Source organism: Cupriavidus sp. 05N38 (genome assembly GCF_056397345.1).
The window spans coordinates 1-57671 of sequence record NZ_JBFTNF010000026.1; the positions used below are offsets into that span (position 1 = coordinate 1).

Below are 57671 nucleotides of genomic sequence, written 5' to 3' on the forward strand. Positions count from 1 at the left end.
TCGCGCTGCGTGAGCAGCTCCGGCACCACCCGGCTATCCGAGCAGGCGATGAACAGGGTGCTGGGGCTCTGGCTGGTGGCCAGGCGCTTGAAGAGGTCCGAGCGCTGGGGGAAGGCGTCGCGCTGGAACTTCAGTACGCCGTCGATGATGTCTTGCATGTTCTTGCTCCGTCGGTTGATCTGGTGTGGATCGGGATTCGATGGAGGAAGAATGGACGCTGACAGCTATAAGGTCTAAGACTGGTTTGTTATTCGATCCATAGGCAGGGGCAATAGTTGGGTTGTCTTGCTGATCGGGGCGGGCCTGCCGGTTTTTTGTGCAGGGCAGTTAGAGGCTCACCATCGTTTCGACCGGTGACGGCCCTGCCGGGCGGTGACCTCGTCCATGACCGCGTCGGTTACCGGGTCGCCTGCGTACGGAGATGAGCGACTTCCGGGGAGCGGTTGGACGCTAGAGGCCGGATGCGGCCCCGTCTTGCTTCAGCGTTTCACTCAGAGCGCCTTTTCGGCTTCATGGATGTTGACCATGTCGGTCTCGTCCTTGATTGCCTTGATCGCCGAAGGACGCGCGTTGATGCGTGCGATATAAGCCATGAGGTTCTTCAGATGGCCAATCTGCGCGCCGGAGCGCTCGTGCCACATCGTGGCCCAGACATACGCGTCGGCCACCGTGAATTGCTCGCCGGTCAGATAAGCGCGGCCATCGGCGAGACGCTCATCCAGCGTGGTGTATGCGACGACGAGCTTGTTGCGAGTCCACTCCGCACCCTCTTCCGTCTGCAGCTTGCGCATCAGCGGGATGTGCTTCTGCGCAATTTCCGTTGCGATGAACGTGAGCAGTTGATCCAGCTTCACGCGCTCGAGCGTGCCATGCGCAGGGATCAGGCCTGCTTCCGGATGTTGGTCCGCAAGGTACGACGTGATGATGGTCGTTTCGGTCAGCAGGTCTTCCTGGTCGTTGTCGAGGGCGAGGACCGGCACATACCCGAGAGGGTTGACCTCTGCGAAGTTGTCGCCGTTCGACGTGCTCTTGCCGAACACATCGTAGTGAATCAGTTCCGGGTTCAGACCCAGCTCATTGGCAATCAGTTGGACTGCGAGGGAGCAAGTGGCTTGGGCGATGTAGAGTTTCATGATTCGGTCCAGTGGGTTTCGTTAGCGTTGCGCTTCGAACCACCGGGTCCGTCGCGCCAACAGACCCAACTGTAGTGATCGCCCGGATCAGGATAAACAGGTCAAAATGATGCGCTGTGTCTCCACGTTGGAGACAATACAAAGCAGGAGCGGCCACTGCATCCTCCGGGCAGCAGCTCGACGACGCTAGTCTGTCCGCTGCAAAGCCGCCACGATTTGGTTCAGTACGGCGCGTGTCTTGGCCGGCATTTTCAGGCCCAGCGGAATCATGGCGTGTACAGGAGGCCCGGGCACGTCAGAGCCAGGAAGGATGTGGGTCAATCGGCCCGCGTCGACATGCGGCTGCGCGACGCGGTCATGGATTTGCGCGATGCCGAAACCTTGCACGGCGGCTTCCACCAGAGCGTGACCATCGGCCAGCGCCAGCACGGGATTGAGCGACAGCTCTTTGATATGCGGACCGTCGGCCACCTTCCAAGGCCGCAGCCGGCCAGTGGGCCCTCGGAACACGATGGCGTCGTGGCCAGGCAGGTCTGCCGGCGAGCGAATTTCGGCGCGTTGCTTCAGATAGGCGGGCGCGGCGTAGAGCCCCAGGCGCAAATCGCACAGCTTCCGGACAGTCATTTCGCCATCGTTCGGCAGGGCTCCGATACGCACGACGATATCCCAGCCTTCGGAGACTGCGTCGGACATGCGGTCGGTGAGCGCGAGCTCATAGCTCAGGCGAGGGTATTTCACGCGGAGTTCGGCAAGCGCAGGAAACAGAAGGCGCCCGAAGCCGGCAGGCAGATCGAGCCGCACCTTGCCCATGGGCTCGGCGCGCCGGGCCGCCAATGCCTGGCCAGCCTCACGCAGTCCTTCAAGCGCAGTCTCCGACGCGATCAGATACGTTTCACCGTCTTCGGTGAGCCGAACCGCGCGCGTAGTGCGCTGAAACAGGCGAGTGCCGAGTGCCGCTTCGAGTCGCTGAACCGACTTGCCGACGTTTGACTTGCTTGTTCCCAATCCCTCGGCCGCGCGCGTGAAGCTGCTGCTTCGGGCGACGGCGACGAAAGCCTCGATATCTGAAACGGAAGCATCTAAGCGATCAGACATTGTGTCCTAGCCGGAGACAAAGAGTCCCAGATTAGCATGTTTATCAAGTGACTTCCGACACCAACAATGCTGCCATACCCGCGGCATCAGCAGACCGATTCGCGATCCCCCTAGGCCGACTGCGGCCAAGCGAGAGAGCATGTACACGAGAGAATCAATTCATTCAGGAGCCTGGCTGGGGACCTTAGCCCTCCCCAAAGCCCTAGTCTGGACCCGCGCCCAGATTGACGCCTCGCTCGCGGCAACGATGCGCGCCAGGCCTCCCGGCGAGGACATCTGGGTCTTCGCCTATGGGTCCCTGATGTGGAACCCATTGCTCACTTTCGACAGGCGCGACGTGGCGACTCTCCACGGTTGGCGCCGCAGCTTCTGTCTGCGGATGGTGGCTGGTCGCGCGTCGTCGGACGTGCCCGGAAGAATGCTGGCACTCGAGCAAGGAGGCACCACGCAAGGGGTTGCGCTCCGGCTGACCTCGGTTCATCTCGAGGAAGACCTTCAAGTCCTGTGGGTGCGCGAAATGATCGCGGGCTCTTACGTGCCCACCTGGGCCTCGTTGGCGCTGGCCGATGGCTCCCGGGTGACCGGCATTGTGTTCGTCGCCAATACCACCGGCATCCAGTACGAGCGGGACGCAAGCGTGGAAAGCGTCGCGTCCATCGTCGCCGTCGCCAAGGGATCGTTTGGGTCCAACGCCGAGTACGTCCACAAGCTGGATCGCGCGCTGTTCGACTGCGGGTTGAGGGATGAATACATCGCCGACCTCGCCAAGGCGCTCCGCCAGAAATCAAACGGAACGTCGCCTTAAGCGTCTGCGCGGCACTGTAGTTCCCACATTAGAAACACGTGTGCGTCGCACTGGCCGCCGCACAGCTTCAGGCAATGCAGGTGTTCACCCGTGTCGCCATACACAAGACGCGCCTGGGCTCCCCTTCATCCAGATTGTATCCATAGAGGACACAAAGTGACCAAGAAACGCATCTTTATCGATGCGTGCGCGAGAGTAATACTGGTTTCCAAGCTAGAGCCACACCCGCGCGACGTAGCGAATGGATGGAGCTCCTGGACCGAAGCACCCGATTTGCTTTGAAACGACTTTAAGACGGAAAAGGAATCTGAATCATGACTACCAATCGCAAGAAACTCACGATGGCAGTTGGGATGCTGTTTGTCGTGGGTGTGGCGGGCCTGGCGCTCACCCATGGCAGCGACGGCTCGGTGGCGAGCGCTACGGCCGCCTCCCCTGCACCCGCCGCGCCAGCCATCGATGTGGACGCCGCCACCGTGGTGAGCCAATCCATCGTGGAATGGCAAGACTACTCGGGCCGGCTGGAAGCCATCGACAAGGTCGAGATTCGTCCGCTGGTGCCTGGCAAGATCGTGGCGGTCCAGTTCAAGGACGGCCAGCTCGTCAAGAAGGGCGACTCGCTCTTCACCATCGACCCGCGCCCCTATCAAGCTGAAGTCGACCGTGCTGCCGCGCAACTGGCTGCTGCCGAGGCACGCGCCAGCTACACCTCCAGCGATGCAGCCCGTGCCGACCGCCTGATCGAAAGCAACGCCATCGCCCGCCGGGACTTCGACGAGAAGCACAATGCCGCGCGCGAAGCATCGGCAAGCCTCAAGGCCGCGCGTGCCGCGCTCGAGGCAGCCAGGGTGACGCTCTCGTACACCGACGTCGTGGCGCCGGTAGCAGGCCGCGTGTCGCGCGCCGAACTGACGGTTGGCAACATCGTATCGGTCGGCGCCGGTGCGCCGCTGCTCACCACGCTGGTGTCGGTGTCGCCGATCTACGCCTCGTTCGACGCAGACGAACAGACCTACCTGCGCACGCTGCGTCGCGGTGCCAATTCGCCGATGCCGGTTGAACTGGGCCTCGCCGACGAAGCGGGCTACTCGCGCAAGGGCGTGATCGTCTCGGTCGACAACCATCTCGACACCACGTCCGGCACCATCCGCGTTCGCGCTCGTATCGACAACGCTGACGGCGCGCTGGTGCCGGGCCTCTACGCCCGCGTCAAGGTCGGCGGTGGCCAGACGCAACCCGTGGTCATGGTTGACGACGCCGCCATCGGTACGGACCAGGCCAAGAAGTATGTCCTCGTGGTCGACGCAGGCAACCGCGTGCAATACCGCGAAATCACCCTGGGCGCGCTCCATGAAGGCTTGCGCATCGTGGCAACCGGTCTGAAGCCGGGTGAGCGCATCGTCGTCAACGGCATCCAGCGCGTGCGCCCGAACGACACCGTCAAGGCGCGCAGCGTCGACATGGTGAGCGCAGGTAACACCAAGTCGGCAGCCTGATACGGGGCAACGGAGTCACATCATGAACATTTCTAAGTTCTTCATCGACCGGCCCATCTTCGCGGGCGTGCTGTCGGTGATTATCCTGCTTGGCGGCGTGATCTCGCTCTTCAAGCTGCCCACGGCCGAATACCCGGAAGTGGCGCCGCCTTCGGTGGTGGTGCGTGCGCAGTATCCAGGCGCCAATCCGAAGGTCATCGCGGAAACCGTCGCCTCGCCGCTCGAAGAGAAAATCAACGGCGTCGAGGACATGCTGTACATGCAGTCGCAGGCCAACAGCGACGGCAACATGACCACCACGGTCACGTTCAAGCTCGGCACCGATCCGGACAAGGCTGCACAGCTCGTGCAGAACCGCGTCAACCAGGCGATGCCGCGTCTTCCTGAAGACGTCCAACGCCTGGGCGTAACCACGGTCAAGTCGTCACCGACGTTGACCATGGGCGTGAACGTTGTCTCGCCGAATGGCAAATACGACCTGACCTACCTGCGCAATTACGCGCTCATCAACGTCAAGGACCGGCTCGCCCGTGTGCCCGGCGTCGGTGAGGTCGCGCTGTGGGGCGCCGGTGACTACTCGATGCGCGTCTGGCTCGATCCGCAGAAGGTGGCTCGCCAGAACATGACGGCCACCGAAGTGGTCAAGGCGATTCGCGAACAGAACGTGCAGGTGGCGGCCGGCATCATCGGTGCATCGCCGATGGCCGCCAACGTGCCGATGCAGCTGAGCGTGAACGCACAAGGTCGACTTAAAACGGAAGAGCAGTTCCGCGGCATCATCCTCAAGACCACGCCTGAGGGTGGCGTGGTGCGCCTGTCGGACGTAGCACGCATCGAACTGTCGTCATCGGAGTACGCACTGCGTGCGATGCTCGATAACAAGGATGCGGTACAAATCGTCATCTTCCAGCAGCCGGGTGCGAACTCGCTGCAGATCTCGGATGACGTGCGCGCCATCGTGGCCGAACTGCAGAAGGACATGCCCGACGGCGTGAAGGCCGAAATCGTCTACGATCCGACGCGCTTCGTGCAGGAAAGTATCGACGCGGTGGTTCACACCCTGTTCGAAGCCATCGCGCTGGTGGTGCTGGTGGTCATCATCTTCCTGCAGACCTGGCGTGCTTCGTTGATTCCCCTGCTGGCCGTGCCCGTCTCCATCGTCGGCACGTTCACGCTGATGCATGCGTTCGGCTACACCATCAACGCATTGTCGCTATTCGGTATGGTGCTTGCCATTGGTATCGTGGTCGATGACGCCATCGTGGTCGTGGAAAACGTCGAGCGCAATATCTCGGCAGGTTTGTCGCCTCGTGCGGCTACGTACAAGGCCATGCAGGAGGTGAGCGGGCCGATTATCGCCATCGCCCTGACGCTGGTAGCCGTGTTCGTGCCGCTGGCTTCGATGTCGGGCCTGACCGGCCAGTTCTACCAGCAGTTCGCCATGACGATCGCCATCTCGACGGTCATCTCGGCATTCAACTCGCTGACGTTGTCGCCGGCCCTGGCTGCGCTGCTGCTCAAGGACCACCACGCATCGAAGGACCGTCTGACCCGTGTGATGGACCGCATCCTCGGCCCGTTCTTCAACGGCTTCAACAAGGTGTTCCAGCGCGGCTCGGAATCTTACGGCAAGGGCGTGGGCGGCGTGATCCAGCGCAAGCTCATCATGTTCGTCCTTTACGGCCTGCTGCTGGCGCTGGCCCTGTTGATGGGCAAGATCGTGCCGGGCGGCTTCGTGCCGGCGCAGGACAAGGACTACCTGGTCAGCATCGCGCAACTGCCGGCCGGTGCTTCGCTGGACCGCACCGAAGACGTGGTGCGCCAGATGGGTGAAATCGTGCTGAAGCAACCGGGCGTGGTGCATGCCCCGATGTTCCCGGGATTGTCGGTGAATGGCCTCACCAACTCGTCGAGCAGCGGCCTGGTGTTCCCGGTGCTCAAGCCGTCGAAGGAGCGCGGCCCTGGTGAATCGGCTGCGGAGATTGCTGCCGCGCTGAACGCCAAGTTTGCCCAGATCAAGGGCGCGCAGATCGCCACGTTCCCGCCGCCACCGGTGTCGGGCCTGGGTACGCTGGGTGGTTTCAAGCTCCAGCTCGAAGACCGTGGCGCACTTGGCTACGAAGCGCTCAACGAGGCGACGCAGGCATTCATCAAGGCTGCCTCCAAGGCACCGGAACTGGGCCCGATGTTCACGAGCTACCAGATCAACGTGCCGCAACTCGACGTCGACCTGGACCGCGTGAAGGCCAAGCAGCTCGGCGTGCCGGTGACCGACGTGTTCGATACCATGCAGATTTACCTCGGTTCGCTGTACGTGAACGACTTCAACAAATTCGGTCGCGTGTACCAGGTGCGTGCCCAGGCTGACCAGCAGTTCCGCGCCACCGCCGCCGACATCCTGCAACTCAAGACGCGCAACGCCGCCGGTGAAATGGTGCCGCTGTCGTCGCTGGTGAAGGTCACGCCGACCTATGGTCCGGAAATGGTGGTGCGCTACAACGGCTTCACCGCAGCAGACATCAACGGTGGCCCGGCGCCCGGTTACTCGTCGGGCCAGGCTAAGGCCGCTATCGAGCGCATTGCTGCCGAAACGCTGCCGCGCGGCATCAAGATGGAGTGGACCGACCTGACGTATCAGCAAATCCTGGCCGGTAACGCCGCCATGTGGGTGTTCCCCATCAGCGTACTACTGGTGTTCCTGGTGCTGGCCGCGATGTACGAAAGCCTGACGCTGCCGCTGGCCATCATCCTGATCGTGCCGATGAGTATCCTGTCGGCGCTGCTCGGTGTGTGGCTGACCAACGGCGACAACAACATCTTCACGCAGATTGGCCTGATGGTGCTGGTGGGGCTATCCGCGAAGAATGCCATCCTGATCGTGGAGTTCGCTCGCGAGCTGGAAATGCAGGGCCGCACCATCATGCAGGCCGCCATCGAGGCGAGCCGGCTGCGCCTGCGCCCGATCCTGATGACCTCGTTCGCTTTCATCATGGGCGTGATTCCCCTGGTGATGTCGACCGGCGCCGGCTCGGAAATGCGTCGTGCGATGGGCATCGCGGTGTTCTTCGGGATGCTGGGCGTGACGTTGTTCGGCCTGCTGCTGACGCCGGTGTTCTACGTGGCGCTGCGCAAGATGGCTGGTAGCAAGCCGATCGTTGACAAGCACCACACGCATGCCGAACCGCTGCACGCTGGGCACCCGCTGCACGTCGTCAAGTCCGCTTCGGCGCAATGAACAGGGAAACCAAGGAGATCATCATGAACGCATCCATGACCCAATGGCTGAGCAAGGGCTCGATGTTGCTGGCGTCCCTGCTCGTTCTGGCCGGCTGCTCGCTGGCACCGACCTACAACAAGCCTGCTGTGCCTGACGGCGCCGGCACCAGCTTCAAGGAGGCGCCGGCTGACTGGACGCAGACCACGCTGAAGCCGGCGGAAGCCGGCACCTGGCAGACCGCCAGGCCGTCCGAGGAACTCTCGCGCGGCGAATGGTGGACCATCTTCGGCGACGACAAGCTCAATGCGCTGGAACAGCAGGCGCTCGAGGCGAATCAGAACCTGGCTGCCGCCGCCGCGCGGCTGAAGGAGGCGAGGGCCCTGAACCAGGCTGCACGTGCAGGCCTGTTCCCCACGCTCGACGCGGGCTTCGGCCCGACACGCCAGCAGGTGTCTGGTGCCTCGCTGCGCCAGCCTGACGGCACCACGGTCCCGCAGCAGACGTTGTGGCGCGCGCAGGCCAGCGCCTCGTACGAAGTCGACCTGTTCGGCCGCGTGGCATCGTCGGTGGACGCAGCCAAGGCGGACATGCAGCAGAGCGAAGCGCTGTTCCGCTCGGTGCAGCTCGCGTTGCAGGCCGACGTGGCGCAGAACTACTTCACGCTGCGCGGTCTCGATGCCGAGGCTGAGGTGTTCGCCAACACGGTGAGCCTGCGTGAACAGGCGCTCAAACTGGTGCAACGCCGGTTCGACGAAGGCGACATCGGCGAACTCGACGTCGCGCGCGCCAAGGCGGAACTCGCCACGGCACGCTCCGATGCGATGTCGGTGCAGCGTCTGCGTGCGGCGTCCGAACATAGCCTGGCCGTCTTGCTCGGCAAGACGCCTGCCGAGTTCTCGATGCCCGCGGCGCCCATCGAAGCCGTCAACCTGCGAATCCCGGCAGGCCTGCCGTCGTCGCTGATCGAGCGTCGTCCGGACATCGCCGCCGCCGAGCGCGCAATGGCTTCCGCGAACTCGCGGATCGGCATTGCAAAGGCGGCATTCTTCCCGTCGCTCACCATCACGGGCGTGGGCGGATTCGAGTCGGCCACGCTGGGCGACCTGTTCAAGTGGAGCAGCCGCGCGTTCCTGCTCGGGCCGCTGGCTGGCACGTCGCTGAACATCCCGCTGTTTGATGGTGGTCGCCGTACCGCCAACCTGGCCAATGCGCGCGCCGCCTACGAGGAAGACGTGGCGAAGTACCGTCAACAGGTGCTGACCGCATTCCGCGAGGTGGAAGATGGTTTGTCGGACCTGCGCATCCTGGAAGGGCAGAAGCAGACCCAGGCCGAAGCGGTGCAGTCGGCTACGCGAGCCGCGGATATTTCGCGCATGCAGTACACCGAGGGTGCCATCAACTTTCTCGATGTCATTGACGCTGAGCGCACCGCGCTGCAGACGAAGCGGGCAGCGGTGCAATTGCAGAGCGTGCAGGCCGCGGCCACGGTGAACCTGATCCGCGCGCTTGGTGGCGGTTGGGGTGATGCTTCGGTTGGGGATATCGCCAAGGCAGACGAGCCGAAGGAAGCCAGCGTCGTGAAGCGCTGATTCAGAAGTCCGCGATTGTTTCGATTCTGGATACGGTGAATCGCCATTCGAAGCCTTTATCCAGGAGGGGTCAAGCGCTACATTTCCGCCTTCCTGCGCCGCCGGCATGCGGCAAATCGCTGCGGCGAGCGGCGCGCGCAATCTCCCTCCCGCCAAACACGCATCGTTGGATTCCGCGCCCAACCGCCGTTGGCGGATCGCACCCAGATTCGAGCATCTCGATGCCATTGACGGCATCCAATCCATTATCAAAGTCACCAATGAAATCGCCAGATTCCTCAACTGACAGTCACGCTTCCGAGCGCGGCAAACCTCTCATCCTGCTAGCGGTCTGCATGGCCGCAATCGTGCTGCCACTAAGCTTCACCGGCGGTGCAGTCTCCACGCCCGCCATCGGCCGCGAGCTCGGCGGCAGTGCGGTCTCGCTGACCTGGATCACCAACGCCTTCATGCTCAGCTTCGGCAGCCTGCTGATGGCGGCCGGGGCGCTGGCCGACGTCTATGGCCGCAAGCGTTTGTTCGCCATCGGCATCGGCTTCTTCGTGCTCACGTCGCTGGCACTCGCTGCCGCGCCGTCGGTCGCGTGGCTCGATATCCTGCGTGCCGTCCAGGGGATTGCGGCCGCTGCGGCACTGTCCGGCGGTACCGCAGCACTGGCGCAGGAGTTCGACGGCCACGCGCGCACCCGTGCATTCAGCATGCTGGGCACGAGCTTCGGCATCGGCCTCGCCTTCGGCCCGCTCCTGGGCGGCGTGCTCATCGATGCGTTCGGTTGGCGCTCCGTGTTCCTGTCGACGGCCCTGGTTGGCGCAGCTGCCATGCTGTTCGGCGTGCCGCGCATGCGTGAGACCCGCGACCCCAACGCGCAGGGTCTCGATTGGCCCGGTACCATCTCGTTCACCGCCACACTGGTCCTGTTCACGTTCGCCGTCATCCAGGCACCCGAAAGTGGTTGGTCCAGCGCGCTTGTCGCGGGTTCGCTCGCTGCCGCGGCACTGACGCTGGCCATTTTCATCTATGTCGAATCTTGCTCGGCGCGCCCGATGCTCGACCTGAGACTGTTCCGCATTCCGCGCTTTGTTGGTGTGCAGATGCTCCCCATCGGCACGTGCTACAGCTACATCGTGCTCGTGGTGATGCTGCCGCTGCGGTTCATCGGCATCGAAGGCATGAGCGAAATTGATGCAGGCATCCTCATGATTGCACTGTCGGCACCGATGTTGGTTGTCCCCGTGCTGGTCGCCACGCTGACTCGCTGGGTCTCCGCCGGCGTGCTCTCGGGCATTGGGTTCCTCATCGCCGCAGTTGGCCTCCACTGGTTCAGCCAGATCGACGTCGGCGCTGCCGGTTTTGCCGTGGTGGGGCCGATGCTTTTGATTGGTATCGGCGCTGGCATGCCTTGGGGCCTGATGGATGGTCTCGCAGTGAGCGTGGTACCCAAGGAACGCGCGGGGATGGCAACGGGCATCTTCAATACGACGCGCGTGGCGGGTGAGGGGATCGCTCTCGCCACGGTCAGCGCTGTCCTGGCTGCCATTGCACAGGTCAGCCTGAGCGCGGTGCTGGCAGAAGCCGGATCAACTGCCGGGAAGGTCGGCGAAGCGGCACAACGGCTCGCTACCGGAGACCTGGCGCACGCCGCCGAGGCGCTGCCGCAAGTCAGCCACCAACTGCTGGTCGCCGGTTACGGAGACGCCTTCCGCATGCTGCTGCACGTGCTGACGGTCATCACCGTCCTGTCGGCTGTCGCGGTATTTGGCTTCCTCTCGCGCACGCCAGAGGAAGCCAGCGCGCTGGCTACTGAAGAGCTGGGCTCCAACGCCTGACCTTCAACAACAGACCTGGCTTGCGCCGGAATTCAGGCACACCAGTCCCGCATGCAGGGGCTGCCGCGCGTGGTGGCCGCCGGGTGGTCCACCGAGCGGCCCGCGAAAGTCCGCGGCGTTATGAGTGACGAGCGCATAGTCGTGATCGACTGCGTACCGGATCAAGTCATGGTCCTTCATCCCACTTAAGCCGCGATCGCGAACACAGGTTGTGTCCCAGTGACCTCTTTGAGCCGCGTCCTGAACGAGATTTGGCCATAGACACTCATCGATCAGAAACCGGTACTTTGCCGTCACGACCAAATGCAGAGAGACTTCAATAAAAATCGCCTATTGACAATTTTGCGTGCGCCGAGGTCCGTCGAGTGCGAGGGTTGAGGGTGCCGGGGATGGCTTGGTGGGGCTGCTTCCGGTAACGCCGGTGCAAGCGATAGTCGTCCTCTTTCCGCGCCATGTAGCGGGGCTTGCCCTGCTCACGCCCACCTCCCCCCGAAACTCTGCAGTTTCAGCCCGATCCACCAACACATTGGGAAATTTCCCCGAAACCACGCCTATTTCCCTCCGGTAGCGTCTAGGCCTCGCATCGCCATGCGCTCCACTGCAAGYCGAGCCGGCTTGCCAGCACCAGCGCAAGGCGCTCGCTCATGCTACCCGGAGCCGTCTTGAAGCATTTCGCCTTGCTGCAATCCCTGCTGTCTCCCGCCCACCGCTTCTACGCCCTGGAGGGCGAAGGCACGGTGGAAGCCTGGCTGGGCCGCGAGGCGACCACCGGGTTGTCGCATTGGCGCATCGTGTGCGTGAGCGCGGATGCGCGCTTTTCCCTCAAGTCCCTGAAGTCGTTCAAGTCGTTCAAGGGCCAGCGCGCGACCCTGCTCACCACGCTGGCCTGGGGCGCGCTGCTGCTCGCGGGCACGAGCCTCGCAGCGGGCGTGGTGCCCGACGGCGGCACCGCCACCACGGCTACGATCGGGGCCAATGGCCGTATCACCGTTGGCATTGCCAATGCGGTCGGCGGCGTTTCCTCCAACACGTACCGGGACTTCAATGTCCCGCGCGCCGGCGTTGATCTGGATAACAACGCGGTGCGCGCCCGCACCATCCTGAACCAGGTCACCAGCACCAATCCCTCGCTGCTCGAAGGGCCGTTGAGTGTGCTGGGGCCTCGCGCCAATGTCATTCTGGCCAATCCCAACGGGATCACCGTGAACGGCATGACGGTGCAGAACATCGGCAAGCTGGCGTTGACCACCGGGCAGGTCGACCTGACGACGCCCAATCATGCCACCGGGCAAAAGAACATCACCATCAAGACGAGCCAGGGCTTGCTCGAGATCGGCCCGGAAGGACTGTCCGGTGAACTGCTTCAGCTCGAACTGATTGCCAGGCAGATTCGCATTGGCGGCAGGATCGAAAACCGCTACAGCGACCCTAGGGCAAACCTGCGGTTGGTTGCGGGAACCAGCGAGGCGGAGGTCGATACGAGCCTTTCGGCCACCGACAATCAGACTGACTGGATCCGGTACACGGCGCCGGGTGGCATTCCCGGCCACGGCATTGCGGTTGACATCACCGGTGCCGGTAGCCTGGCTTCGGGCCGCATCGAGATGCTCGTGACCGATCAGGGTGCCGGCGTACGGCACGCCGGCAACGCCTATGCCACCGCTGGCGATTTCGTGGTCTCCGGGACTGGCGATCTGCAACTCGCCTCCGGCAGGATCCAGGCCCTGCAAGACGTGCTGATCGCCAGCGGCGGCTTCACCGGCACAGGCGATGTAGATGCCGGCCGGCATCTCCAGGTCACCGCCGATCGCATTGACCTGAGCGGCGCCACGCTGGCAGCCGGGACCCGCGCAACGGGAGATCTGGTGATCGGCACGGCAAGCCAGGCACACAGTCAGGCGGTCAGGCTGACCGACTCGGTGCTGAGCGCCACCGGCGGCATCGGGCTGCTCGACAACGGCGCGGGCATCGCGCTTACCGGCACGCAGGCTACGGCGCAGGGCAACTTCGTCATTGCCACGCCGCAATTCCAGACCGCGCAGGGCAACCAGCGCACGGCGCTGACCTCGCGCAACGGCTCGCTGACCATCCAGGCAGACACGGCAACGCTGTCCGGTACCGACCTCGACGGCGTGGCCGGCACCGGCATCCAGGCGCGCGATCTCAAGCTGCGCGATGCCGCCATACGCGCCGCCGGCGCCGCCGTGGCGATCGATGCCACCGGCAGCTACATCCAGCAAGACAGCAGCGTGCTTGCCGCCACCGACGTGCGGCTCCATGCAGGCTCCGTCTTGCTTGACTCGGCCGCCACGCAATCGACGCTGGTCGCCGCCAACGGTGGCGTGCTGCTGCAGTCCGATGGCGCGCTGACCAACCAGGGCGCGCTGATCCAGGGCCAGGCGCGCATCGCCGGGGAGATGCTGTCTGCCGGCGCCGTTACCGTGCTGGCCGGTGGCAGCGTGTTCAATACCTCGACGCCGCAGTATCTGGGGATCGTCTTCGGTGCCGGCGACGACGTGACCGTCCGGGCCGGGGGCGATGTCCTCAATCGCTACGGCCGCATGCTCTCGAACGGCTATCTCGCCGTGTCGGCCGGCGGCGATATCCACAACGAGATCACCAAGCAGGGCGGTGCCAATGGCGAACAGCCGAGCTACCAGACCAGCAACGGCCGCCGCTGGCTGGTGCTGACCAAGACCAGCACGAGCTTCGACCTGGATTATGGCCAGGTGGACCGGCCCGGGCAGATTGCCTACCTGCTCTCGGACAAGGGCACCACGCTCAGCGGGCGCAACGTCATCAACACCGGCGGGGAAATCTACGCCAACAACGGCGCCATCACGGTGCGCGCGGCCGACACGTTCCGCACCGAAGGGGTCACCGGCGGCGCCGCGCATTACGCCCGCAGCTGCCTGATTGTCTGCCGCACCTCGGCGTCATCGACCACCACCGTGACGGGCGGCCTGCTGTCCGCCGGCGGCAATATCGACGTCCAGGCGGGCAAGCTGGCCGCGAACGTGGGCGGGCGCGTGCTGGCGCTGGGCGACCTGACGGTCAACGCGCCGCTCACCTATGCCGGCGGTGTCACCGGCTACACCGCGGTCGCGCGCGACCGCGGGTTCAAGGCCTTCTTTGGCGACACCTGGGCCAGGCTTTATGCGACCGACATCGGCGGGAGCTGGATGGCGGCTGGCCGGACCCGCATTAGCGGCGACACCATGACGGATGGGGGCAGTTTCGATGGCGACGTTGCCATTGCGGGCACCACCACGGTGACGCGCCCGCGCCAGCGCACGCCCGTCACCGTCGAGAACCATCTTGGTCTCGCTTCCTGGTTGTGGCAATGATGCGGTGCGCTCCGCGATCCCGGCTGTCCGTAATGGCCGTGTCCATCCTGTCAGCCGGTCCGGCGCTGGCCCAGGTGCCGCCATCGCTGCCATCGCTGTCTCAGCTCACGCCGGAAGATCCGGCGCAGCGCCTGTTGCGCGAGCAGCGTCAGCGTGATCTGGAGCGCGAGGCAACCCAGCCGCCCGCGCAAATCCAGAGCCAGCAGGTATTGCCGCCCGATGCGCCTATCGACGCCGTGCCGGAGACGTCCGCCACCTTCGAGATCCAGCGTATCGAGGTGACCGGCAATACCGTGCTGTCCGATGCCGAGATCGGCGCCATCACGGCGCCGTTCATCGGCAAGCCATTGGGGGCCAACCGCATCAACCTGTTGCTGCGGCGCTTCACCGAAGCCTTCGTCGCCCGGGGCTACATCACCACGCGCGCCTATCTGGGCGAGCAGAATCTCGCGACCGGCGTGCTCAAGGTCACCGTCGTGCCGGGCACGGTCGAGTCGATCCGCCTCAACGGGCGCGCCATCCGCCCGGGCGATGGTGGCTGGTTCGATACCGTGGGCGGCGGGCTGCTGGCGGACGCCGGCACTGGCTGGCAATTCCCCGCGCCGGGCGACCCCCTGCGCCTGCAGGACCTGGAGCAAGGGGTCGACCAGATCAACCGCCTGCGCCGCAACCGGGCCGAGCTCCAGATACTGCCCGGCCAGACGCCGGGCAGTTCGGTGGTGGCGCTGGCCAACCAGCCCGGCGACCGTTTCCGCTTCAGTGCCGGCGTCGACAACTATGGCAGCCGCACCACGGGCATCTCGCGCACCCGGCTGGGCATCGATGCCGACAACGCGCTGGGTTTCCAGGAAGCGGTCTCCGCGAGCTATGTCGGCACGCGCGATACCAATGCGGCCGTGCTCTCGGCGGCGGTTCCGTTCGGCTACAACACCGTCAGCTACACCGGCTCGGTGTCCGAGTACCAGACCGCCATTGGCGATACCGCGCTGCTGTACGGCCGCACCTTCGGCCACACGCTGGGCTGGAACCGGGTTCTTACCCGCGACAGGAGCGGGCGGCAAGCCTTCGACCTGACGCTCACGCATCGCAAGAGCGAGCGCGAGATCAACAACCTGGAACTGGATCCCCAGCGGCTCACCGTGCTGCGCGCGGCCTGGAGCGGCTTGCGGCGCTTTGCCGCCAGCGACCAGCCGGGCTATGCCACCGCCGAGCTTGGCGTCTCGCGCGGATTGCGACTTGTCAATGCAACCCGGGACCCCGCCGATATCCGCCCGGACGAGGCGCATGTGCAGTTCACCAAGCTCGATGCCAATGCGAGCCTGCAACTGCCCTTGCCGCGGGCCTTCGACACGGCACGGCTCGCGTGGCGCGCGCAGCTCGTCGGGCAGTGGGCCAACGTGGCCCTGTTCGGCTCCGAGCAGATCTACGCGGGCGGCATCAGCACCGTGCGCGGCTTCCGCGAAGGCGCCATCGCCGGCGACCGCGGCGCCTACCTGCGCAATGAGCTGGTGTGGGCCAACGCGCCAGCGCCGGCCGGCTTCCGCATGGAGCCCTACCTGTTTCTCGACGGCGGCCAGACCCAGGCTGTGGCGACCCACCGCTGGCAATCGGTGGCCGGTACCGGCGCGGGCATTCGTCTCTCCGCCCAGTGGGCCAGGCAAACGGTCACCAGTGAACTTCTGGTCGGCGTGCCGCTGGCGCAGCCCGGTTATCTGGGCGCAAAGGCACCGGTCCTGCTGGCCACCCTCAACTGGACCTACTGAGTGCGATGTGAATTCGCCTAACCGATACCCGATCTCCAAGGAAATGAATATGCAATCCCAGATTCTCCGCCTGGCCGCCATCACCGCATTGGCCTTTAGCCTGCAGTCTGCCTTTGCCGCTTCGGTGAATGGCGTGGCAATCCCCGACGAGCAGATCACCCGTGCCATTCAGCAGGCGCGGCTCCCCGATAACGACGCGACGCGCAACGCCATCAAGCAGCAGCTGATCGCGCATGAGCTGTTCCGCCAGGAAGCGGCCAGGGACAAGGGGCTTGAAGCCCGGCCCGATGTGCAGCAGGCCCTGCGCGAGGCGAAGAACACCATCCTCGCCCAGGCCTGGCTCAAGGACCATATCAAGCCGGCGGCGGTCACCGAGGAACAGGTGCGCGCCCGCTACAACGCCATCGTGGCAAGCCTGGGCGACAAGGAATACAAGGGGCGCCTGATCGAGGTGGCCGACGATGCCGCCGCCGCCACGACGCTCGCGCGCATCAAGGCCGGCGAGGACTTCGTCAAGGTGGCGCAGCAAGTCAGCCTCGCACCGTCCAGGGCCAGCGGTGGTGCGATGGACTGGCTCAGCTTCAAGGTGCCGGCGCAGGAAGGCCAGACCCAGAACCTGCCCTTGCCGCTCGCGCAGGCGCTGTCCACCCTGCCGGCTGGCGCGGTGAACGCCACCCCCATTGCCTGGAACAACCGCCGCTTCCTCGTCAAGGTCGACGAAGTGCGCGCGACCCAGGTGCCGGCCTATGACGCCGTCAAGCCCGGTATCCAGCAAGCGTTGCAGGCGCAGGAGCTCCAGCGGGCGACGACCGCGCTGGTCACGCAACTGCTAGGCAAAGCCAGGATCACGCAGTAAGGCGGCGCGCAAAGCCCGTCGGCGGCTAGCTGCCGCCCTCCGACGCAACAAGTCCAAAGCATCGTCAGGAAGCATCATGTACCGCGAGAAACGAGTGTCTCTGCCTCAGGACAACGCACAACCCGATCCATCGCCCGGCATCTCCATGGCGGAGCGTGGTCGTCGCAGCGTGTGGGTGCGTGCGCTCGCGGGAGTGGTTGCCATCACGACGTGGCTCGCGCCGCTGCAGGTGTCCTTGCAGCAGGCCAGGCAGGCGGCAGGGGCGCTGGCGGCGGGCGCCGCCGATCCGGCCAGTCTTGCGGCACAGTCTGGTGCCGTGCGGCAAAGCCTGTTGCGCTGGGCGGTCGCGCACCTGCCGGTGACGGTCAGCTTCGGTTCCGCGGCAGCCCATGCAGCGCCGATCACCGACCCGAACGCGCCGGTACGTTTCACCCCGTCGATCACCACCACCATCGGCCCGGGTGCGCCGGAGGGCGGCGTGCCCGTGGTGGGCATCACCACGCCCAACGCAGCCGGCATCTCGCTCAACCAGTACCGATCCTTCGTGGTCGACCCGATCGGCCTGATCCTCAATAACAGCACCACCGGCGGTGGCACCTTCCTCGGTGGCCAGGTCGGCGCCAACGCCAGTCTCGTCACCTCTGGCCCGGCGGCCCTGATCATCAACCAGGTCACCAGCCAGACGCCCGCCCGGATCAACGGCACCATCGAGGTGTTCGGCGCCCCGGCCGGGGTCGTGGTCGCTGCACCCGGCGGGGTCTATACCAACGGCGCGAGCTTCACCAACACCACCCAGGTGACGCTCACCACCGGCGTGCCGCAATTCCTGTCGGCCGCGGGGACATCCACCAGCTTCGATGCCGCCACTGCCGCTGGCTTCCTCGTGCAGGGCGGGCGGGTGCAGATCGCCAACCCGTCGCCGGGTAATCCGAACGGTGTCGGTATCGAGGGCACGGTCGGCGATATCAACCTGATCGCCGAATCGATCGGCGTCGATGCGGCGCTCTACGCAGGCAACCAGATCAACCTGGTGGCCGGGCGCCAGATGGTCACGCCCTCGGTGACGCCCTCAGACGGCGGCTTTGCCACCACGGCCACTGGCGCCAACAACGCGGCCAGCAACACCACCGCCGCCAACGGCCTGGCGATCGACGCCACCGCGTTCGGCGCCATGACCGCCGGACAGATCCGCATCGTCAGCACCGCCGCCGGCCTCGGCGTGCGCGCCGACGGCAATCTCGCCGCGTCGGCCAGCAATCTGACGCTCGATGCCGCTGGTAACCTGAAGGTCGGCAACACCTACGCCAAGCAGGCGGGGGCGCTCAATGCCGCCGGTTCCGTCATGGCGTCGGGCAATGGCCAGAGCGAGGCCGGATACACCGTCAGCGCCGCGCAGGACGCGACCCTGGGCGGCACGCTGAGCGCGGGCAAGGCCGTAACGGTTTCCGCAGGCGGTTCGATCAACGGCGCCGGTGGCGTCCAGGCGCAGAACGCAGTGAACCTGGCCGCTGGCGGCAGCGTGGACGTAGGTGGGGCGGTGAGCGGCGCGCAGATCGCCATCTCGGCCACTGGCAACGACGGCCGCGGCGACATTCACCTGGGCGGCGATGTCGCCTCGCCGGGCACGATCCGATTCAACGCCGCGCGCGACACCACCATTGATGGCAGCGCCGTGTCGGCTGCCGACCTGGACCTGTCGACCCGGCGCAATCTCGCCATCAACGGCATGGCGGGCAGCACCGGCGGCAACGTGTCGCTCGCCGGCGTCACCGGCAGCGTCACCACCACCGGTAATGTCGTGTCGCCCGGCACGCTTGCCGTGAGCGCGGGCACCGATGCCAATCTCGGTGGCCAGGTGCTCGCCACCGGCCCCGTGAACGTGACTGCCCGGAGCGGAAGCATTACCACCAGCGGCCAGATCGGCAGCAATGCGGACCTGACCCTTGCCGCCGCGCAGAACGTCACGGTGGGTGGCCAGGCCCAGAGCGCGGGCAAGACCACCATTACCGCCGCCGCCGGCAGCGCCGCGATCAACGGCGCGCTGACCAGCGATGGCGACGCGGCCATCTCGGCGGGGCAGAACGCAAACGTGGCCGGCAGCCTGGCCAGCGGCGGCAACACCACGGTCCAGGCAGCCGCTGGCTCGGCCGCCGTGAGCGGCGCCCTCTCCAGCGTGGGCAACGCCATTGTGAACGCCGGGCAGAACGTCACGCTGGGTGGCAGCGTCCTGACTGGCGGCAATCTGTCGGCCACGGCGGGGCAGAGAATGCATGCCGGCCAGCTCACATGGGTGGGCGGCAATGCCACCTTGCGCGGCACCGACATTCAGCTTGGCTCGACGGCGACCCAGGCCAACGCCGTCAACGGCACGCTCGATGCGGTCGCCACCCGCGGCCTCGCCCTGACCGGTGACACCACGGCCACCAACGTCACGCTGGGCGGCCAGTCGATTGCCAACAGCGGTGCGACGCTTGCCGCGCGGCAGCTCACCGTCAACGGCGGCACCGTGACCAATACCGGGACGCTCGCCGGCAACCAGGTCAGCGTAAATGCCGCCGATCTGGTCAACCGCGGCACCGTCGGCGGCCAGACCGCCAACGTGACGGCGGCGAATTCCCTGGACAATGCCCAGGGCCTGATCGCTGGCACCGAGGCCCTGACCGTGACCACGGGCGCGCTCGCCAGCAACCAGGGCGGGACCCTCTTCGCTGGTGACCTTGCGGGTTGGGCGCCCACGGTAGGCGACCTGACGCTGTCCGTCACAGGTGGCAACGGGAGCTTCAACAACGCGGCAGGCCAGATCCTGGCGGGCAACAACCTCACGGTCAATACGCCGAACCAGGTGTTCGACCCGTCGGCGGCCACCACCGGCACGCTGAACGCCAACGCCACCCTGACCCTCGTCGCGCAGGCCGTCAACAACACCGGCATGTGGAACGTGCCGGGCGGCAGCGTGGTGCTCGGCGCCAGCCAGGGCATCACGAATTCCGGCACGATCCAGAAGGCCGGCGACCTGGCCCTGGCTACCGGCGGCACGCTCACCAATTCCGGGCAGATCGTAGGCGGCGGCAATCTGTCGCTGTCCGCCGGCACGCTGACCAACTCCGGCACCGTGCACGCGAATGGCGATCTGGCACTGGCCGGTAACGTTGCCAACAGCGGCACCGCCGAGGCACTGGGCAATCTGACCGTCACCGGCGGCGACTACGACAACCGCGGCGGCACCACCCAGGCGGGCGGCGACATCAAGGTCGATCTCTCCGGCACGCTCAATAACATCGGCAGCGTGATCGGCGCCAACGGCAACCTGCACATCGCCGCCGGCTCGGTCATCAATGACCGCACCGCCCCGGTCGATGCAGGTAGTTCCACCACCAAGGTGGTCAACGACAGCCTGCTCAATTCGACCATCATCGGCAGCTATTCTCCCTGGCTACCAGGGGGGTCTTGCGACAGTTGCTCCGCCTATGTACCAGGTGCACGCACCAATATCACGCTGGCCGACGTCACGCGCAATCCCGACGGCACCGTGCTGTTGGTCCTGGGCGCGGAAGTCATACCCTCGAACGGGGACCAGCAACTTGCACAGGCGCTGTGGCACCTGATCCCGGGCACCCTGGGCAGGAATAGCGTGCCACCTTTCCTCCTGATTCCCGACCACATCCGCAATATCGGCGGCATCCCCACCGTCGACCATACGGTCGTACGGCAAGTCGACGGCACTGCTGGCCAGATCATCGGTCGCGGGAACCTCGACATCACTACAGCTTCGCTTTCCAACAAGGGCGGTGTGATCTCGGCGGGCAGGGATGTCACGCTCAATGTCGGCAGCCTGGACAACAGCCGATCTGCCACGCTGATCAACAGCGAAGGGTATTCGGTGAATCAGGGCGAGCTTTCGGCCTTCATGGCGCAGCTCACGGCACTGACAAGGGACAATGGCGGCGTCTACGGGGCGGGACCGTTGGTTTATGGCACGCCCCCGAGCATGAGCGCCTGCGACTCCTGCACCGCGCCGCCACCGTGGTCGCCTGTCGCGCTGGGCCAGACTGCTACCGGGGCGACAGCGATCGCGCCCAACCAATCCACCGTCAGCCACCAGCTCGGCAAGGCCGGCCAGATCACCGCCGGGGGCAACCTGAGCCTCACCGGCACCGGCGACCTGACCAACGCCGGCGACCTGGCGGCAGCGGGCAAGATCGCCATCAAGACGCCAGGCACCTTTACCAACCAGGGCCTCCACGACAGCAAGATCACCACCACGCCGGGCTGCGTGGCCGGCGCGCCGGATTGCCCGGACGACAGCAATCCCCGCGTCGATACCCTGGCCTGGCAGCAGACGCCCAGCACCGTGGCGGCCGGCCAGACGCTCACGGTGAGCGCCGCCAACATCCAGAATCTGAACGCCACGCTCGCCGCGCAGGGCGATGTCAGCCTGCACGCGACCAACAGCGTGACCAACCGGGCTGGCGCCATCCAGTCATTGGCGGGCGATGTCTCGATTACCGCGCCGACGCTGGTCAACGCCACCATGGATCCGGTGCGGCTGCACAAGAGCTACGGCGGCCAGAATCCGCCCTACGCCGGCGGCTGCAATCCCGCCGGGACTTATGGCAACAGCCAGTGCGCGGCCGACGAGGATAGCGCCGCGGGCCCGGCCGGCGTCATCTCGGCCGCGCGCGACGTCCAGCTGTCCGGCACGACCTTGACCAACAAGGGCGCGCTCATCACCGGCGGGCGCAACGTGACGGTCGGCATGGCCGGCGCGATCGACAACACCAGCCTCCCGCTGAACGCCGACTGGGTGGGCCGCTGGCAGGAAGACCGCAGCGGCGGCGACCGCTGGCACGACACCGCCGGGCGAGCCACGCTCGGCAGCCTGGAGTCCGGGATTCAGGCAGGCAATACGCTGTCGGTGACGGCCGGTGGCCAGGTGCTCAACACCGGCAACCTGATGGGCAACACGGTCGACCTGACCGGCGCGGCCCTGGTGAACGGCTACACCAGCCCGGCCCAGCCGACGCCGCCCGCGACCGGCGCGCAGCAGGTCATCTCGCTGGGCCCGGTGGTGACGCCGGGCGGCGCGGTACCGGTCGCCACGCCAGTCAATAACCCCACCACGCCCTGGCAGTTCAACCCGGTCATCGTGGCCACGCCGTCGGCGCCCACCACCGGCAGCAGCCCAAGCGTCGCCTGGCACTTCAACGCCAACCTGGGCGGCAATCCGGTCACCGTGCCCACCGGCACCACCGACCGGGCGCAATACCTGAACAACAGCCCGGCCACCGCCGTGCTGGCCGGCGTCACGCCCGACAGCCTGCTGGCGCAGCTGCCGGCCGAATTGCGCCCGGGCAATGTCAGCTTCTATTACGACCCCTACACCGAGGGACAAAAGCTGCAGCAAGCCGCGCTGCAACAGACGGGCCAGGCGAGCTTCATCAATGGCCTGGCCTGGGACAGCCAGAACCAGCTGTCGGTGACGGACCTGGAGAAGCTGAGCCTCTACAAGAATGCGGCGGATTACGCCAAGGCGCACAACATCGCGCTGGGCACGGCGCTGACGCAGACGCAGATCAACGAGCTCGACAGGCCGCTGCTCTGGTACGTGCAGCAGGCGGTGCCGGACCCGAACTGCAACACGGTAGCGAGCACGGCGTGCCCGACGGTGAACGCGCTGGTACCGCAGGTGTACCTGCCGGAAGGCTATGCGCAGGCGCTGACCAAGCCGACCGGCGGCATGATCGCCGGCCAGGAGGTAACCCTGGACATCGCCGGCCAGCTGCGCAACAGCGGTGTGATCACGGCGGGCGACACGCTCAATGTGAAGGCGGGCAGCATCGACGCTGCCCCCAATGTGGTGGACATCGGCACCTCGGCCTACAAGGCGCAGGGCGGCTGGAACGTGATCACCGGCACGGTGGTGCAGCCCGGCGGGTTCATGAGCGCGATGCACATGAACATCGAGGCCGACAGCATCCGTGCGATCAACGATGCGTTCCTGGTCCGCGGTGCCGACGGCACGGTCGACGAGGCCGCGACCGTGGCACTGGTGAATCAGTTGAAGGCCAACCTCGGTTTGAACTACACCGAGGGCACGGTCGCCGACGATATCCATACGCAGTTCATCAAGGAGAAGAAGGGGTTCGGGCCGCTTGGCCAGATCGTCATGATCGTGGCGGCGGTGGCGCTTGCCGTGGTGACCGCCGGCGCCGCAGCTGCTGCCTTGACTGCAGCGCAAGTCGCTGCAGCCGAGGCGGGTATGGCAACGCTGATTGCGACGGGATCCATCGCGGAAGCGACCGCTGCCGGCGGGATTCTGGCGAGTTCGGCATTTGCCGCCGGAGGCATGGCCAACCTTGCCATTGCCGGCGCGCTTGGCAGCATTGCTTCCAGTGCGGCCATTCAGCTTGGCGTGACTGGCACGATCAAGCTCGATCAACTGGCGACGGCAGGTATCGCGGGAGCGGTAACCGGGGGGCTGGCGGGGTACTTTGGATCCAGCTACGGCGTGGACCGTCTGCTGGCGTCTGGTGTGGCTGGTTGTGGTACGGCTGCGATGCAGGGCGGCGATTGCAAGTCCGGGGCAATGACGGGCTTTGCGACGGCTGCTGTTGCTTGGGCAGCCGATGCAATGCGGCAGGACCAGATTGAGTCGTCCCAGCGATTCAAGGGTGTCTACGATACAAGGGATGAAGATGGAAGACTGGTTTCGAATGCTACTGGACCCAGCTCTGGCATTAACGGCGACGGCATGAAGATTGCCGGGACGCGCGTTAGCGCTGACGACTTGCGAAAATACGGAACAGTTGTCGAGCGACCGGATGGGGCTTGGGATTTCACCGGAACAGGAATCAACCCGGATACGAATGACAAATGGACTCTGCCTGAAGCTCTCAATAAAGAGGGGGGCCTAACCGGCGGATTCCAAGGGCTGCCAGGTACCCTTGCTAAGTCACCTTATCCTCCTGGCACGTTCACGGACAAGGTGCTGGAGTCATTTGCCGGCCCTCATGACTATCTAGGCAGTTTGACTGCGTATGACAGCTTGGGAAATCTAAAGGAAGGGATGACGAGCTTTCAACGCATGATGTTTGAGATCCAGACCGATATCGATATTCCATTGGCAGCTCCATTCGCTGGCGTGACATTGCTCAATCAATACGGTATAGATTGGTCCGTATTCCGTAACCAGAGCCAACAATCGAAGGATGCCAAATGAGTGGAATGAAGTTAGTCTTCCCCTTTCTGGTCATAGCCTGCTCGGGTTGCTTCCACTCGCCGCCGAACTACCCCGGTGCTGGCGGTGAGAACATCGACCCGTCTCGCTATGTTGATGCAGCATGCACTGATTTGACCGGTCGGTATGACGGGAGGGGCGAACTTCTGGATGGAGATGCCACTGCGCAAGGTTGGGCAAAGACCAGGCGTTTAGACAATGTATTCCCATTTGCGAAAGCGGACGAAGTGTCTGCAATTGACGACGCATCTAGGTCTGAGACAGGACGCTTCCAATACCCAAAGGACGGGCAAGTATCGCTGGTAAGGCAACGGATCTTCCAAAGTAGGTTCACATATCCCAACGGGCGAAGTGCGATACAGCGGTTTTCCTTTGAGGACAACAAGCGCTTCGTTTGTACTGGGGCTGATGGAAAAATAACCTGGGGCGGCGCGAGCAAGGGGGGGCGTTCCGAATTTGGACCGAATACATCTGATTCGGTGGCCATGCTCTACCTCGATGAGCGTGGCGATCTCATCTATGAGAAATCTACGCAGATTCACATGAATATGCTGCTTGGCGCGATTCCTACTGGGACAGCCAGACACTTTGCGAAATATAGATTCAAGCGGATCCAATGATCAAAGCCCCCTTCCGTCTCCGCTCACGCCGTCGGTGGCTCGCCGCGGGCTATTGCCTGGCGCCTTCCGCCTGTGCCCAAATGATTTCAATAGCACCATCGACCATCGAGGTCTCGCAACCAAGCGAGGCTGCCCGACGCGTCCAGATCCTTATGGCCACAACCGTCACCGGCTATTCCCGCACGCTGGCCGACAAGTCGGTCCGGCCGCGTGCCGCAGGGCGACGTTTACCGGCCCGTCGGCACCATTTTCACAATCGAGGGCCGCAAGGTCCACGAGGCCTACCTGGTCATCCGCGACAGGACCCTGGGGGGCTTCTATTTGCCCGGGGAGCAGAACTATTCCCCGCTATCCACTGCAGTAGCTTTGAACTTGGGAGAATCGGAATGAAACGGGTTGCGCGCATGCTGATCTCCGGACTGGCGGTGTCGTCGCTGCTGGCGGGGTCGCTTCGGGCGTGAAACACGCCGACATGGCGGCGTCGATTCCGACGCTGAAGCCCGGCGAGGGCCGGGTCTACTTCCTGCGCTCGGCGTCGATGTTCGGCGCCGCGATCCAGCAGGATCTGCGTTTTAACAATCAGGTGGTGGGAACAGCACCGCCGCTGAAATGCGCGCGCCATTGGTAGCGATGGTGAGGGCGCTACATCCTTGGGAATGATGAGCGTTGAAACCTATGGTCATCGACAGCTTTCTCGGGACGTTCGGCAAAAGTTGGAGCTCGCGCTCGATCTGATCAGAGGCGGGAGGCTGATTAGTCTCTCTGCAGTCAGTTAGATTTTCTTGGATTTGTTGCCGCAAACAGTGCGACGTCCAGGGCAACCTCCGATTGATACATGGCAGCACGATCAAATGAAATGACAAAATGATGAATTAAATATATTTAATACTATTTCCCGCACTACTCACGGCCTGCCTACAAGGGGCAACTCAGCCACCGCGTATCACTGGGGGAAAGAGATAATGAGGCAGTTTCTTTACAATGGCCCGCTTCTACCTGACGGCTTTCGACTACCGGCTGACTATCAGCGTTTGGTCAGCGAGAGTGCCTTACCCGACATAGAGCCGTGGTTCTTCCTCTGCCGAGACATGGGGGCTACGCTTTCTTACTATGGAGCAATGCTTCAGAAGTTTCCCGGTTCGCCCCTTGTTCCATTTGCCATGGTGAATGACCAATCTGGCCACTACAACGATGGGTGGGTTGTGCTGGCTTGTTTTGATGGCAACGATAGATCAGCGAATCCAAGGGTCTGTATCTATGATTACTCAACGCCAACCAGATCCCCATGGGACCGCACCTATGCCAACTTCGCTGCGTGGATTGCGACGGCAGAGAAAGAGTCAGCCCGCTACAAGAGGGAGCGGACTGACAATGAATAGCTGCTATTCGCGGATGAAGCAAAACGGAACATGATCTGTCAACCACACTCCGTTCTCGGCCTGAAAGAATTTGAAACCCTGCTGGTGCATACGCAGGGCTTCAATCTCTAGCACGATCGGTTTGCCATAGCGTTGTCCGACGGCGGTAGCTGTCTGTGCGTCCTGCGACAAGTGCACATGGTGACGTGACCCTGCCATAAGTCCCTGTTCGCGAATGGATCCCAGGAAGCGCGTCGCCGTGCCGTGGTAGAGCAATTCGGGCGGCACCTTCTCGCAGTGCTCGCGGCTTACGCTTGCAGTGGAATGTCCCTGAACTGCGCGGATACGCTGACCATCGCTAGAGATGGCAAACCGTTTCTTGTCGCTGGTCGCCACAATCGTTTGGAGCATGTCTCGATCAATAATGCGACCTTCTCTAGTTGCCGCCGCAAGCAGGTCGTCGATATTAGCCCAGCCCTCAGTGTCTAACTGTATGCCAATGTGAGGTTCATGGCGTAGGACGTAGCTCAAGTACTTGCTTGTTTCGTCAAGTTGCTTGCTGCTCATGCTCATTCTGTGTGTCGTTTTGTACATGGCCTTGAGCATAGCCCTCAGCAAGGGAGGTGGGCAACTAACTGCTGTGTGATGTACCTGCAGCACTGATCGCAGGTATCCATTGTCGCTCCGACTGGAAAGGGACCTTGACATGGAACTGCACAAGGAGAGGGTGGGCTATGAGACGATCAAGGCTTGCGTGCTGGAAACGTATTTCGATGGATGCCGGGACTTGGCCGTAGGTTTGACGGGTGTCGCTCCGCAACTTGCCTGCAACTTGGGCGAGCCGCTGGGGTTGCGAATTGAAGTTGGCTTACGCTGAGAGATTTCTCTTCGTTGTCTGGGCAGACGGGGCCAGCATGGACCATCGATATACCGAAGGGGGTCGTGGGCACAACATACGATCCCGAGATCAAGTTTCTCGATGGAGGTAATCCATGAGACAGATTGAGCGCATTGATGAAATCATTCGAGATTCGTTTGGCCTTTGGATCACAGGCCTGTTTAGTGCGATCAGTGCATGGAACCGAACCCTCTCGTTTGAGGAACACAAGACGGCATTCTTCTGGTTGATCGAGCAACTGCTCCGAGCGGGGAAGATCAAGTTTGCTGCTCCTAGAGCGGACTGCTATACATCGCCCGAAAACCCGCATCCACGATTTACGATTCATGATGACGAAGCCCAGTGGCACGAGCCTCCGGAAGCAATTGTTGCGCACCTTCGTGCCCAATGGCCGAAGCATGCGCATAACGAGAACGATCTCGATCTAGTGACATATTTTTACAGCATACCTGGCGTTATCTGGGTCGGAGACGATGGAACGCTTGTAGCGTCGTAAAGATAAACAATGATCGTTTGCTATGCGCGGGAACGCGGCTATCAAGGTGACGACGTAGATCCAAGTTTTACCTTGGAGAAGGAGTATCTTGCTCTTGGTGTACTGTTTTTTCCTGATGGGCGGCCGGCACTGGTAACCCTTCAGCGAGACTCTGACGCGATACCGGTCGTGATTGAGCTCCGATATCTCGATGTTATCGATCCAGTAATTCCTGCTGATTGGTGTTTATTTGAACTTGGTGATGGTCGCTACGGCGTTAGGCCGAAGGAATTTGGTGGTGATTTCTGGGATCGTTACCACGACGGAGAACCTCATGCGGGAAAACTCTTCGAGCAGGTAGTTGACAAGCTCAAGGCCTTCCACAACATCTGACCCTGCGAACGCCAGCCGACGGTGTCCTTCTCTCGCTCAACAGAAATTCGCGTTGCAAATACACCATGCGGCAACTCCACGCCCAGACAAAAGATATCGGTTCGAACTATGCACCGCTTCATCGTTTCATTGCCAAGTGGTTCGTCGCGGCGCTGCTGCTCCCGATTTCCGCGATCAGTCTCGCGCGCTCGCTCCAAGTCCCCGATATCAGGGATTACGAGAAAGCCCACGTCGCATACCACGCTGTAACATCAAAATCCGCTATCCAGCTCACCAAAAAGCTCCGGCGTCTGYGCCGCCCCCCCCTATCGCTCAAGATACCGCGCCGCCCCGCAAATCCACCCCAGATGCAATTCCGTCTTCGCCAGCCGTCCCGCGCCATGAATGTAGTTGGGCCTGGCATCCACATCGAACAGGGCGGCAAAGGCGCGGTAGTCTTCAAACCAGGCATTGGTCGGACTGAACGAATGCACGAGCATCACGGCGTGATCGGCGTTGAAGCGCTCCGCTTCCAGGATGGCGGAGGCGGTCCTGTGGAGTAACTGGTACCGGATCGACGAGGGGACGGCCCGCAGGCCGAGCGTATGCGCGAGGAAGTCGAGGCGCAGGTGCTTTCCGGGCGATGCGGCTTCGAGCCACTCCGCCACGGTGCGGTCGAACGGTTCCGAGACTTTGCCTTCGACGGCAATGGAGATGAGCTGGTCGTCGCGCTTGCCGAGCACCCAGATGTCGTTCTGGGATTGGGTGATGCCGCCCGGCAGCGCGACCTGGTGCTCGGGGATGCCCATCAGCATGGCCGTGCCCCGCAGGACGGGATTGGCTTCGATGGCATTGGCGATTTCGGCGGGGAAGCCGTCGGCGTCCTGCCAGCAGTGCGCGAGCGTGCGGGCCGGGTAACCGGTCTTCCAGTGCTTCAGCGGCTCGGCAAGGAAAGGGGCCCAGTCATCGGCCACCGCGGCCGGGATGTAGATTCTGCTCATGGCGCGTCCTCCTGCGGCATGGCGCATCGCGCTGACGCGCTGTGGCCATCGGAGGCAACGTAGCAGGGGACGGCATGGGTCATCTGTTCGGTTGCCCATAGAGAGACAGAGAGACCGTCGCGGCGGCGAAGGCAGCCGTCGGGCCTTCGATTTGTGATCGTTGATGACTGTGGCTCGCCGCTGCGGCGTGGAGACCGGCGCTGCATCTGCTGCGTTTGACACGTCAGGCCCGCATCTATATAACCGATCGGGCGGGCTCCTCCTTCGCGTGCCACCGCATTCCGGATTGCCGTAATCCGCCTTTCCCCGTCGTGCGCGGGATTCACCCGCGCGACGACACGCACTCCAGGCAAACATGGTCGAATCCATCCTGCTATGCGCAGTCCGCGTTTCGTCCTTCGAGGGCCAGCAAGGCCTGGCCAACGCCAGCGGCTTCTTCTTCGAGCGCGGCAAGCATCTGTTTGTGGTCACGAGCCGCCACGTTTTCTTCGACGAGCCCACCGGCCACCATCCTGACCGCATCGAGATCGAGCTGCATCGGGAGGCCGGCAACATGGCCAATTCGATCGGGTTTTCGATCCCGCTGTATCGCAACGGCCTGGCGGTCTGGCGCATCGGCGAGGACGGGGGCGGGCCGGTGGACGTGGCGGTGGTGGAGCTGGAGCGTACTGCGCTGCCGGCGGGGCTGGTGTATCGCGCCTTTACGCCGGATCACCTGGCCCAGCCGTCGGACCATGTGGAGGTGGGCGATTCGCTGCTGATCGTCGGCTTTCCGCTGGGGTTTCACGATGCCTTGCATCACCTGCCGGTAGCGCGGCAGGCGGTGGTGGCTTCGGCGTTCGGGATGCGTTTCCAGGGGCAGGGCTTCTTCCTGACCGACGCGCGCACGCATCGCGGCACCAGCGGTGCGCCGGTGGTGATGCGCATGCGTGGCACGCGCGGCAAGCGGCATGATCTGCCGTGGCTGCTGCTGGGGGTGCATTCGGCGCGCTTCGATGTGGGTACGCGCGACCTGGACGAGGACGAGGCGCTGGGCCTGAATTCGGCCTGGTATGCGGACATGCTGATGACGCTGACGACGGAGTCGGGCGGTGCCGCGGGCAAAATAAGATCGTCGAAGCCCCCTGCTTCGGAGTAGAGTGGGATACCTGGGCCAGGAGGTGGGCAATCCTGGTGTGTTACTGTCGCCAGCCTGCCCGGCGTCCCGATCGCGGCTGGATGCCGGCGCTGCCTTGCCTGCCGCGCAGGCTCCGCCGCCTGGCGGGGCACGGTGCAGGGGTGCCAATGTTAGATCTCGTCGCTTTCATCAAGCCGGTGCTCGACGAAATCACGGGCCAGGACGTACGTACCTGGCCGGTGAGGCAGCATGCGGTCAACGCCAACTGGCAGATTCCCGATACCAGCAGCTGCGCCTGGTCGGCCAGGAAGGTGGAGATCGAAATCGCGCACGAGGCCGCGGAGCAATTGCGTTCCGCGGACCAGCGTGCCTTATATCAACTGCAGCGCGGCCTGGACCGCTTTCTGCGCGCACGGCTGGGCTCCCGGAGCCCGGCAGGCTGCTCGGACGGGGTGATCGTGATCGTGGTCGATCGCCTGGTCCCGTTCTAGCCGGCGTGCGCCAGGGACGGAGTGGCCACAGGCAACGCTGCCGCATGGAGCAAACTACGTGAACAATACGCCTAGCGCGAGCTACAAGGGCTTTGATCTCTACCCCCTGGTCTACAAGGTCCAGCCCACCCAGTCGTGGCCCCGCGCCAAGCCGGATCGCAGCTTTACCGCGTCCGTGGTGATCTGCCGCGAAGGCTATCGGCCCGGTGGCGAGCGCACCAAGGTGTTCCGTCTGGAAAGCGAAGAGTGGGAGAACATCGGCACCGCGCGCCGTGGCGCGGTCAAGTTCGGCGAGGACATCATCAACGGCCTGATCGCCGGTGAGTCGGTGACCACGCTGTAGTCCTGCTGCCTTGTCGATCTGCAGGGTTGCCCGGCGGCACACATTGGCACCGTCGGCACCGTCGGTGCCGATATGTGCCGCGCATTTGCTCGCAACGAGCGATGCGGGCCGGGCCGGTGCGTATGCGCCGGGCTGGCAAGCCAGGGCGGCCATGCCATGGATCTGAATCTTGTCGTTCCCGCGCCTCGTTCCGGCGGCGCCATGCCGCAATGAACGGGACCGGGCGGGAATGCCGGGTGTGACGGTGGCGCGGCGATGGCCGCGACCTGGCCCGCCTGGCCTCAGACGCTGAAGGCGGGGCTGCCGTAGCGTTCCAGCAGTTGCTCCAGCACTTCGAGCTTGTCGGTGCGGGGCGTGCGGTCTTCGATGGCGCGCGAAGGGCCACCGTAGGTCGCGGTGACGTGGCGGCGCACCGTCAGCAGGTCATCGGCCGGCGCTTCGCGCGTGACGGCGGGGCCGGGCACGTGCTGGTAGCTGCCGGCGACCCATCCGTTCGGCGTCAGGTGCATTTCTTCCCATTCTTCACTGACCGACATTCCGTTTCCTTTTTCACGTTGATGAGTTGATGCTGCGAGGGGTGCGCCCCGGCCGCGGGCATGGGCGCCGCGGCTTGCGCGCGTGTGGTCCTGCGCGCCGGCGTCAGAACTTGTGGCGGTAGTTGATGCGGCCCTTGGTGAGGTCGTAGGGCGACATCTCCAGCGTGACACGGTCGCCGGCCAGGATACGGATGCGGTTCTTCTTGAGCCGCCCGGACGAGTATGCCCACACCTGGAAGCCGTTCTCCAGGATCACGCGGAAGCGATTGTCGGGCAGGACTTCAGACACTTTGCCGCCAAATTCCACCAGTTCTTCTTTTGCCAAGGATGATGCCTCTCTAGGTTGGGTGGCGTGCGGGCGCGGTGCAGCGCACCGGCCATGCACGCCGTGGTGTCATTACTGCAGGCGCATGCCCGCGGCGACGCGCTCGGCGGCAAATCGCGCGGCCTGCTTGGCCTGCGCTTCGGTGCCGTGGGTGGCGTGGCGCATCGAGACATTGGCGACGATGTGTTCGGCACCGCTGCGGTATTCGCTGATCATGTACGTGGCGAACCACACGCCGGGTTGCTGCTCGATGGGGTACACCGACACGGTGTACGGGGATGCTTTGTGTTGCAAGGTATGTCCTGGATCTGGGCGGACGATCCGAGGCGCGCCTGCGCACGCACTGTGCGCGACGGGTTCTCTTCGGTAGTCGCTCGCCGTATGGATTGCCCAGCGCCGTCGTTGCCGCGCACATGCGCGAAAAAAGGGGGCTGGCGGAGAGTGGACCGTGCCTGCGCTGTCTGCACACGCGGATAGCCCTGCGTGGCGCTGCGGAGCGGCTTGTGCCGCGGGTCGGATGGGTGAGGGGCGTGTATTCGCCCCGAATTTGCCGGGTGCTTTGCCCGGCTATTTGGCCACTGCGGCGGGGAGCCCGCCTGCTATCGCGGTGAGGCGCACGGCTAGCGCCAAGGCTGCCGGCAAGCTTGCATCGACGCACGTTCGCACATCGGCAAGACGGCAGATCATAACACCGATCGCGTTATGCTGCCGAATGGGGGTGTGGCGTGGCGCATGCGTCTGCCCGGCGCGATGTCATGCGGCGGGTTGCTGCGGGTCGCCGTTTGGTTGCTGACTATGGCCGCTGACTATGGCCGGCTACTTGTGCGCAACGGAAGTGGACATGCCATCGATGACGGTTCGCGCATGGGTCACTGCCAGCGCGATGGCGTCATGCGGCGTGCGGGCGGTCTGTTGCTCCAGCGGCGGCACCAGCCGCAGCGATCCGCTGTCGCGGCTGACCTGGGTGATGGTGACGGTAGCCAGGAAGCCCGCGAGCGCGGACGCATTGTCGGGATTGCCGTCAGAGGCACGGCGCACGATGGCGGATACCTTGAACCCCTTGTAGATCGCATTGTTCTGAGACATGATGATCTCCTTTCTCCGTTGAGCATACGCCGCTTGCACGGATAAGTACGATTTAGTTTGGGGCGCGCGGCGTGGCGCCGTGGTGCCTCGCGGGCTTGCCCCGCTTCCCGCACCGCTTCCCGCACCGTTGCCCGCCCGCTCTCGCTGCCCTACTCCAGCCTGAACTGCCCCACCACGCCCGCGAGCCCGCCGGCCTGCGCCTGCAGCGCGGCGGCCGCGGCGGTGGACTCCTCCACCAGCGCGGCGTTCTGCTGCACCATCTGGTCCAGCTGGCTCATCGCGCGGTTGACTTCCTGGATGCCGCGCGTCTGCTCGGCCGCGGCGCTGGTGATCGCGGAGACGATGCCGGTCACCTTGCTCACATTGCCCACGATCTCGCTCATGGTGTCGCCGGCGCGGCGCACCTGGCCCGAGCCGGAGCTCACGCTGCCCACGGTCGACTCGATCAGGGTCTTGATCTCCTTGGCGGCCTGGGAGCTGCGCTGCGCGAGCGCGCGCACTTCGCCGGCCACGACCGCGAAGCCGCGGCCTTGCTCGCCCGCGCGCGCCGCTTCCACCGCCGCATTGAGCGCGAGGATATTGGTCTGGAAGGCAATGCCTTCGATCACGCCGATGATGTCGGAGACCTTCACCGCCGCGTGCTCGATCTCGCCCATGGTGCGGATCGCGTCGCTGAGCGCGGTGCCGCCGCTGGCCGCCACGCGCGAAGCGGCAATGGCGGATTCGTCGGCCTGGTGCGCGGAGCTGGCGGACTGCCCCACGGTGGCGGTGATCTCCTCCATCGAGGCCGCGGTCTGCTGGAGGCTGGCGGCAGCGCCCTCGGTGCGGCGGGACAGGTCGACGTTGCCGGCGGCGATCTCGTCGGCGGCGGCGCGCACGGATTCGCTGGCGTCGCGGATCTGGCGCATCACGCCGACCAGCTTGTCGGCGAAGGCGTTGAACGCGCGTGCGATCTGCGCGACTTCATCGCTGCCGTCGGCAGGCAGGCGCTGCGTGAGGTCGCCGTCGCCGGAGCCGATGGCGCTCATGGCGTCGCGGATCTGCGAAAGCCGGCGAAACGAAACTGCGGTCACGCCGGCCACGATGGCGGCGGCCACGCAGGCAATCACCAGCAGTGCCAGCAGCGATGCCATCAGCACGGAACGCATGCCGGCGGTCGCCTCGGCCTTGTCGAGTGCGATCACGGCGATCCAGTCGGTGCCGGCAATCTCGCGCGCGCGCAGCAGCTTGGGCTTGCCGGCCACCTCCACTTGCATCGGCGTGGTAGCGCCCAGCAGCGGGGCGAGCTTGTCGGCGTCCAGCGCGGGCACCAGCTCGGCGATGGGTTTGAGCGTGAGCTTGTCATCGCGGTGCGCGACGATCTGCCCGCCCTTCGTCACCAGGATGCCGAAGCTGTCCGGCGTGGGGTGGATGGACCTGACGTTGGCGATCACGCTGTCCATCGCCACGTCGCCGCCCACCACGCCTTTCACGCTGCCATCGCGCACGATGGGCGCGGCAAACGTCACCACCAGCTTGCCGCTGCTGGCGGCCACGTAGGGCGGCGTCACGATCGGCTTGCCCGCGGCCACGGCCTGCTTGTACCAGGGCCGCGCGGTCGGGTCGTAGTCGGGCTTGAGGCCGCTCGCATCCGAGAAGCGATGGCTCTTGTCGGGGAAGCCCACGTACACCTTGATGAAGCCGCCCGCGTCGGACACCTGCCTGAGCGCGGGAATGGGATCGGGCTGCAGCGCGGCGTCCTGCAGCGAGCTGATCATCTGCGTATGGCTGGCGACCCAGTCCGCAATGGCGTCGGTGTGGCCGGTCTGCACGGCGGCGAGATTGTTGTCGATGGCATCGGCGTTATACGCGCTGGCCACGACATGGTTGAGAACGGCGTTGACGGCTAGCGCCGCCACGACGATGGCCACGGATAGGGCCACGATGCGTGCGCGGAGGGAGGAAAGCATGTGATGGATTCTTCTCTGGTTGGCCCGGGTGGGGCAAGGGGGCTGCCGTGGCTATTACGGTAGGGATGTGGCGGACTTGAGCGCATTGCAGGGACGCACCACGCCGGTGCCAAAACGCGTTCGGAATGCCGGATAAACGGCGGTTTTCGCGGTCGGATTCCCGAACGCGCGGGGTTTGTCCGGCTGCCTCTGCGCGCGCCACCCCGAAAGACATGGCGCGTCTCTTCGCGGGTCCGCTTCGCGTTGCTGCCCGCGCGCTTCGCACCTCGCGCAACCGGCCGGGCGCCCTTGACACCCCCGGGGCCCGCATGTTTCAATCCGTCCCACATTCTGATTTGGGTCGACGCCCATGCCAACCTGCCTTCCCGGGCAAGGTGGATCGCGAGAGCGGATGTGGCTCCTGGAGGAGCAAGCAAGCGGGCAATGCGTCGACCCTCCTTTCACGGAGGGTTTTTTGCTTTCTGGCGCCGGCAATTCAAGTATCGATCCGAAGATCATCCAGGCTTACCGGGAGACGCACTATCACGTCCGCGGCGCGACGCCACTCACGCTGAACGTGGGCGAACCCAATCCTGCGCTGGCCGCGCTGCATGCGGCGGCGGGCGTGGACTGCAGCGCGTTCATCACCGCGTGGAACCCCTTTAGCCAGCAGGAAGACGATCCCGCCGCCAATGCGGTTCGCCAGCAGGCGCTGGTGCGCGAACTGACGCAACTGGGCCTGCGCTGCATCGACGGCATAGGCCAGCATCCGACCAACGGCTGGGATGGCGAGGAGAGCTTCCTGGTGCCCGGCCTGTCACTGGATGCGGCCAGGGCGCTCGGGGCGCGGTACGGGCAGAATGCCGTCGTCTGGAGCGGTGCCGATGCCGTGCCGCAACTGATCCTGTTGCGATAGCGCCCGCGCCGCCTGTGCGGGCTTGCGCCGCGGCGCTGGCGAGTGAATTCGATCTGCGCCCGCAAGGCATCATCGAGACGCCGGATCCGCTGCGCCCGATCTACTATCCAACTGCGGCGTACGGCCATTTCGGGCGCGAAGACCTGAGCCTGCCGTGGGAAGCCGTGACTGAACAAAACAAGTCTGAACAAAGCAAGTCTGAACAAAGGAATCTGCATGAACTCGCCTGATTGGATGCATCCCGTGATGCCCGGCACTGCGGCCAACGTTTCCGCACCAAGCCGCTTTCGCGGCTGCCTGCTCGGCGGTGCCGTCGGCGATGCGCTCGGCGCGCCGGTGGAATTCATGTCGCGCGAGGAGATCGTGGAGGAATTCGGGCCGCAGGGCATCACCGGCTACGCCCGCGCCTACGGTGGCTTCGGCACCATCACCGACGACACGCAGATGACGCTGTTTACCGCCGAAGGTTTGCTGCGCGCCTGGGTGCGCGGCAGCGGGCGTGGCGTCGGCAGCTATACCGGGGTGACGGCGCGCGCCTACCTGCGCTGGCTGCAGACGCAGGGCATGCAGCCCGCCGCGACGATCAGCATGGGCGGCGCGCCGGGCTGGCTGTTCCAGCACAAGGCCCTGCACAGCCGCCGCGCGCCGGGCAACACCTGCCTTGCCGCGCTGGCTGCGATGAACAGCCTCGGCGAGCCCGCGCGCAACCACAGCAAGGGCTGCGGCGGCGTGATGCGCGTGGCGCCCGCGGGCCTCTTTGTCTGGCGGCGTTCCCAGCTGCGCTCCCCCGAGCAGGCATTCGAGCTCGGCACCAAGCTGGCCGCCCTGACCCACGGCCACCCGACCGGGTCGCTCACCGGTGGCGTGCTCGCCGCGATGATCGGCGAACTGGCGGGCGGCGCGACGCTGGCCGCCGCGCTGGACGCGGCCAAGGCCTGCCTCGCCACGCATCCCGATCACGAGGAAACGCTGCAAGCCATCGAACAGGCCGAGGCGCTCGCCGCCGCCGGCGCCGCACATGACGACGCCATCGCCGCGCTTGGCGAAGGCTGGGTCGCGGAAGAAGCGCTGGCCATCTCGATCTATTGCGCGCTGGTCGCGCGGGATTTCCGCCATGGCGTGGTGCTCGCGGTGAACCATGACGGCGACTCGGATTCCACCGGCGCGATCACCGGCAACCTGCTGGGTGCGTTGCTGGGCGAGGAGGCGATTCCCCCGCATTGGCTCGAGCCCCTGGAGCTGCGCGAAGTGATCGCCGAGATCGCCGAAGACCTGTGCGCGTTTCCCACCTGGGATATCGGCATCGATTCGAAGGATGAGAAGCTGGTGCAGCGGATTTCGACGAAGTATCCTGCCTCCTGACCGCACCATTCCGGACCACGCATGCAGCAAGAGAAGGAACTCCGCTCCGCAAAGCGCAAGGCGCTCGCGCTGCTGTTGCTCGCCTTCGCCGTCTTCGTCGCCACGGTATTGCTGCCGCATGGCTTTCTGACCGACTGGGTGCGCGCGGCGGCGGAAGCCGCCATGGTGGGTGGCCTGGCGGACTGGTTCGCGGTGGCTGCGCTGTTCCATCGCATCCCGCTGCCGGGGCTGGCCGGGCATACCAATATCATCATCCGCAAGAAGGACGATATCGCCGACGGCCTTGCCACCTTCGTCAGGGACAAGTTCCTCGACGTGCCATCCATCGTCGCGCTGATCGGCAAGCACGACCCCGCGCAGGTGGTGGCGCAGTGGCTGGCGTCGCCGGCCAATACGCGGGAGATCGGCGATGTGGTGGCCAGGGCGGCCGGCACGCTCCTCGATGTGATGGACGAGAAGAACATCCAGGACCTGATCCGCAACGCCGCGCACACCATGATCGGCAAGGTGGACCTGTCCCGCTCGGCCGCCACCATCCTCGAGAGCCTGACCGAGAACGGACGCCACCAGGCGCTGCTGGACGAATCGCTCGCGCAGCTGATCGCCCTGCTGAACGAGCCGGCCACGCGGGCCTTTATCTCGGAGCGCATCGTGGAGTGGCTCAAGAGCGACCACCCCAGGAAGGAGCGGCTCCTGCCCAGCGAATGGATCGGCAGCAACGGCGCCGACCTGATCGCCGCCGCGCTCGGGCGCGTGCTGGGGCAGGTGGAGGCCGACGACAGCCACCAGCTGCGCAAGGCGTTCGATACGGCCGTGCAGAAGCTGATCGCGCGCCTGAAGGACGATCCCGCCTTCCATGCCAGGGCGGAGCAGATCCGGCAGCAGCTCAGGGGCGACAGCGCGCTCAATGCGTATATCGGCAGCCTGTGGACGGACTGGTGCCGCTGGCTCAAGCAAGACCTCGCGCGCGAGGACTCAGTGGTGCGCCAGCGGGTGATGGAGGCGGGGCACTGGATCGGCGCGGAGCTGACGCGCAACACCGCGTTGCGCGCCTCGCTCAACGATCACCTGCGCGACGCGGCGCGCGGCATGGCGCCGGATTTCGCGGACTTCATCACGCGCCATATCAGCAGCACGGTACGCGGCTGGGATGCGCGCGAGATGTCGCGGCAGATCGAGCTGAACGTCGGCCGCGACCTGCAGTACATCCGCATGAACGGCACGGTGGTGGGCGGGCTGATCGGGGCCGCGCTATACCTGCTGGCGCAGTTGCCGGGGTGGATCGGACGGTAGCGGACGCGCCGCCAGGCGGCGGCGCGAGTCCGGCAACAAGGACAATAAGGGCAAAGAGCGCTTAGCGGTTACGCTGGCAGATGATGTGCTTCCACGATCCGGCCGGCATTCAGCTTCAGCGCCAGGACGGTCGGCTTCTGTTGCTCCAGCAGCATTGCCTCGCCGGCGGCCAGGCCGCGGCCCTGCTCGCGCATGGCGGCGCCGGCGGCGGCCAGTTCACCCTGGATCCACTTGCGCAGGCTTGCACGCTTCTCGGTCAGCGCGGACTCGAACTCCAGCCGTGACTTCACGGATTCGATCTTGCCTTCCATCAGTTGCTTCGCCTCATCCAGCAGGCCGCCGGACCGGGCGAGGGAGTCGACCGAATCCTGCAGGCYGCTGAGGCGCGCCTGCTTCATGTGATGCTCGCCCGGGAAAGCCGACAGCAACTGCCAGCCCGCCACGCGTGCGCGCACGCACAACAGCCATTGCTCGTACAGTCCGTCCAGCAGCGTCTGCCGCTCGCGGATCTTCGTCACCAGGCCGTTGGTGCGGAACGTATCGGGATCCTTGATCTCCGCGATGCCCTGCGTTTCGCGCGTCAGTTCGGCCTTGAGGTGCCGCTCGGTGGCCAGCAGCTGGCCCTCGTAGTCCTCGAGTTTCTGGCGTACCGCGGGCGAGAGCTCGCCCTGGAACAGCGCGTGGGCGACCTGGCGCAGGTAGTCGAGCGCGCCAAGAATGCCGGCCTTGCGCTCGTCGCGCAGGAAGGCTTCGATGCGTTCCACGCCCTGCTTGATCTCGTCGAGCTTCTTGCCAATGTCGGCCAGATGCTTCTGGGCGACGATCAGCGAGGCGATGTTCAGGATGGCCGCCGCATTCACCATCTTCGACAGGCGTGACGGGTCCAGTAGCCTGGCTTGTTGCTTGATACCCTTGGCGCCCATCGTAAACGCGCGATAGCCCTCGCCATCGGCTGCCTTGACCAGCGGGCCGTCGATGATCACCTTCATATAGCCGCCGCGGGCGACTTCGCGCGCGCTCAGCAAGTTGGGCACCGCCTGGAGGACCGGACTCAGCTGGCTGAGGGTGGTGCTGTCGGCCTCCACCTTGCGCGCGCCTTTGGGCAGCTTGCCGTCCAGCGCGGTGATGCTGAGGACGGGTTCTTCGGCCGACGGACCCACCAGGATGGCGACGGTATCCTCGGCTTGCTCCGGTTGTGCCGCCGTGGGGGCTTGCGTGGCGGGCGTGGCCGGCGGTTGCATGATCGCGGCCGCGGGAGCGGGTGCGGCGGCTGGTGTGCGGCGGCGCAGTACCAGCACGGCGGCAATGACGACGAGGACGGCGATGCCGGCCCAGATGAAAGCGTTCACGATGACTCCTGGAATTGATGGGCGGCCGGCGCGGCCCAGCCAGGCCGCCGCCTACCGTGTGTCATGGCGGTGCGCCAGGACAGATACACGGCACACCAATGCCGGATTGATATCGGCCAGCGCGGCGCTTCCTTCACCCCTCTCAAGGGGGGCGCACTGCGAAGGCCGGCGGCCGCGCTTCAGCGGCTGTGCAGCGGCGACACGGTGTCGGCCGCACCGGCGCGCTGCGCGTCCTGCTTGAGCTTTCCGATATACAAGCCCAGGCCGATGGCAGAGACCGCGCCGGCGGCAAACGCGATGGCGAAGGCCGCGAGGCTCTCCAGCGGGGAATTGTTGTTGATCATGATCGATTGCTTCCTGTGAATGACCTTCAATGGTTGAGGGACCGGCGCGCGTTCATGCCGCCGCGGCAAGACCGGGGCCGACCGGAATCACCTGCCCCGACGTCACCAGCACGATCAGCCCGCGGCTGGCCCCGGTCATGTCGAGGTAGCTGCGCACCTGTGCGCGGTAGTGATCGAGGGTGGCGGGATCGGGGCGCACGTCGCTCTTCCAGTCGACAATGACCTGCGGCGTGCCGTCGTCGGCGAAGGTGGCGGCATCGGCGATGCCGACGGTGGCGCTTTCCTGGTCCGCCGTCACGGCCGAGCCATAGACCGGATACTCCGGTACCAGTCCGGGGCGCAGCGCCGCGATGTCGGGCAGGGCCAGCGTGCGCAGCACGCACCGGGCCATCTCGGCCGGCGCGAGGCCGGCCGCGGGATCGTCGCCGGGCTCGCGGCCGAGCATGCGCACGAGCGCCTCCCCGCGCGCGGTGAGGGCCGCCACGGTTTCTTCGGTTTCGCCGCTCAGGACTTCCTCGAGCAGCTTGTGGATGACGAGGCCGCGCTCGCGCCCGCCTTGCACGGCGGGATAGGCGGGGGTGCCGGCGGACTCCGCGTCGTCGGTGGCCAGCATGATGGCGGGCACTTCTTCCTGCAGCAGCGGGCTGCCGGCACCTTCATCGCGGCTGGGCGCCAGCCATGCCAGCCGCTTGTGCTGCAGGACGATGGACAGGGCTTCGTCGCCGAACGACTGCCGGGTCTGCCGGTTCTCCACGGTGGCGCCGGCGGCGGCCACGCCGTCGGGCAGGTCGTGCGGCACGAGCGGATCCAGCGCGGACAGCGACAGGTCGAGCAGGTTGACCCATGCGCTGTTGCTGGCGGGCGCATCGAGCCGGGGCAGCACCAGCAGTTCGCGTGCACGCGTGGCGGCCACGTACCAGAGGCGGATGCGTTCGCGCGCGAGCTCGGCCTTCTCGGCGTCGCGCGCGGCGTCGTAGCCTGCGGGCGTGAGGCCATACACGGGGCAATGGAAATGGCCGCTGGCGCGTTCGACCACGGCGGTGTCGGCGGCGACCACCTCGGTCATGGTGTTGACCGGCACCACGATGGGCCACTCGAGCCCCTTGGCCGCGTGCATGGTGTAGAGCGCCACGGCTTCTTCCTGCGCATCGGGGCGGCCTTCGCTGGCACGCGCGGCGTCGCTCCACGCCGCGCTCATGGTTTCGGCGAAGGCGCGCAGGCCGCGCACGCCATAGGCGCGCGCCAGGTTGAGGTAGAGGTCGACGTTGGCCAGCGCGCGCTCGGCCTGGCCGTGGTGGCGCTCGAGCAGGATGGCGCGCACGTGCAGTGCATCGACCGCCTGCGCGATCAGGTCGTAGGGCGTGGTGGCGTTGGCCTTGCGGCGCAGCGCCTGCAGCTTGCCGATGAGGTCGCGCGCGAGGTCGTGCGCAATGTGTTGCGTTTCCACGCGCAGGTCCAGCCGGGGCAGGCTGTCTGGGGCATCTTCCGCGCGCGGCAGCTGCCACACGATGTCGAGCAGTTCTTCTTCGGTGAGGCCGGCCAGCGGCCCGCGCAGCAGCGCGCCGAGGGCCAGCGTGTCGCGCGTGTCGGCAAGCACGCGGGTCAGCGCGATCAGGTCCTGGATTTCCTGGCGCTGGTAGAAGCCCTTGCCGGCCTGCGTGGCGACGGGCACGCCGCGCCGCTCGAGCGCGGCCTCGTAGCGCCACAGGTCGCTGCCGGAGGGCGCCAGCAGCGCGATGTCGCCGGGCCGGCACTTGCGCCGCGCGCCGGTCTTGCGGTCGGCGATGTCATGGTTGCCGATCATGCGCGCGCACATCTCGGCGACCGCGCCGGCCTCGGCCTCGCGCAGGTGCTCGGCGGCCACCTTGCCGTCCGCGCCGGTCACCGCCACGTCCAGTGCCAGCACGCCTGGCTGGCCGTCGTCGTTGGCATCGTACGGCGTGAGCGCGGTGAAGCCAGGCTGGTCGGGGCTGGACAGGATGGCCTCGAAGCGTGCGTTGACGTACGCCAGGATTGGTGCGCGCGAGCGGAAGTTGGTGGAGATCGCCAGCACGCTGTCGCGGTCCTGCGCGGCGAAGGCGTCGCGCGCCTGCACATAGGCCGCCACGTCGGCGCCGCGGAAGCGGTAGATGGCCTGCTTGGGGTCGCCCACCAGGAACAGCGCGCCCGGGCGGATGACGAAGCGGGTCCAGTCGGCATTGTCCCGGCCGCCGGCGGGCGGCTCGCCGCACAGGCGCCAGACGATTTCCGACTGCAGCGGGTCCGTGTCCTGGAACTCGTCCACCAGCACGTGGCGGTAGCGCGTGGCGAGCGCCTGCCGCACGGTATCGTGATCGCGCAGCAGATCGCGCGCGGCGAAGATCAGGTCATCGAAATCGAGCAGCGCGGCTGCGCGCTTGTAGTCGCGAAAGCGCGCGAGCACCGGCTGCACGGCATCGGCCAGCGCGGCCAGCACGTGGCTGGCGATCTGCTGCTGCAGCGCCACCCAGGCATCCTGGCAGGCAGCGTGCAGCTGCGCCGCCTGCGCGCACAGCAGATCGCCATGCGCCGCGGGCATGCCCGCCTCGCGCGACGCCGTGCGCCACGCGCCGGCGCGGCGGTACGAGCGGAAGCCGCCGTCTTTCTTGCACAGCTTCGTGTCCGGCTCGAGGCGGATCGCCAGCACGCGGGCAAGGTCGGCGGGGCGCTGCGGGCTGTACGGGAAGGCGAGCGCCTGCGCGGCCTCCGTCAGCAGTGCCGACATCACCGTGGTGTCGGCATCCTTGGCTTCGGTGTCGGCGACGAAGGCGGCAAGCGCGTGTGCCGCCTGGCCGAAGGCGGCGATCAGCGGCGCCAGCGGGAGTCCCGCCGGTGCCGTGGCGTTGCGGTGCGCGCGCAGCGTGGCCGCGATGCCGCGCACCAGCGCCACGGTCGCCTGCGCATCGTAGAGCACCAGTTCGGCGAGCAGGCCGGCGCCATTGCCGCCATCGGCGTCCAGCTGCTCGCGCAGCCAGGCGTCGACGATGTCGTCGAAGGCGAGGCTGCCCTGGTCGCGGTCCATGATGCCAGCGCCGGGATCGATATTGGCTTCGACCGGATAGGGCTTGATCAGGCGCTGGCAGAAGCCGTGGATGGTCGAGCAGGTGAGTTCGTCGATGGCGGCGCCGGCCGCCCGCAGGTTGTCGTGGTGCCGCTCGCTCAGGTTGCCGGGCAGGGCCGCGCGCAGTTCCTGCGGGACATGGCCGTCGCTGAGCCTGGCGACGAATTCGCGCACGCGGATCACCAGTTCGCTGGCGGCCAGTTCGGTAAAGGTCACCGCGGCGATGTGGCGCGGGGCCACGCCTTCGGCCAGCATCATGGCGATGCGGCCGGCCATCACGGCGGTCTTGCCCGATCCCGCGCCGGCTTCCACCAGCAGGGAGCGGTGATGGTCGGCAATGGCGGTGCGGCGGGCGTGGTTGTCTTCGAGGGGCATGGCGCTCTTGTTCATTATTCGGCTTCCCAGACGGCGGCGGCTTCGCCGAGTTGCGCCAGCGCGGCATCGCGCTTGCGCCGGCAATACGTGGCCGCGGCATTGGCGGGCAGGGCGAAGGCGAGATCGTCGTAGTTGCCGGCGGTGTCCTTGCCCATCACGGCGGCGCCGGCCAGCAGGCTGGCATGCGCCGAGGCCAGGTAGCCGGTGATGTCGGCCAGCGCGGCGTCGGCATTGTCGAGGATCCTTTCGGCGGGCTCGCGCGGGTACAGCAGCGAAGCGGTGATGTCCACGCCGGCGCCCAGCAGCGCCTTGACGGCGAAGGCGTACAGGCAGCGCTGCAGCTCGCGGCCGCCGTCGAGGCGGGCGCCTTGCTTCAGGGTGCGCCCGGTCTTGTAGTCGCGCACGATGGCGCGGCTGCCGTCGCCCGAGATATCCAGGCGGTCGATATAGCCGGAGATGTGGAAGCCGGTGCCGGGGATCTCGACGCGCGCCGCGGGGTCCCACGGCAATGTGGCGGCGGCGCCGGCGCGCGGCTCCGAGCCGCCGAACGGGACTTCCCCGAAGGCGCGCGTGCCGGGCCCGGCAGGGTCTCCCCACGTCAGCGCGCGGCCGGCCAGCAGGCGCACCTCATCGAGCGTGCGTTGCCAGATCACGTGCGGCGGCACGGCCTGCGTGGCTTCCCACGACGCGGCGGCGACGCGCACGCCGTCGCGCACCGCGGCGGCAGCTTGCGCGGGGTCGGCGCGCGCCAGCCCGCCGCCGGCTTCGAGCGTCTGCAGCGCGTGGTCGAGCACCAGGTGGACCAGGTTGCCGAAGCCCAGCGCGTCCAGCACGATGGGCTCGGCGCCGCCCTCCGGCGCGCGCCAGCGCATGCCGTATTGCCAGACGAAGCCCAGCGGGTTGCGCAGCAGCCGCTGCAGCGAGCTGGCCGATTGCCTGCGGCCGAGCACGGCCTGCAGCACCGGATGGCCGGCGCGCACCATGCCGTCGTGCGGCGTGAGCTCGGGGCTGTGCCAGTTGCGCCAGCAGCAAACGGCCGACCTGGCCTGCGCCGCCGTGCGGAATTCGGCGGGACGCGCCAGCAGGCGGTCGGTCTCGCTGAAGGCATGGGCCGGCACGGCATTGCGGCGCAGGTAGGTTTCGTCGGGCAGGCCATGCAGCAGCGCGCTGCGTCCCATCACGCGGCCCTCGCCGTCGCGGCGCGCGCGCGAGAGCACCACTTCGCCGGCGGTGGTGGCGAGGATGGCGTGGAAGCTGTACCGGTCCGCCGCGGCGACCGGGAGCGGGTCCAGTTCGGCGGTGGGCACGATGTGGTCGGAGAGCAGCCGGTCCTCGGACAAGCCTCGCGGCCAGCGCGAGGAGTTCAGCCCCAGCAGGCGCACGAAGCGGCGCGGCGCGGCGGCCAGCTCGCCGGCCGGCATCCATGCCACCGACACGCAGGCTTCCAGGCCGTCATCCTGCTTCAGGTTCTCCAGCGTGGCGTCGATCGAGGCGGCGGGTCCGGCCAGCAGCGCCTTGCGCCAGATCGTGCGCGCGCGGCCGTCGAGCACGGCCTCGCCGATCTGCGCGGCGGCACCGATGCCCTGGCCGAGCAGCGCGACGATGGCGCGCACGGCGGGGGCATGGTCGGCGCCGTCGGGCCAGTCCCTGGCGGACAGGCGTGCCAGCAGCCGCTCCCACGCCTGGACCGAGCTCAGCGGCGCATCGGCCGGGAGGATGCGGGTCCATCCGGCGGGCAGCGTCGCGAACATGCCCCTGGCGCCTTTACCGCCCGACTGCAGCGCGGCGAGGCGGCGCATGCGCGATTGCGACAGGCCGCGCACCAGGATGTCCGCCAGCGCGGCCGCGGCCTGCCCGTCGCGGCTGGCGGTCACCTTGGTACCGTGCACGAAATGCAGTTCGAGGTTGGCGTCGGCGCGCAGCGCGAGGAAGTGGTCGTCGTATTCCGCGGGGGCCACGGCGGCGATGGCGATCTCGCCGGGCCGGGCGCGGCCGGAGGCGAGCAGGGCCCGCGCCCAGCGCATGGCTTCGATGGCTTCGTGGTAGGCCGTGGATGCACTGACGACCGCGATGGCAGCTTGTTCGGGCGCGGTGCGCTCGATGCGCACAGCGGTGCCATCGAGCCACGCCGGCACGGCGTGCGGCCCGGCGAGCCAGCGCAGCGGCACGCGCGTGGCGAGCGCTGCCAGCAGGGCGCGCCAGCACGGCGGCACATCGGCCAGGCCAGCCAGGTCGACCGGGCCGAGCAGCGCCGGCGCGTGCGCGAGCCGTGCCAGGGCGGCCTGCGCCAGGTCGGTCGGCCGCTTCATGCCGGCGGGCAGCCGCGCCAGCACCGCGGCCTCCAGCCTGGCCATGGAAGCGAGGCGGGCATGCCGGGCGGCGCGTTCCTGCAGGTCGATGCCGGCACGCCAGGCCTTGCGCAGCGAGTCGGCGGCGGCGTCGACCATGCCGGGCAGGTCCTTGATGCCGTCCAGCTCGCCCAGCGGCGTGAGCGGCAGCGCGCCCTGGATGGCCGCGCGCAGGCTTTCGTCATTCACCGGCACGAGGAAGCCGCCGGCCAGGCGCGCCGCCATCTGCTCCATGCCCATGATCTGCAGGCCGTGGATGCGCTCGCGCGCAGCCTTCAGCCGCCACTCGCGCGTGGCCAGCCGGCCCTGCACGATCACTGTCCGGCGATCGCCTTCTTTCAACATCCTTTCCTCCTGCATTGCGCCTGGCGCGGTGTTCGACGAGCCCGGCGATGATTCATGAAGTCGCCCCGTCCGGCTACCCCCTGCGCGTGTGGGGCGGCCCGTCGCCAGGGGCGCCGCGGGCGATGGACCGCTGCGCGCTCCTGCCCGCGCAGGGTCAGCGGCCAACGGCCTGGTCCAGTGCCGTCAGCACGCCCAGCGCGGTGCCCTGCAGGCCGATGCCCGAGCCGGTGTCGCGCACGCCGGCCTGGCGGGCATTGATGCGGATGAGCCGCGCGGCGTGGCGTTCGCCGAAGCGTCTCGCCGTGGCGATGTCGGTGCCCGCGCCCAGTTCGATGACCACGATGTCGCCGCGCCCCTGGGTCCAGGCGTTGAGCCTGGCGCGCGACAGGGCCTCGCGCTCTTCGACCCACGAGTAGTCGCCGAACATCAGGATGTTGGGCCGTGCCATGCTGCCGCAATGCGGGCAGTGCGGCGGCGTGTTGAGCAGCAGGCAGCGCGCCTCGTCCACCTCGGGCTGGAAGTCGTCCGCGCTCCAGGTCTGCGCGGCGCACGGGAGCGTGCACTGCAGGACGTGGATCGAACCGTGGCATTCGTGCACCTTGGCGGCGTCGAAGCCCGCGCGCTGGAAATGCCCGTCGACATTCGAGGTGAAGACCCGGTAGCCGTCCGGCATGCTCTCGGCCCAGCGGCGCAGGATGCCGAAGCCGGCATGCGGCACGGTGCGCCGGTAGAGCGCCAGCCGGTGGCCGTAGAAGCCCCAGGCCATTGCCGGGCGCGTCTTGAAGGCGCGCGGCGCGGCGATGTCCTCGAAGCCCAGGCCGGCATCGCCGAGGGCAGGGTAGGCGCGCCAGAAGCCCTCCGGCCCGCGGAAATCCGGCAGGCCGGAATCCACGCCCATGCCCGCGCCGGCGGTGATCAGCAGCGCGCGTGCGTTGCGGATCCAGCCGGCGGCCAGTTCGATGTTTTCGTCTTCGGTATTCATGCGTGTTCCTGTGGACAGGGCGCAGCCGCTTATCGGGCGGCCTGCTGGCCCGCGTCCTTGCGCCAGTCGGTTGCGAGGTAGGCCGAAAGGATGTCTTTCATCGATTCCTGATGTTCTTCGACGTCCGTGTCGCGCCAGTGTGCCTGCGCATACACCAGCGCGGATTTGAGCGAATCCAGCTTTACCTGGTTCATTTCGTTGAAGCGAGCCCGCTTTTCCTCGAAAGACTTGTTGCCGAACTCCGAGTTGATGCTGCGCGAAACCAGCGTGAGATTGCCGAAGGCGTCCAGCCATGTCTTCGTGACAGTGATCTCCCTGCCGGGCGGCGGGGTCTGCGGGAACACATGCTCGACCGAATTGCGGGCCGTGATCCGGAAGTGCCTGAGCTTCTCCGCGGTGATGACCGTACCGGGCGGCAGCGCTGCCTCGCCTGCCTTTTGCGAGAAGCGATGCCAAAGCACGTATTCCAGCTTGTAGAACCAGTAGTGCGGAAAGCCCACGCCCAGGCTGCCGCGCAGGAGATCGCAGTGCGGCTTGCCCGCGGCGGGGGCATTGGCTCCGAGGAAATCGCGCGAGCGTTCGATCAGGGGCCGGGTGTCCTCCGTGCACAGCAGGAAATTGTCCAGGTGCTGCAGGAAGCCGGTGCAGGTTTCCGGCGTGACGCTCTGTTGCCGGTGCAGGAAGGCCAGCAGCGGCGTGACCCAGTATTGGGTGGTGATCTGCTGCGAGTGGTAGAGCATGCTCTGCAGCAGCGAAAACGCGCGCAGCGACTCGGGCTCCTCCCAGTCGCGCACCAGGCTGGTGTTGAGGCGGAGCTTGCGGATCAGGTGTACCTCGCCTTCATTGTCGGGCGTCACCCATTTGATGATGAATTTGTCGAACAGGTACCGCACCTCCCACAACAGGCAGATAAAGCGCCTGACGTCATCCGGACCCGGCTCCCGCCCGAAGAAGTGCTGATGGAAGATCGCCAGCAGATCCTTGTCGGCGATGCGGTCGATGTCTTCCACGGCCTCGTGCCGGCGCTCCGACTCCTGCTGCAGCCAGATGCGCAGTACATGCTGCAGCAGCACGGAGAAGCCGAAGATGGAACGCACGGCGCGGCCTTCGTCCATGGCTTGCGCAGGCGGGTCGCCGGCGGCGCCCGCCTTGTCGTCCGTGCCGGCAGGGCGGCCCTGCGCGGCGTCCGTGGCTTGCGGGCGCAGGATATCGGCCAGCGAGCGCAGCTGGACCCCGGGACCGCCAGGGGTACGCCTTGCGATCTGGTCCAGATGTGCGATCACGCGGTGAGCGTTCGCGAGGGCCTCGCCTTTGCCGCTGGGCATTTCACCTGCGAAGAGCGCCGTCACCGGGTGGTTCGTCAGCTGCGCGAGGTTGCGTTCCACGTAGCCGTTCATGCCGGCGCACGCATCCCATAGCCAGGCGTAAGACTGCGAGCCGGCCGCGCCGGCGGTCTCGAGCACGCGCAGCATGCGCGCCTTGAGGATCTCGTGGTGCTGGAGTTGAATGCCGCGGTTGTTGATTACCTCGAACAGCTTGTTGAGGTCGGTCCTGGCGGGGATCTCGGTCTGGACGATGCTGACGTTGCCAAGCAGGAAGCGGTTGAATTGCTCGCGCGTGACCCGGTAGTGCCTCCGGTCGTCTCCGCCCACATTGCCGGAGTGCGGCGCAGTCGCCTGGCCACCCGTGGGCAGCGCATCCCGGAAGCGGCGGATTTCGCGCTGCGCATCGAGCAGGGATGCCAGGCCATCCGCGTCCGCGCGCGACAGGCCTTCGGGCGCAGCCTCGTGCTGATGCTGTCGAAGACACTGTTCCAGGTAGCGATTGACCGAATCGCGGATCGCAAACGACAGGCGAGGCCGGACCACGCCGGCCTGCTCCACCGAGAGGAAGGACTGCAGGCTGTCGCCCTCCCCCCATACCTGCGCGATCAGCCACAGCGTGGTGAAGCGTTGCTGGCCGTCGATCAGTTCCAGCACCGGGGGCGCGCCGTCAGTGTCGCCGCGGCGCATCACCAGCGTACCGCCGAGATAGTAGATCGGCGTGTCGCGCTCGCAGGCGCTGAGCAGGTCCTCCATCAGCGTACGCACCTGGTCGGTGCCCCAGACGTAGAGCCGCTGGTAGATCGGTACCTCGAAGCAGAGCCGTTGCTCGATGATCTTCCCGAGGGTCAGCAGCTTCGAATCCGGCATCATGTCTTTGTTCATCATCGTGCTTGCGCCTTGGTCCCCGTCTCGGTCCATGTCCCGGCCCATGCTCCGGCCCTGTCGTCCCATCCGATGTGGGCGTGCATCCATGTGCGCTTCTCCGTCAGATCGGCAGCGCACTGCTGCCCGCAGGTGTAGTGTTTCAGGACTGCCGCCTTGTAGCGGCCGCGCACCGTGTTGCGTTCGGCCGGCTCTTTCTCATATTTGCGATAGGCTTCGTCGATATGCGGATCGGCGCGCAGGTACGCGATCACCTCCTCGGGCTCGAACGCGCCCGCGATGACATCGAGCAGGTTCAGGTGGCCGTCGCGGAAGATATTCCTCGCGGTTTCCCGCACGACGCTCTTCTGGCCCAGGCGGATGCCGCCGAGCAGGTGTTCGAAATACGTGGCAAACGCCACCAGCTTTTCGAAGCCGAAACGATCCACGTACATGACGGTGCCGAGCAGGAACACTTCGCGCAGGTACACCGAGAGCGTACTGACGACCGTGTCATACAGCGCGCGGAACCCGCGAACCTCGGCGTCGGCATGCTTGTCCAGCATCAGCTCGCCAACCAGCGCGGCGTACTTGTCGGCATAGAGGAAAAAGCCCGTGCCGGCATGGATCGGCTGGCGCATCGAGAACGGCAGGTCGGCGGGGCGGCTTGCCGGCGCGTCGGGCAGGTGGTCCGGCTGGCAGCTGTGCGACGGGTAGGTGAGCAGCGCCGCGGCGCGCCGGTTGTGCCGGCCCGGATAGAGCGGGACACGGGCCGGGTCCGCGCCGGCCGGCTGCGCGCGCTGCTGGAATTCGCGCAGCAGCGCATCGTGGGATTCGACGCCGATATGGCGCCCGCGCCAGCGCCGCGCCCGCCACAGCACGAGGTTGAACAGCGCCGGCGTGAGCTTGCCGGGCAGGTGCGGGACCGGTGCGGCCACCTGCATGGTCTCCCAGCGTTTGGCGCAGGCATGCTCCAGCGCCTGGCGCTTGTCGTCGCTGGCTTGCGGGCCGTCGGCGCGGATCGCGCGCAGATGAAAGGCCTTGAGCAGGTCGGTCGCGCCGAGCGGCACGCCGCGGTTGTTCTGTGTGTCGAAGAAGGCGAAGGCCAGGTCCTGCGCAGGCACTTCGATCACGGTAAAGCAGAGGTGGTCGAACAGCGCCTTGGGCAGGTCGCTGGCCTCGCGAAAGCTCGCCAGGGCCTGGCGGATATGCGTTGCCGAATCGACCGAGCGGTAGTTCAGGTCGGTGTTGGGCGGGAGTTCGCCATGCAGGGAAAAGTACAGGGTGCACAATGCCGTGAAGCGCTGCTGGCCGTCGATGATGTAGCGCTTGTTCTCGCCGGCGTTCCGGTGCAGGAGCATTGTGCCCATGTAGTACGCGGTGTCCCTGGCGCCATGCCAGTACGCACGGAGATCGGCGATCAGCTGGCGGACCTTTTCCTCGCCCCAGACAAAGCCGCGCTGGTAATGGTCGATCGCCAGCGGCGCGTCGCCGGGCGCGCCGATCAGTTCGGCGAAGCGCAGTACGCTGGGTTCGGTGAGTCTGTCTTTTTCGCTCATGCCTGCTTGTCCTTGCACTGGGTGCGGCGGATATCGCCGACCTGCTCCCCGAAGCCCCGCAGCCACCATTCCAGCTGCGCGGTCTCCACCACGGTGGCGCTGATCTCGAACTGCGTGTCCAGCTCGGTGACCACCTGGTCCGCCGACAGCGGCGATTCGAGCAGGTGCAGCCCGGCGTCCTTGTCGATGCGGAAGGTCAGGCGGATGCGCTTGCCCTCGCCGAAGCCGAAGCGGCCGTCGGCGTCGTATTTCTCCAGGTTGAATTCGCGGGGCCTGTCGAAGGTGTGCGGCGAGGCCAGCGCGCGGACGATGCGGTGCAGCGCCAGGGTGCGCTCGTTGTCATAGCCTTCGTAGCGGCATACCAGGTACAGGCGCGCGCCTTGCTGGGCCAGGCCAAGGGGCATCACGCGCGCGGCCTTGGCCTTGCCCGCGGCGTTCTTGTAGTCCACGTCCAGCCAGCAGTTGCCGTACAGCGCGTTGCTGACCGCCTCGAACACGCCCGGCCTGATCTTCGGCGGCAGCAGCGGCTGGGTGGTGCTGATCACCCTGACCTTGGACAGCCACTCGCGCCCGCGCTTGCCCGCGGCGCCGGTGCCCAGGTTGGCGCGCGCCTGCTGGAAGAAGCCGTCCATGGACTTCATCAGGCTGGCGGGCAGCAGGTGGCGCAGGTGCTGCTCGGCCAGCGCCAGCATGAGCGATTCCTGCTCGTTGAGCACCGGCAGCGCCAGSCCGCTGGCGCGCTCCTTCCAGCGGTAGCCGTAGGGCTTGCTACGCTCGTCGCGCTCGATCTCGAAATGCTCGCTGAGCGTCTCGAGCTGGCGCTGGATGGTGCGCAGGTCGCGCGCGTGCCCTGTATTGCTGAGTTGCTCGTGCAGCTCCGGCGCGGATATCTTGCGCCCGCGCGGAATGCGGCGCAGCAGCTCCAGCGCCAGCAGCACGGTTTCGATCGTATCGGAACGTTTCGGCATGGGTTCGTATGCTTGATCAGATTGCCGGCACGTTGCGGCCGGTGAAGCATTGCCAGAGCCGTTTCGGGCATTGCCGGAAGGCCATCAGCTTCGACTTCGATAGTGAGCGCATCTCTTTTCTTGTTGTCGTGCCCGCGCGGGCAGGCGGATTATTCCATGCGTGGACCGGCTTCACAGGAAGCCGAGCGCACCCCTCGCGCCCCCTTTGATGGCGCATTCCGCCTCGAGGGCGCGGACCAGCCCGGCGGGCGAGCCCAGCGGCCGGAAACGGTGCTGCCGCGCGGCCGCGGCGAAGTCCCCCGGCGTGAGCTTGCCCAGGCGTGCGAGCCGGCCTTGCAGGTCCGGGCCCGGCGCATCCAGTGCGAGCACACTGCATTGTCGGCACAACAGGGCCCAGGCTTGAGCCGGCGCGAGGTAGTCGAACCTGACCTTCAGGTCGAAGCGCCGCAATGCCGCCTGGTCCAGCCCTTCGACCAGGTTCGTCGAGGCCACGAACACGCCGGGGAAGGATTCCATCTGCGTCAGCATCTCGTTGACCAGCGTCACTTCCCAGCTGGCCCTGGCGCCGCGCCGGTCCTGCAGGAAGCTGTCGACTTCGTCGATGAGCAATACCGCGCCGTCCTGGGCCGCCTGCCGGAACGCCCGCGCGATGTTCTGCTCGTTCTCCCCCACCCATTTGGACATCAGGTCGGACGCCCGCCTGACGTGCAGCGGCACGCCCATCTGCTCGGCCAGCCAGCGTCCGTAGGCGGTCTTGCCGGTGCCCGGCGGCCCATACAGGCACAGCCGCCCGCCACCGGCGCGCGCCAGCCCGGCGCCGATCTCCAGCAAGTCGGCGTCGGCGCTGACCAGTGCCGGGTCGTAGGTCTGCGGCAGCCGGTCGGCGGCGGACCGGCGCAGCGGGGCATGTCCCTGCGCCTCCAGCGTATTGCCGATCAGCAGTTCCATGGCAGTGGCCGCGCCCTGGGGCCCAAGGTCTTCATGGATGGCGCGCACCACCGAGGCCGCGCGGGTCACGACGGCGGGCGCCAGCGCCTCGGATTCGGCCAGGCGCGCAACGGCGAGGCCATCCAGCAGGCCGGCGCAGGCGGTCTCGATAATGCGGGCGCGTTGCTTCCTGGGCGGCACCGGCAGCTCGAACACCATGTCGAAGCGCCGGATAAAGGCGGCATCGAGTCCCCCCGAGTTGGACAGCCACACGGTGGGCACCGGGTTCGCCTCCAGCATCCGGTTGATCCAGGCCTTGCGCTCCTGCGCGGTGCTCTTGCGTCCGAACAGGGCCTCGCCATCGTTGAAGACGTCTTCCACCTCGTCGAACAGGATCATGGCCCGGCGCTGGCCGAAGAAGCTCTGGGCGGCGCGGAAGGCGCGCAGCCTGCGCTCGCCGGTGATGGGGTCGCCGTCCTCGTCCTCGCTCGCCACTTCGAACAGCTCGCCGCCGAGGTCCGCGGCAAGCGCGCGGGCGAGCTGGCTCTTGCCGGTGCCGGGCGCGCCGTGCACGAAGATGTTCACGCCCTTGCGGCCCGACGCCAGGGCATGGCGCAGGTAAGGCCGCAGCACCGCGAGCGATGCATCGAGGTGCGCGTAGTCGCCGAGCTGCAGCTGCGCGGGCTCGGACAGGGCAACGGTGTCGCGCAACAGGCCGATCGGGTCCGCGTCGGACGAGACAATATGGTCGGCGAAGCTGCCCGAAAGCAGGTCCAGCTTGCCGCTCAGCGTGGAGCTGCTGCCGCGGTCGACCGAAACCAGGCCGGACTGCGCCAGCACCCCCTGCGTGCTCAACGCCGCGCGGACTTCCGCATCCGGCAGGTCCAGCAGCGCGGCCAGCACGTGGACCACCTTGGCCGACGAGAGTTGTCCGAGCAGGTCCGCGGTGTCGTCGAGCAGGCGTTCGTTCTTTAGCATGACGGCAAAGGCCAGGATCCGGCAGTCCGTTTCGGACAGGCCGACCAGCTCGGCCAGCCGCGCGATATTGCCGTTCAGGCAGGCGGGAAGACTGGCGTCGCGGCACTGGTCTTCGGCCTCCTGGTGTTGCTTGCGCAGCGCCGCGCGCACGGCCTTGGGATCGAAGTCGCCCTGTTCCGGATCGATCCACTTGTCGAGCCCGAGGATCTCGGCCAGCGTGTCGTTGCTGAAGCCGCCGCGCTGGACGAATTCCCGGTGGCCGCCGAGCGGCACCAGCACGCGCAGCAGCCAGAGCCGCACCGAAGGCGCGAGTTCGATGGTCATGCGGGAGTAACGGGACGGGCGGCGGCGCAGAATCATGGGTTCTCCTGTCGAATGGGGTCATTGTCGGCAGGGGTGCGTCAGATTGTGTCGCATCGCTGCGGCGACGCAAGTTGTCGCAAGGGCGGATTGCGAACGCCCGCCGCACGCAAGCCGCGCTGCCAGCCGCAATGAGGCAGAGCGGGCAGGCGGCGTCGCGCGCCGCCAGCGGCGGTGGGTTATCCTCGTGCGCTTTAGAGACAGGGGAGAAGTCCAGTGGCACGCGTGATTCCAGACGGCTGGGAAACCATGGAGGCGAGCGGCCCGGTCCAGCGCGAGCTCGAGACGCTTGCGGTGCTCGCGGCCGGGCTTCCCGACGGCTACACGATCTACCATTCGGTGCACTGGACCAACGTGGCGAACGTGCATGCGATCTACGGCGAGATCGACTTCGTCGTGGTCAACCGCGCGGGGCAACTGCTCATCATCGAGCAAAAGAGCGGCTTCCTCGAGGAGACCGCCGAGGGGCTGGTCAAGAACTACGGCACCCGTTCGAAGGTGGTCTCGGTGCAGATGGGCCGCACGGCCGATGGCCTGCGCAGCAAGCTGATGCGCAGCCTGAACGGGCAGCCGGTGTTCATCGAGCATCTGCTGTATTGCCCGGACTACACGGTGCGCAATCCGGTGACGGCGGGCCTGTCGCCGCAGCGCATCGTGGACGCGGACCGGCGCGCGCAACTCTGCCAGATCATCCAAGCGATCCTGCCGGAGGGCGAGGCCGAGCCCGGGGCGGAGCGGGTCCATCGTTTCCTGTGCGACACCATCCAGCTCGAGACCGACGTGAGCGCCCTGATCGGCCAGGCACGCTCGCTGGTGACGCGGGTTTCGGGTGGCCTGGCGCACTGGGCGCGGCAGCTCGATATCGAGCCGTTCCGGCTGCGCGTGACCGGCACGGCAGGCTCGGGCAAGACGCAGCTGGCGCTGGCCGAATACCGCGATGCGATCGCGCGCGGGCAGCGTCCGCTCTATGTCTGCTTCAACCGTCCGCTGGCCGATCACTTCGCGCGCATCGCGCCGGCGGGCGGGCTCGCCTGCACGTTCCACATGCTGTGCGAACTGGTGTTCAGGCACCACGGCGGCGTGCCGGATTTCACGCAGCCGGATGCATTCGCCAGGCTCGTCGCCGATGTGGAGCGGCTCGTGGTGCCACCCGGCTTTGTCTTCGACACGGTGATCGTCGATGAAGGCCAGGACTTCGCGCCCCAGTGGCGCGACCTGGTCTTGCGCCACGCCGCGCCGGCGGCGCGCGCGATCTGGCTGGAAGACCCGATGCAGAACCTGTACGGGCACCCGCCGGCGGAGCTGCCCGGCTGGGTGCGGCTGCGTGCGCGCAGCAACTTCCGCAGCCCGCGCCCCGTGGTGAAGCTGCTGCAGCCGCTGTTGCCGCCCGAGGTGGAGATCGAAGCCACGGCGCCCATCTCCACGGCCGACGTGGAATTCCTGGTCTACCAGGATCATGAGCTGCTCGATCGTGTGAAAGACGGCATGCGCATGTGCTACTCCGCGGGCTTCCGGCAGCAGGACGTGGTGCTGCTGAGCTACCGGGGCCGCGAGACGTCCCGGCTGCTCTGCTACGACCAGCTCGGCCCGAACAAGCTGCGCTCGTTTACCGGCGGCTATGACGCGCAGGGCCAGCCGGTGTACTCGCAGGGCGATGTGCTGGCGGAATCCGTCTTCCGCTTCAAGGGGCAGTCCGCGCCGGCCATCGTGTTCGCCGAGATCGACTTCGAATCCGATGGGCGAGAAGGAGATCCGGCGGCTGTTCGTGGGTGCGACGCGGGCGACGATGAAGCTGGTGCTGGTGTTGTCGGAGCGCGCGGCGGGCTTGCTGTACGAGCGGCTGTAGCGCTGCGAATACCGCTGCGAACCGCTGCGAATACCGCTGGCCGGGCCGCGCGAGCTGACATGCCGGCGGCCCCTCAGCGGTGCGCCGCGCGGGCGATCAGTGCGGCCAGCTGGTTGCCGCTGCCGGTCAGCCGGGCATGCGCGTCGCGCGTGACGTCGCGCTGCGGGTCGTAGCGTCCGAGCAAATGCATGTGGCTGTCGCGCGCGGTCTGCGCGCCGCTGGCATCCGTATCGATGTAGCCCATGACATGGGAGTGGGCGTCTCTCAGGGTTTCCCGGCTCATGCTGTTCTCCGTTCTCTCGGTGGGTTGGAACAGAATGCATATTGATTGCGGATCTGCGCACCGGATGCGCAGATGCGTGGCGAAACTGCACTCCTCAGCAGCTTTGGAGAGCAAGCCATGCAAGTCGTCACGATTCCGGGTTCGGCACTTGGGAACATCATCGCCAGACCGCAAGCCAAGCCGCAGCGCGTGCTGCTGCGCCGCTGGGGATTCTCCGCGCAGGAAGCCGCGGGGCTCCTGCCCGACCTGCCCTCGCTGGAAGGCCGGCTCGAGTGGACGGTGGACGAGCAGGCCAGGCCGCGTCCCGACCTCGTCATCCACCTGGTGGATGCGACCCGCCTGAGCGGCGTGTTCGGCGGTGCCCGCTGGAATGCGATGGGTCCGGTCGATGCCATGCGCCGGGCGCGCAGGCGCGGAACCAGCGAGATCGCCGTGGTGCTGGGGTCGACCCTTCATCTGCCGGCCGACCGCGTCGGCTGCTGGGTGCTGGCCGGCGAGCGCAGCCTTGCGGCCGCGCTCGGCATCGTGGCGCGGACCTCGATCGAACCGCTGCTCGAGCCCGACGCCGGCAAGCGCTCCGGCTTCCACGAGCTGGCGTCCATGAACGCGCTGTGCGTGCTTGCCAGGGAACTGGACCAGAACCGCGAGGCGCTGTGCAAGCGCATCGTCTCGGTGGTGTGGGCGGCGGTCAACCGCTCCTACTCGGCGCCGGCGCGGCTGCTGGTGGCGGCGCAGGCGCACGTGATGGACCACGTGGACTCGTTCAACCCGCACCTGCTGCAGCGCATCCGCGCGTACCGGCGCAACACCGGCTCGCTCGACCTGGCGGCCGACATCACCATCGCCTATCCGTGGCCGGCGGACTGCGTGCCGGCGCTGTAAGCGCGGCCGCTAGTCCGCGCCAGGCACGTCCGCATAGGCGAGGCATGCCTGGCGGAGGTTCTCGGCGATCTCACGGCGCAGGTGCAGGGGCGACAGGATCTCGACCCGGGCCGAGCRCTCCATCAGCAGGTTGCGGAATTCGACGGAAGGAATGACCGTGGCGGTGAGGCGGAAGCCGCCTTCCTCCTCGAGGATCTCCTGGTCATCGGCCAGCTTTTGCTCGCGGAACAGGCTCTTGATCTCGTCATCCTCCCTGACGCGGAGCTCGACTTGCACCGGCGCTTCCGGGAAAAAGGAAAAGAACTGGTTGTGCCGGACATAGGCATCCAGGTCGAAGTCGGGGTCGGGCTCGCCGGGCATGTCGGTGCAGACGGC

At 66.2% G+C, this 57671-nt stretch carries 44 protein-coding genes, 2 pseudogenes and 1 riboswitch (1 of these 47 running past the window's edge); of the genes and pseudogenes, 24 read left to right on the plus strand and 22 right to left on the minus strand.

The window, feature by feature from the left end:
- The 3 genes and pseudogenes from AC1DK4_RS19295 to AC1DK4_RS19305 form a co-directional block, all read right to left on the minus strand.
- Window positions 1–158: pseudogene (locus AC1DK4_RS19295) on the minus strand (carbonic anhydrase); the annotation flags it as partial.
- A gap of 333 nt (window positions 159–491) precedes the next feature.
- Window positions 492–1133 carry a glutathione S-transferase N-terminal domain-containing protein gene (locus tag AC1DK4_RS19300; protein WP_441620171.1) on the minus strand — a complete coding sequence of 214 codons (642 nt, stop codon included), beginning with the start codon at window positions 1131–1133 and terminating at the stop codon, window positions 492–494.
- Between the two features lie 186 nt (window positions 1134–1319).
- Window positions 1320–2228, minus strand: coding sequence for a LysR family transcriptional regulator (locus AC1DK4_RS19305; protein ID WP_477116323.1), 909 nt, complete (start codon window positions 2226–2228; stop codon window positions 1320–1322).
- A gap of 139 nt (window positions 2229–2367) precedes the next feature.
- On the opposite strand from AC1DK4_RS19305, the gene AC1DK4_RS19310 reads away from it, so the two are divergent.
- The 6 genes from AC1DK4_RS19310 (at window position 2368) to AC1DK4_RS19335 (ending at window position 11161) form a co-directional block, all read left to right on the plus strand.
- Entirely contained in the window at window positions 2368–3033 is a 666-nt protein-coding gene (locus AC1DK4_RS19310) for a gamma-glutamylcyclotransferase (RefSeq protein WP_477116324.1), read from the plus strand.
- Between the two features lie 314 nt (window positions 3034–3347).
- Window positions 3348–4529, plus strand: a complete 1182-nt coding sequence (locus tag AC1DK4_RS19315; protein WP_477116325.1) for an efflux RND transporter periplasmic adaptor subunit — start codon at window positions 3348–3350, stop codon at window positions 4527–4529.
- A 22-nt stretch (window positions 4530–4551) separates the two neighbouring features.
- Window positions 4552–7764 carry an efflux RND transporter permease subunit gene (locus AC1DK4_RS19320; protein ID WP_477131709.1) on the plus strand — a complete coding sequence of 1071 codons (3213 nt, stop codon included), beginning with the start codon at window positions 4552–4554 and terminating at the stop codon, window positions 7762–7764.
- A gap of 23 nt (window positions 7765–7787) precedes the next feature.
- Window positions 7788–9335, plus strand: coding sequence for an efflux transporter outer membrane subunit (locus AC1DK4_RS19325; protein WP_477116327.1), 1548 nt, complete (start codon window positions 7788–7790; stop codon window positions 9333–9335).
- A 106-nt stretch (window positions 9336–9441) separates the two neighbouring features.
- A complete protein-coding gene (locus AC1DK4_RS19330) occupies window positions 9442–9621 on the plus strand; it encodes a hypothetical protein (protein WP_441649969.1) in 180 nt (59 codons plus the stop codon).
- On the plus strand, window positions 9596–11161 hold the full coding sequence (locus AC1DK4_RS19335; protein ID WP_441649970.1) for an MFS transporter: 1566 nt from the start codon (window positions 9596–9598) through the stop codon (window positions 11159–11161). The genes AC1DK4_RS19330 and AC1DK4_RS19335 overlap by 26 nt, the downstream gene beginning before the upstream one ends.
- A gap of 3 nt (window positions 11162–11164) precedes the next feature.
- On the opposite strand, the gene AC1DK4_RS19340 is transcribed toward AC1DK4_RS19335, so the two are convergent.
- The gene (locus AC1DK4_RS19340; RefSeq protein ID WP_441649971.1) at window positions 11165–11458 is read right to left on the minus strand and encodes a DUF5615 family PIN-like protein; all 294 of its coding nucleotides are present in this window, start codon (window positions 11456–11458) and stop codon (window positions 11165–11167) included.
- A 365-nt stretch (window positions 11459–11823) separates the two neighbouring features.
- Here AC1DK4_RS19340 and AC1DK4_RS19345 point away from each other — a divergent pair, with 365 nt between their 5' ends.
- The 6 genes from AC1DK4_RS19345 to AC1DK4_RS19370 all read left to right on the plus strand — a co-directional run bounded on the left by AC1DK4_RS19345 (window position 11824) and on the right by AC1DK4_RS19370 (window position 25612).
- Complete coding sequence (locus AC1DK4_RS19345; protein WP_441649972.1) at window positions 11824–14508, plus strand: two-partner secretion domain-containing protein; 2685 nt, start codon at window positions 11824–11826, stop codon at window positions 14506–14508.
- Window positions 14509–14540: 32 nt separating this feature from the next.
- Window positions 14541–16271, plus strand: a complete 1731-nt coding sequence (locus AC1DK4_RS19350) for a ShlB/FhaC/HecB family hemolysin secretion/activation protein (RefSeq protein ID WP_441649973.1) — start codon at window positions 14541–14543, stop codon at window positions 16269–16271.
- Between the two features lie 49 nt (window positions 16272–16320).
- Window positions 16321–17127, plus strand: a complete 807-nt coding sequence (locus AC1DK4_RS19355; protein ID WP_441649974.1) for a peptidyl-prolyl cis-trans isomerase — start codon at window positions 16321–16323, stop codon at window positions 17125–17127.
- A 145-nt stretch (window positions 17128–17272) separates the two neighbouring features.
- Entirely contained in the window at window positions 17273–24346 is a 7074-nt protein-coding gene (locus tag AC1DK4_RS19360; RefSeq protein ID WP_441650006.1) for a beta strand repeat-containing protein, read from the plus strand.
- Window positions 24343–24984 (plus strand): hypothetical protein, encoded by a 642-nt coding sequence (locus AC1DK4_RS19365; protein WP_441649975.1) that lies wholly within the window; start codon window positions 24343–24345, stop codon window positions 24982–24984. Before AC1DK4_RS19360 ends, AC1DK4_RS19365 begins: the two co-directional genes overlap by 4 nt.
- A gap of 457 nt (window positions 24985–25441) precedes the next feature.
- Complete coding sequence (locus AC1DK4_RS19370; protein ID WP_441649976.1) at window positions 25442–25612, plus strand: hypothetical protein; 171 nt, start codon at window positions 25442–25444, stop codon at window positions 25610–25612.
- 754 nt (window positions 25613–26366) lie between these two features.
- Here the strand turns inward: AC1DK4_RS19370 and AC1DK4_RS19375 are convergent.
- Complete coding sequence (locus AC1DK4_RS19375; protein WP_441649977.1) at window positions 26367–26909, minus strand: RNA 2'-phosphotransferase; 543 nt, start codon at window positions 26907–26909, stop codon at window positions 26367–26369.
- Window positions 26910–27048: 139 nt separating this feature from the next.
- Between AC1DK4_RS19375 and AC1DK4_RS19380 the strand changes: the two genes are divergently transcribed.
- The 3 genes from AC1DK4_RS19380 (at window position 27049) to AC1DK4_RS19390 (ending at window position 28108) form a co-directional block, all read left to right on the plus strand.
- Window positions 27049–27219, plus strand: a complete 171-nt coding sequence (locus AC1DK4_RS19380) for a hypothetical protein (RefSeq protein ID WP_441649978.1) — start codon at window positions 27049–27051, stop codon at window positions 27217–27219.
- Window positions 27220–27334: 115 nt separating this feature from the next.
- Window positions 27335–27736, plus strand: coding sequence for a hypothetical protein (locus AC1DK4_RS19385; RefSeq protein ID WP_441649979.1), 402 nt, complete (start codon window positions 27335–27337; stop codon window positions 27734–27736).
- Between the two features lie 9 nt (window positions 27737–27745).
- Window positions 27746–28108, plus strand: coding sequence for a hypothetical protein (locus AC1DK4_RS19390; RefSeq protein WP_441649980.1), 363 nt, complete (start codon window positions 27746–27748; stop codon window positions 28106–28108).
- 305 nt (window positions 28109–28413) lie between these two features.
- On the opposite strand, the gene AC1DK4_RS19395 is transcribed toward AC1DK4_RS19390, so the two are convergent.
- The gene (locus AC1DK4_RS19395) at window positions 28414–29088 is read right to left on the minus strand and encodes a DUF6946 family protein (RefSeq protein ID WP_441649981.1); all 675 of its coding nucleotides are present in this window, start codon (window positions 29086–29088) and stop codon (window positions 28414–28416) included.
- A gap of 355 nt (window positions 29089–29443) precedes the next feature.
- Here AC1DK4_RS19395 and AC1DK4_RS19400 point away from each other — a divergent pair, with 355 nt between their 5' ends.
- The 3 genes from AC1DK4_RS19400 (at window position 29444) to AC1DK4_RS19410 (ending at window position 31039) form a co-directional block, all read left to right on the plus strand.
- Window positions 29444–30226 carry a trypsin-like peptidase domain-containing protein gene (locus AC1DK4_RS19400; RefSeq protein WP_441620150.1) on the plus strand — a complete coding sequence of 261 codons (783 nt, stop codon included), beginning with the start codon at window positions 29444–29446 and terminating at the stop codon, window positions 30224–30226.
- Window positions 30227–30372: 146 nt separating this feature from the next.
- Window positions 30373–30696: a hypothetical protein gene (locus AC1DK4_RS19405; RefSeq protein WP_441620148.1), complete on the plus strand. Its 324-nt coding sequence runs from the start codon at window positions 30373–30375 to the stop codon at window positions 30694–30696.
- A 58-nt stretch (window positions 30697–30754) separates the two neighbouring features.
- On the plus strand, window positions 30755–31039 hold the full coding sequence (locus tag AC1DK4_RS19410; RefSeq protein ID WP_441620146.1) for a hypothetical protein: 285 nt from the start codon (window positions 30755–30757) through the stop codon (window positions 31037–31039).
- A gap of 281 nt (window positions 31040–31320) precedes the next feature.
- Here AC1DK4_RS19410 and AC1DK4_RS19415 read toward each other — a convergent pair whose 3' ends face one another.
- The 5 genes from AC1DK4_RS19415 to AC1DK4_RS19435 all read right to left on the minus strand — a co-directional run bounded on the left by AC1DK4_RS19415 (window position 31321) and on the right by AC1DK4_RS19435 (window position 34935).
- A complete protein-coding gene (locus AC1DK4_RS19415) occupies window positions 31321–31575 on the minus strand; it encodes a translation initiation factor 1 (protein WP_441620145.1) in 255 nt (84 codons plus the stop codon).
- A gap of 103 nt (window positions 31576–31678) precedes the next feature.
- On the minus strand, window positions 31679–31900 hold the full coding sequence (infA, locus tag AC1DK4_RS19420) for a translation initiation factor IF-1 (RefSeq protein WP_441620143.1): 222 nt from the start codon (window positions 31898–31900) through the stop codon (window positions 31679–31681).
- A 72-nt stretch (window positions 31901–31972) separates the two neighbouring features.
- Window positions 31973–32194 (minus strand): isochorismatase, encoded by a 222-nt coding sequence (locus AC1DK4_RS19425; RefSeq protein WP_441649982.1) that lies wholly within the window; start codon window positions 32192–32194, stop codon window positions 31973–31975.
- 522 nt (window positions 32195–32716) lie between these two features.
- A complete protein-coding gene (locus tag AC1DK4_RS19430) occupies window positions 32717–32986 on the minus strand; it encodes a GTP cyclohydrolase (RefSeq protein WP_441620139.1) in 270 nt (89 codons plus the stop codon).
- 149 nt (window positions 32987–33135) lie between these two features.
- A complete protein-coding gene (locus AC1DK4_RS19435; RefSeq protein WP_441649983.1) occupies window positions 33136–34935 on the minus strand; it encodes a methyl-accepting chemotaxis protein in 1800 nt (599 codons plus the stop codon).
- A gap of 320 nt (window positions 34936–35255) precedes the next feature.
- A riboswitch (SAM-I-IV-variant riboswitch) is annotated at window positions 35256–35361 on the plus strand.
- On the opposite strand from AC1DK4_RS19435, the gene AC1DK4_RS19440 reads away from it, so the two are divergent.
- The 4 genes and pseudogenes from AC1DK4_RS19440 to AC1DK4_RS19455 all read left to right on the plus strand — a co-directional run bounded on the left by AC1DK4_RS19440 (window position 35327) and on the right by AC1DK4_RS19455 (window position 38485).
- The gene (locus tag AC1DK4_RS19440) at window positions 35327–35830 is read left to right on the plus strand and encodes a DUF3293 domain-containing protein (protein ID WP_441643448.1); all 504 of its coding nucleotides are present in this window, start codon (window positions 35327–35329) and stop codon (window positions 35828–35830) included. (Overlaps the previous riboswitch by 35 nt.)
- Before the next feature lie 26 nt (window positions 35831–35856).
- A pseudogene (locus AC1DK4_RS19445) lies at window positions 35857–36060 on the plus strand (methionine adenosyltransferase domain-containing protein); the annotation flags it as partial.
- Entirely contained in the window at window positions 36047–37192 is a 1146-nt protein-coding gene (locus AC1DK4_RS19450; protein ID WP_441649984.1) for an ADP-ribosylglycohydrolase family protein, read from the plus strand. The pseudogene AC1DK4_RS19445 and the gene AC1DK4_RS19450, both read left to right, overlap by 14 nt.
- A gap of 21 nt (window positions 37193–37213) precedes the next feature.
- A complete protein-coding gene (locus AC1DK4_RS19455) occupies window positions 37214–38485 on the plus strand; it encodes a DUF445 domain-containing protein (RefSeq protein WP_441649985.1) in 1272 nt (423 codons plus the stop codon).
- 68 nt (window positions 38486–38553) lie between these two features.
- Here the strand turns inward: AC1DK4_RS19455 and AC1DK4_RS19460 are convergent, their stop codons facing one another.
- The 9 genes from AC1DK4_RS19460 to AC1DK4_RS19500 all read right to left on the minus strand — a co-directional run bounded on the left by AC1DK4_RS19460 (window position 38554) and on the right by AC1DK4_RS19500 (window position 54285).
- Entirely contained in the window at window positions 38554–39834 is a 1281-nt protein-coding gene (locus AC1DK4_RS19460; RefSeq protein WP_477131710.1) for a hypothetical protein, read from the minus strand.
- A 179-nt stretch (window positions 39835–40013) separates the two neighbouring features.
- Window positions 40014–40178 carry a hypothetical protein gene (locus tag AC1DK4_RS19465; protein WP_441620128.1) on the minus strand — a complete coding sequence of 55 codons (165 nt, stop codon included), beginning with the start codon at window positions 40176–40178 and terminating at the stop codon, window positions 40014–40016.
- Between the two features lie 52 nt (window positions 40179–40230).
- Window positions 40231–43632, minus strand: a complete 3402-nt coding sequence (locus AC1DK4_RS19470; protein WP_441649986.1) for a UvrD-helicase domain-containing protein — start codon at window positions 43630–43632, stop codon at window positions 40231–40233.
- A 14-nt stretch (window positions 43633–43646) separates the two neighbouring features.
- Window positions 43647–46325, minus strand: coding sequence for a PD-(D/E)XK nuclease family protein (locus AC1DK4_RS19475; protein ID WP_441649987.1), 2679 nt, complete (start codon window positions 46323–46325; stop codon window positions 43647–43649).
- A gap of 154 nt (window positions 46326–46479) precedes the next feature.
- On the minus strand, window positions 46480–47307 hold the full coding sequence (locus AC1DK4_RS19480; RefSeq protein WP_441649988.1) for an SIR2 family NAD-dependent protein deacylase: 828 nt from the start codon (window positions 47305–47307) through the stop codon (window positions 46480–46482).
- 29 nt (window positions 47308–47336) lie between these two features.
- Window positions 47337–49517 (minus strand): DUF262 domain-containing protein, encoded by a 2181-nt coding sequence (locus AC1DK4_RS19485; RefSeq protein WP_441649989.1) that lies wholly within the window; start codon window positions 49515–49517, stop codon window positions 47337–47339.
- Window positions 49514–51052, minus strand: coding sequence for a DUF262 domain-containing protein (locus AC1DK4_RS19490; RefSeq protein WP_441649990.1), 1539 nt, complete (start codon window positions 51050–51052; stop codon window positions 49514–49516). Before AC1DK4_RS19490 ends, AC1DK4_RS19485 begins: the two co-directional genes overlap by 4 nt.
- Entirely contained in the window at window positions 51049–52020 is a 972-nt protein-coding gene (locus AC1DK4_RS19495) for a helix-turn-helix transcriptional regulator (protein WP_441649991.1), read from the minus strand. Before AC1DK4_RS19495 ends, AC1DK4_RS19490 begins: the two co-directional genes overlap by 4 nt.
- A gap of 171 nt (window positions 52021–52191) precedes the next feature.
- Complete coding sequence (locus tag AC1DK4_RS19500) at window positions 52192–54285, minus strand: AAA family ATPase (RefSeq protein ID WP_441649992.1); 2094 nt, start codon at window positions 54283–54285, stop codon at window positions 52192–52194.
- A gap of 216 nt (window positions 54286–54501) precedes the next feature.
- On the opposite strand from AC1DK4_RS19500, the gene AC1DK4_RS19505 reads away from it, so the two are divergent.
- Window positions 54502–56304, plus strand: a complete 1803-nt coding sequence (locus tag AC1DK4_RS19505) for an NERD domain-containing protein (protein ID WP_441649993.1) — start codon at window positions 54502–54504, stop codon at window positions 56302–56304.
- Here AC1DK4_RS19505 and AC1DK4_RS19510 read toward each other — a convergent pair.
- On the minus strand, window positions 56205–56414 hold the full coding sequence (locus AC1DK4_RS19510) for a hypothetical protein (protein WP_441620108.1): 210 nt from the start codon (window positions 56412–56414) through the stop codon (window positions 56205–56207). The two genes, AC1DK4_RS19505 and AC1DK4_RS19510, sit on opposite strands and share 100 nt — an antisense overlap.
- Window positions 56415–56531: 117 nt before the next feature.
- Here AC1DK4_RS19510 and AC1DK4_RS19515 point away from each other — a divergent pair, with 117 nt between their 5' ends.
- A complete protein-coding gene (locus tag AC1DK4_RS19515; protein WP_441649995.1) occupies window positions 56532–57296 on the plus strand; it encodes a hypothetical protein in 765 nt (254 codons plus the stop codon).
- Between the two features lie 9 nt (window positions 57297–57305).
- On the opposite strand, the gene AC1DK4_RS19520 is transcribed toward AC1DK4_RS19515, so the two are convergent.
- A protein-coding gene (locus AC1DK4_RS19520; RefSeq protein ID WP_477131711.1) for a helix-turn-helix transcriptional regulator crosses the window boundary here: on the minus strand, window positions 57306–57671 show its end. The gene runs 699 nt beyond the window's last position; 366 of the gene's 1065 nt are visible here — the last part of the coding sequence; its start codon lies beyond the right edge, outside the window; the stop codon is at window positions 57306–57308.

Excerpts from the sequence above, each read along its gene's own strand:
- AC1DK4_RS19510 (WP_441620108.1), bottom strand. The coding sequence starts at position 56,414 with ATGAGCCGGGAAACCCTGAGAGACGCCCACTCCCATGTCATGGGCTAC.
- AC1DK4_RS19500 (WP_441649992.1), bottom strand. The coding sequence starts at position 54,285 with ATGATTCTGCGCCGCCGCCCGTCCCGTTACTCCCGCATGACCATCGAA.
- AC1DK4_RS19475 (WP_441649987.1), bottom strand. The coding sequence starts at position 46,325 with ATGTTGAAAGAAGGCGATCGCCGGACAGTGATCGTGCAGGGCCGGCTG.
- AC1DK4_RS19315 (WP_477116325.1), top strand. The coding sequence starts at position 3,348 with ATGACTACCAATCGCAAGAAACTCACGATGGCAGTTGGGATGCTGTTT.
- AC1DK4_RS19485 (WP_441649989.1), bottom strand. The coding sequence starts at position 49,517 with ATGATGAACAAAGACATGATGCCGGATTCGAAGCTGCTGACCCTCGGG.
- AC1DK4_RS19430 (WP_441620139.1), bottom strand. The coding sequence starts at position 32,986 with ATGTCTCAGAACAATGCGATCTACAAGGGGTTCAAGGTATCCGCCATC.
- AC1DK4_RS19300 (WP_441620171.1), bottom strand. The coding sequence starts at position 1,133 with ATGAAACTCTACATCGCCCAAGCCACTTGCTCCCTCGCAGTCCAACTG.
- AC1DK4_RS19435 (WP_441649983.1), bottom strand. The coding sequence starts at position 34,935 with ATGCTTTCCTCCCTCCGCGCACGCATCGTGGCCCTATCCGTGGCCATC.
- AC1DK4_RS19395 (WP_441649981.1), bottom strand. The coding sequence starts at position 29,088 with ATGAGCAGAATCTACATCCCGGCCGCGGTGGCCGATGACTGGGCCCCT.
- AC1DK4_RS19310 (WP_477116324.1), top strand. The coding sequence starts at position 2,368 with ATGTACACGAGAGAATCAATTCATTCAGGAGCCTGGCTGGGGACCTTA.
- AC1DK4_RS19330 (WP_441649969.1), top strand. The coding sequence starts at position 9,442 with ATGCGGCAAATCGCTGCGGCGAGCGGCGCGCGCAATCTCCCTCCCGCC.
- AC1DK4_RS19455 (WP_441649985.1), top strand. The coding sequence starts at position 37,214 with ATGCAGCAAGAGAAGGAACTCCGCTCCGCAAAGCGCAAGGCGCTCGCG.
- AC1DK4_RS19490 (WP_441649990.1), bottom strand. The coding sequence starts at position 51,052 with ATGAGCGAAAAAGACAGACTCACCGAACCCAGCGTACTGCGCTTCGCC.
- AC1DK4_RS19350 (WP_441649973.1), top strand. The coding sequence starts at position 14,541 with ATGGCCGTGTCCATCCTGTCAGCCGGTCCGGCGCTGGCCCAGGTGCCG.
- AC1DK4_RS19385 (WP_441649979.1), top strand. The coding sequence starts at position 27,335 with ATGAGACAGATTGAGCGCATTGATGAAATCATTCGAGATTCGTTTGGC.
- AC1DK4_RS19305 (WP_477116323.1), bottom strand. The coding sequence starts at position 2,228 with ATGTCTGATCGCTTAGATGCTTCCGTTTCAGATATCGAGGCTTTCGTC.
- AC1DK4_RS19325 (WP_477116327.1), top strand. The coding sequence starts at position 7,788 with ATGAACGCATCCATGACCCAATGGCTGAGCAAGGGCTCGATGTTGCTG.
- AC1DK4_RS19375 (WP_441649977.1), bottom strand. The coding sequence starts at position 26,909 with ATGAGCAGCAAGCAACTTGACGAAACAAGCAAGTACTTGAGCTACGTC.
- AC1DK4_RS19450 (WP_441649984.1), top strand. The coding sequence starts at position 36,047 with ATGAACTCGCCTGATTGGATGCATCCCGTGATGCCCGGCACTGCGGCC.
- AC1DK4_RS19380 (WP_441649978.1), top strand. The coding sequence starts at position 27,049 with ATGGAACTGCACAAGGAGAGGGTGGGCTATGAGACGATCAAGGCTTGC.
- AC1DK4_RS19470 (WP_441649986.1), bottom strand. The coding sequence starts at position 43,632 with ATGCCCCTCGAAGACAACCACGCCCGCCGCACCGCCATTGCCGACCAT.
- AC1DK4_RS19515 (WP_441649995.1), top strand. The coding sequence starts at position 56,532 with ATGCAAGTCGTCACGATTCCGGGTTCGGCACTTGGGAACATCATCGCC.
- AC1DK4_RS19320 (WP_477131709.1), top strand. The coding sequence starts at position 4,552 with ATGAACATTTCTAAGTTCTTCATCGACCGGCCCATCTTCGCGGGCGTG.
- AC1DK4_RS19405 (WP_441620148.1), top strand. The coding sequence starts at position 30,373 with ATGTTAGATCTCGTCGCTTTCATCAAGCCGGTGCTCGACGAAATCACG.
- AC1DK4_RS19365 (WP_441649975.1), top strand. The coding sequence starts at position 24,343 with ATGAGTGGAATGAAGTTAGTCTTCCCCTTTCTGGTCATAGCCTGCTCG.
- AC1DK4_RS19360 (WP_441650006.1), top strand. The coding sequence starts at position 17,273 with ATGGCGGAGCGTGGTCGTCGCAGCGTGTGGGTGCGTGCGCTCGCGGGA.
- AC1DK4_RS19390 (WP_441649980.1), top strand. The coding sequence starts at position 27,746 with ATGATCGTTTGCTATGCGCGGGAACGCGGCTATCAAGGTGACGACGTA.
- AC1DK4_RS19415 (WP_441620145.1), bottom strand. The coding sequence starts at position 31,575 with ATGTCGGTCAGTGAAGAATGGGAAGAAATGCACCTGACGCCGAACGGA.
- AC1DK4_RS19355 (WP_441649974.1), top strand. The coding sequence starts at position 16,321 with ATGCAATCCCAGATTCTCCGCCTGGCCGCCATCACCGCATTGGCCTTT.
- AC1DK4_RS19465 (WP_441620128.1), bottom strand. The coding sequence starts at position 40,178 with ATGATCAACAACAATTCCCCGCTGGAGAGCCTCGCGGCCTTCGCCATC.
- AC1DK4_RS19400 (WP_441620150.1), top strand. The coding sequence starts at position 29,444 with ATGGTCGAATCCATCCTGCTATGCGCAGTCCGCGTTTCGTCCTTCGAG.
- AC1DK4_RS19480 (WP_441649988.1), bottom strand. The coding sequence starts at position 47,307 with ATGAATACCGAAGACGAAAACATCGAACTGGCCGCCGGCTGGATCCGC.
- AC1DK4_RS19440 (WP_441643448.1), top strand. The coding sequence starts at position 35,327 with ATGTGGCTCCTGGAGGAGCAAGCAAGCGGGCAATGCGTCGACCCTCCT.
- AC1DK4_RS19335 (WP_441649970.1), top strand. The coding sequence starts at position 9,596 with ATGAAATCGCCAGATTCCTCAACTGACAGTCACGCTTCCGAGCGCGGC.